Source organism: Aminobacterium sp., from assembly GCF_034926885.1.
Lineage (GTDB): Bacteria > Synergistota > Synergistia > Synergistales > Aminobacteriaceae > Aminobacterium.
The window spans coordinates 57672-104184 of sequence record NZ_JAYFQR010000005.1; the positions used below are offsets into that span (position 1 = coordinate 57672).

46 protein-coding genes and 1 pseudogene (1 of these 47 running past the window's edge) are annotated in these 46513 nt (G+C 40.5%); 26 read left to right on the forward strand and 21 right to left on the reverse strand.

Annotated features, from left to right (window positions below; genetic code table 11):
* The 7 genes from VB083_RS04075 to VB083_RS04105 all read left to right on the forward strand — a co-directional run.
* A protein-coding gene (locus VB083_RS04075; RefSeq protein WP_213701446.1) for a PocR ligand-binding domain-containing protein crosses the window boundary here: on the forward strand, positions 1-171 show its 3' portion. Its footprint begins 1110 nt before the window's first position; the window shows 171 of its 1281 coding nt (coding positions 1111-1281); its start codon lies off the left edge, out of view; the stop codon is at positions 169-171.
* Positions 146-820 (forward strand): response regulator, encoded by a 675-nt coding sequence (locus VB083_RS04080; protein WP_213690061.1) that lies wholly within the window; start codon positions 146-148, stop codon positions 818-820. Before VB083_RS04075 ends, VB083_RS04080 begins: the two co-directional genes overlap by 26 nt.
* Positions 821-1008: 188 nt before the next feature.
* A complete protein-coding gene (glyA, locus tag VB083_RS04085; protein WP_213690062.1) occupies positions 1009-2280 on the forward strand; it encodes a serine hydroxymethyltransferase in 1272 nt (423 codons plus the stop codon).
* Positions 2281-2452: 172 nt separating this feature from the next.
* Positions 2453-3658 carry a M20 metallopeptidase family protein gene (locus VB083_RS04090; protein ID WP_307879648.1) on the forward strand — a complete coding sequence of 402 codons (1206 nt, stop codon included), beginning with the start codon at positions 2453-2455 and terminating at the stop codon, positions 3656-3658.
* Entirely contained in the window at positions 3659-4474 is an 816-nt protein-coding gene (locus VB083_RS04095; protein ID WP_213690064.1) for a DUF3100 domain-containing protein, read from the forward strand.
* 5 nt (positions 4475-4479) lie between these two features.
* Positions 4480-4926, forward strand: coding sequence for a hypothetical protein (locus VB083_RS04100; RefSeq protein ID WP_213690065.1), 447 nt, complete (start codon positions 4480-4482; stop codon positions 4924-4926).
* Between the two features lie 153 nt (positions 4927-5079).
* Positions 5080-5604: a DUF2179 domain-containing protein gene (locus tag VB083_RS04105; protein WP_213690066.1), complete on the forward strand. Its 525-nt coding sequence runs from the start codon at positions 5080-5082 to the stop codon at positions 5602-5604.
* An 18-nt stretch (positions 5605-5622) separates the two neighbouring features.
* On the opposite strand, the gene VB083_RS04110 is transcribed toward VB083_RS04105, so the two are convergent.
* The 6 genes from VB083_RS04110 to VB083_RS04135 form a co-directional block, all read right to left on the reverse strand.
* The gene (locus VB083_RS04110) at positions 5623-6720 is read right to left on the reverse strand and encodes a M20/M25/M40 family metallo-hydrolase (protein ID WP_213690067.1); all 1098 of its coding nucleotides are present in this window, start codon (positions 6718-6720) and stop codon (positions 5623-5625) included.
* 98 nt (positions 6721-6818) lie between these two features.
* A complete protein-coding gene (locus tag VB083_RS04115; protein WP_323401770.1) occupies positions 6819-7463 on the reverse strand; it encodes a cyclodeaminase/cyclohydrolase family protein in 645 nt (214 codons plus the stop codon).
* 19 nt (positions 7464-7482) lie between these two features.
* On the reverse strand, positions 7483-9018 hold the full coding sequence (hutH, locus tag VB083_RS04120; RefSeq protein ID WP_323401771.1) for a histidine ammonia-lyase: 1536 nt from the start codon (positions 9016-9018) through the stop codon (positions 7483-7485).
* Between the two features lie 161 nt (positions 9019-9179).
* Positions 9180-10826 (reverse strand): hydroxylamine reductase, encoded by a 1647-nt coding sequence (gene hcp, locus VB083_RS04125; RefSeq protein WP_323401772.1) that lies wholly within the window; start codon positions 10824-10826, stop codon positions 9180-9182.
* A 29-nt stretch (positions 10827-10855) separates the two neighbouring features.
* Positions 10856-11602, reverse strand: a complete 747-nt coding sequence (locus VB083_RS04130) for an ATP-binding protein (protein ID WP_323401773.1) — start codon at positions 11600-11602, stop codon at positions 10856-10858.
* Positions 11571-12011 carry an RrF2 family transcriptional regulator gene (locus tag VB083_RS04135; protein ID WP_213690072.1) on the reverse strand — a complete coding sequence of 147 codons (441 nt, stop codon included), beginning with the start codon at positions 12009-12011 and terminating at the stop codon, positions 11571-11573. The genes VB083_RS04130 and VB083_RS04135 overlap by 32 nt, the downstream gene beginning before the upstream one ends.
* Positions 12012-12176: 165 nt before the next feature.
* On the opposite strand from VB083_RS04135, the gene VB083_RS04140 reads away from it, so the two are divergent.
* A complete protein-coding gene (locus VB083_RS04140; protein ID WP_213690073.1) occupies positions 12177-14081 on the forward strand; it encodes a diguanylate cyclase domain-containing protein in 1905 nt (634 codons plus the stop codon).
* Here VB083_RS04140 and VB083_RS04145 read toward each other — a convergent pair.
* The 6 genes from VB083_RS04145 to VB083_RS04170 form a co-directional block, all read right to left on the reverse strand.
* On the reverse strand, positions 14078-15265 hold the full coding sequence (locus VB083_RS04145) for an aminotransferase class V-fold PLP-dependent enzyme (protein WP_213690074.1): 1188 nt from the start codon (positions 15263-15265) through the stop codon (positions 14078-14080). The genes VB083_RS04140 and VB083_RS04145 overlap by 4 nt on opposite strands.
* Positions 15266-15371: 106 nt before the next feature.
* Complete coding sequence (locus VB083_RS04150; RefSeq protein WP_213690104.1) at positions 15372-15956, reverse strand: DUF4234 domain-containing protein; 585 nt, start codon at positions 15954-15956, stop codon at positions 15372-15374.
* 23 nt (positions 15957-15979) lie between these two features.
* A complete protein-coding gene (locus tag VB083_RS04155) occupies positions 15980-16714 on the reverse strand; it encodes a hypothetical protein (RefSeq protein WP_213695529.1) in 735 nt (244 codons plus the stop codon).
* 21 nt (positions 16715-16735) lie between these two features.
* Entirely contained in the window at positions 16736-17983 is a 1248-nt protein-coding gene (locus VB083_RS04160) for an SPFH domain-containing protein (protein ID WP_213699220.1), read from the reverse strand.
* Positions 17984-18032: 49 nt separating this feature from the next.
* Complete coding sequence (locus tag VB083_RS04165; protein ID WP_213690077.1) at positions 18033-19259, reverse strand: MFS transporter; 1227 nt, start codon at positions 19257-19259, stop codon at positions 18033-18035.
* 27 nt (positions 19260-19286) lie between these two features.
* A complete protein-coding gene (locus tag VB083_RS04170) occupies positions 19287-20297 on the reverse strand; it encodes a DHH family phosphoesterase (RefSeq protein WP_213699218.1) in 1011 nt (336 codons plus the stop codon).
* 397 nt (positions 20298-20694) lie between these two features.
* Between VB083_RS04170 and dnaA the strand changes: the two genes are divergently transcribed.
* The 5 genes from dnaA (at position 20695) to VB083_RS04195 (ending at position 26860) form a co-directional block, all read left to right on the forward strand.
* On the forward strand, positions 20695-22023 hold the full coding sequence (dnaA, locus tag VB083_RS04175; RefSeq protein ID WP_213690079.1) for a chromosomal replication initiator protein DnaA: 1329 nt from the start codon (positions 20695-20697) through the stop codon (positions 22021-22023).
* Between the two features lie 227 nt (positions 22024-22250).
* Positions 22251-23402 (forward strand): DNA polymerase III subunit beta, encoded by a 1152-nt coding sequence (gene dnaN, locus VB083_RS04180; RefSeq protein ID WP_213690080.1) that lies wholly within the window; start codon positions 22251-22253, stop codon positions 23400-23402.
* 11 nt (positions 23403-23413) lie between these two features.
* The gene (gene recF / locus VB083_RS04185) at positions 23414-24466 is read left to right on the forward strand and encodes a DNA replication/repair protein RecF (RefSeq protein WP_323401784.1); all 1053 of its coding nucleotides are present in this window, start codon (positions 23414-23416) and stop codon (positions 24464-24466) included.
* A gap of 35 nt (positions 24467-24501) precedes the next feature.
* Entirely contained in the window at positions 24502-26397 is a 1896-nt protein-coding gene (gene mnmG / locus VB083_RS04190; RefSeq protein ID WP_323401774.1) for a tRNA uridine-5-carboxymethylaminomethyl(34) synthesis enzyme MnmG, read from the forward strand.
* Positions 26378-26860 carry a DUF721 domain-containing protein gene (locus VB083_RS04195; protein WP_213690082.1) on the forward strand — a complete coding sequence of 161 codons (483 nt, stop codon included), beginning with the start codon at positions 26378-26380 and terminating at the stop codon, positions 26858-26860. The genes mnmG and VB083_RS04195 overlap by 20 nt, the downstream gene beginning before the upstream one ends.
* A gap of 71 nt (positions 26861-26931) precedes the next feature.
* Here VB083_RS04195 and VB083_RS04200 read toward each other — a convergent pair whose 3' ends face one another.
* Both VB083_RS04200 and VB083_RS04205 read right to left on the reverse strand, forming a co-directional pair.
* The gene (locus VB083_RS04200) at positions 26932-28137 is read right to left on the reverse strand and encodes a hypothetical protein (protein WP_323401775.1); all 1206 of its coding nucleotides are present in this window, start codon (positions 28135-28137) and stop codon (positions 26932-26934) included.
* A 23-nt stretch (positions 28138-28160) separates the two neighbouring features.
* A complete protein-coding gene (locus tag VB083_RS04205) occupies positions 28161-29366 on the reverse strand; it encodes a M20 metallopeptidase family protein (RefSeq protein ID WP_213690083.1) in 1206 nt (401 codons plus the stop codon).
* A 164-nt stretch (positions 29367-29530) separates the two neighbouring features.
* On the opposite strand from VB083_RS04205, the gene VB083_RS04210 reads away from it, so the two are divergent.
* From VB083_RS04210 to VB083_RS04250, 9 genes are all read left to right on the forward strand, one after another.
* Entirely contained in the window at positions 29531-30283 is a 753-nt protein-coding gene (locus VB083_RS04210; RefSeq protein WP_323401776.1) for a hypothetical protein, read from the forward strand.
* A 37-nt stretch (positions 30284-30320) separates the two neighbouring features.
* A complete protein-coding gene (locus VB083_RS04215; protein WP_213701449.1) occupies positions 30321-31199 on the forward strand; it encodes a YitT family protein in 879 nt (292 codons plus the stop codon).
* Positions 31200-31244: 45 nt separating this feature from the next.
* On the forward strand, positions 31245-32090 hold the full coding sequence (gene panC, locus VB083_RS04220) for a pantoate--beta-alanine ligase (RefSeq protein WP_323401777.1): 846 nt from the start codon (positions 31245-31247) through the stop codon (positions 32088-32090).
* 420 nt (positions 32091-32510) lie between these two features.
* Positions 32511-33488 (forward strand): aspartate-semialdehyde dehydrogenase, encoded by a 978-nt coding sequence (locus VB083_RS04225; RefSeq protein ID WP_323401778.1) that lies wholly within the window; start codon positions 32511-32513, stop codon positions 33486-33488.
* Between the two features lie 17 nt (positions 33489-33505).
* A complete protein-coding gene (dapA, locus tag VB083_RS04230) occupies positions 33506-34390 on the forward strand; it encodes a 4-hydroxy-tetrahydrodipicolinate synthase (RefSeq protein ID WP_213695360.1) in 885 nt (294 codons plus the stop codon).
* Positions 34390-35043, forward strand: a complete 654-nt coding sequence (locus tag VB083_RS04235; RefSeq protein WP_213690089.1) for a 4-hydroxy-tetrahydrodipicolinate reductase — start codon at positions 34390-34392, stop codon at positions 35041-35043. Before dapA ends, VB083_RS04235 begins: the two co-directional genes overlap by 1 nt.
* The gene (gene dapD, locus VB083_RS04240; protein WP_213699213.1) at positions 35022-35720 is read left to right on the forward strand and encodes a 2,3,4,5-tetrahydropyridine-2,6-dicarboxylate N-acetyltransferase; all 699 of its coding nucleotides are present in this window, start codon (positions 35022-35024) and stop codon (positions 35718-35720) included. Before VB083_RS04235 ends, dapD begins: the two co-directional genes overlap by 22 nt.
* Positions 35721-35738: 18 nt before the next feature.
* The gene (locus tag VB083_RS04245) at positions 35739-36950 is read left to right on the forward strand and encodes an aspartate kinase (protein ID WP_213695358.1); all 1212 of its coding nucleotides are present in this window, start codon (positions 35739-35741) and stop codon (positions 36948-36950) included.
* Complete coding sequence (locus tag VB083_RS04250; RefSeq protein WP_323401779.1) at positions 36950-38047, forward strand: aspartate aminotransferase family protein; 1098 nt, start codon at positions 36950-36952, stop codon at positions 38045-38047. The genes VB083_RS04245 and VB083_RS04250 overlap by 1 nt, the downstream gene beginning before the upstream one ends.
* Before the next feature lie 31 nt (positions 38048-38078).
* Here the strand turns inward: VB083_RS04250 and VB083_RS04255 are convergent, their stop codons facing one another.
* Genes VB083_RS04255 through VB083_RS04280 form a run of 6 tightly spaced genes read right to left on the reverse strand, consistent with a single transcriptional unit; the run spans position 38079 to position 41599 of the window.
* Positions 38079-38864 carry an Mrp/NBP35 family ATP-binding protein gene (locus VB083_RS04255; RefSeq protein ID WP_213690093.1) on the reverse strand — a complete coding sequence of 262 codons (786 nt, stop codon included), beginning with the start codon at positions 38862-38864 and terminating at the stop codon, positions 38079-38081.
* Between the two features lie 17 nt (positions 38865-38881).
* Positions 38882-39199, reverse strand: a complete 318-nt coding sequence (locus tag VB083_RS04260; protein ID WP_213690094.1) for a NifB/NifX family molybdenum-iron cluster-binding protein — start codon at positions 39197-39199, stop codon at positions 38882-38884.
* 11 nt (positions 39200-39210) lie between these two features.
* On the reverse strand, positions 39211-40089 hold the full coding sequence (locus VB083_RS04265; protein WP_323401780.1) for an ATP-binding protein: 879 nt from the start codon (positions 40087-40089) through the stop codon (positions 39211-39213).
* A complete protein-coding gene (locus tag VB083_RS04270) occupies positions 40086-40931 on the reverse strand; it encodes an ATP-binding protein (protein WP_323401781.1) in 846 nt (281 codons plus the stop codon). The genes VB083_RS04265 and VB083_RS04270 overlap by 4 nt, the downstream gene beginning before the upstream one ends.
* A gap of 9 nt (positions 40932-40940) precedes the next feature.
* Positions 40941-41291, reverse strand: a complete 351-nt coding sequence (locus VB083_RS04275; protein ID WP_213690097.1) for a NifB/NifX family molybdenum-iron cluster-binding protein — start codon at positions 41289-41291, stop codon at positions 40941-40943.
* 14 nt (positions 41292-41305) lie between these two features.
* A complete protein-coding gene (locus VB083_RS04280; protein WP_213690098.1) occupies positions 41306-41599 on the reverse strand; it encodes a DUF5320 domain-containing protein in 294 nt (97 codons plus the stop codon).
* A 100-nt stretch (positions 41600-41699) separates the two neighbouring features.
* On the opposite strand from VB083_RS04280, the gene VB083_RS04285 reads away from it, so the two are divergent.
* The 4 genes from VB083_RS04285 to VB083_RS04300 all read left to right on the forward strand — a co-directional run bounded on the left by VB083_RS04285 (position 41700) and on the right by VB083_RS04300 (position 44679).
* A complete protein-coding gene (locus VB083_RS04285) occupies positions 41700-42257 on the forward strand; it encodes a Fur family transcriptional regulator (RefSeq protein WP_213690099.1) in 558 nt (185 codons plus the stop codon).
* 37 nt (positions 42258-42294) lie between these two features.
* Positions 42295-42741 carry a CGGC domain-containing protein gene (locus tag VB083_RS04290; protein ID WP_213690100.1) on the forward strand — a complete coding sequence of 149 codons (447 nt, stop codon included), beginning with the start codon at positions 42295-42297 and terminating at the stop codon, positions 42739-42741.
* Between the two features lie 252 nt (positions 42742-42993).
* The gene (locus VB083_RS04295; protein ID WP_323401782.1) at positions 42994-44082 is read left to right on the forward strand and encodes a 2,3-butanediol dehydrogenase; all 1089 of its coding nucleotides are present in this window, start codon (positions 42994-42996) and stop codon (positions 44080-44082) included.
* Positions 44083-44244: 162 nt separating this feature from the next.
* Positions 44245-44679, forward strand: coding sequence for a response regulator (locus VB083_RS04300; protein ID WP_213691089.1), 435 nt, complete (start codon positions 44245-44247; stop codon positions 44677-44679).
* 94 nt (positions 44680-44773) lie between these two features.
* Here VB083_RS04300 and VB083_RS04305 read toward each other — a convergent pair.
* Positions 44774-46357: pseudogene (locus VB083_RS04305) on the reverse strand (AbgT family transporter).
* Positions 46358-46513: the final 156 nt, after the last annotated feature.

A 46513-nucleotide genomic window follows, 5' to 3' on the forward strand; every position in this document is an offset into this window, starting at 1 on the left:
AAGCGAAGTTTCGGCCTTTTCAGCATACGAGAGCGTTTACGCCATTGGGAAGGACAAATGAATATCAATTCTTCTAAAGGACAAGGAACTAGCGTTATCATTAAACTTCCTCTAAAAAACAACTCTGAAGAAGGAGGGGGTCTCTGTGACTGTTCGAATTATTGTTGCTGACGATCATCCGGTAACACGAAAAGGACTCAGCAGTGTGCTTGAAAATATTGACAACTTTCAAATCGTTGCAGAAACAGGAGATGGATTATCTACAGTCAAGGCGGCACTTCTACATAAACCTGATGTCATAATTATGGATATTTCCATGCCAAACATGAACGGTCTTGAGGCCACTCGTTCCATCCATGAGAAAAATAAACAAATAAAAATAATCGCTCTTTCAATTCATTCGAATAAACATTATGTTCGAGAAATGTTTGCCGCCGGAGCAACAGGATACCTTCTGAAAAATTGTGATATTGATGAAGTAATCAAAGCCATTAATGTTGTATGTGATGGAGATATGTACCTTTGCACCGCCCTTACTTCTATGGTTATCGAAGATTATGTTATCCAATCATCTGGAACTCACGCCTCCTTCACCATACTCAACACTCTTACATCGAGGGAAAAAGAAATTTTGATACTCCTGGCCCGAGGCTTTGCCACTAAAGAGATAGCATCTCAGCTTGCAATAAGTCGAAAAACCGTCGAAACACATAAAGCACGAATTATGGAAAAGCTTGGCCTTTACTCTGTAGCAGAGTTAGCACGTTTTGCAGAACGAGAAGGTCTGTTATCTGTTGCCCCTCCAAACAACCAAGACTAAAAGACTATGGTTACAAAGACTTATAGATCGTAAAAATTACCAAAAGCCTGACATTTTTGTCAGGCTTTTGGTAATTTTGCACCCTATTTTCCTTATTGTCTTTAAATGTTAAACGTTTATGATTTAATTGAGAGTTGGCTTTTGTCAGCTTTCGTTCCACTATAATCTGCCCAGAGGAGGAATGGTTAGTGAATCTCATTCATTTTATCGACCCAGAGTTGGGCGCAGCCATTGAGGGAGAAAAAGAACGACAAAACATGACAATTGAGCTAATCGCTTCAGAAAACTTCGTTCCAGAAGTCATTCTTGAAGCACAAGGCTCACTTCTTACAAACAAATATGCGGAAGGATACCCGGGAAAACGTTACCATGGTGGATGTCAATTTATTGACATCGTTGAAAGTCTCGCTATAGAACGTGCCAAAGAATTATTTGGAGCAGATCATGCAAATGTTCAACCTCATTCGGGCGTAAATGCAAACCTCGCCGTCTTTATGGCTATGCTGGAACCTGGGGATACAATTCTCGGCATGGATCTTAAACATGGCGGCCATCTTTCTCATGGCACTCCGGTAAATATTTCGGGAAAATTCTTCAATGCATATCGATATGGTATAGACAAAACAACTGGCGAAATAGATTACGATCAGGTTGAAAAGTTAGCTAAAGAAGTTCATCCCAAACTGATCATTGCTGGAGGCAGCGCCTATTCTCGATTTATTGACTTCGAAAGATTTGCCCAAATAGCCCACGAAGTAGGCGCCTATTTTATGGTTGATATGGCACACATTGCTGGGCTCGTAGCAGCAAATGTCCACCCAAGCCCTGTTCCATATGCTGATTTTGTAACATTTACAACAACAAAAACCTTAAGAGGTGCGAGAGGTGGCAATATCTTATGTCGATCCCAATATGCACAGAAGATTGACAAAGCTATTTTCCCTGGAATTCAAGGTGGGCCCATTCCTCAGATTATGGCAGCAAAAGCTCTCACATTCAAATTAGCCATGACCGAAGAATTTAAAACATATGCCTCACATATTATAAAAAATGCGAAAGTTATGGCTCGCACTCTTCAGAGAAATGGATACGATATTGTTTCCAACGGCACAGATAATCATCTTATGCTTGTAGACCTCAGACGTAAGAATATGACAGGTCGCGACGCCGAAAAGAAACTGGAAGAAGTTGGAATTACCGTTAATATGAACCTCATTCCCTTTGATCCTCAAAAAGCAACTGTTACAAGTGGAATTCGTATCGGTCTTGCCGGTGTTACAAGCCGAGGTTTCAATGAACAAGATACTGAAAAAGTAGCTAAACTCGTTGTTCAGGTTCTCGAAAATAGAGATGAGTCTCTTATACCAATATTAAAAAAAGAGGTAAGAGAGATTTGTATCGAGCATCCCGTTTATATGTCAAAAACAGAACTTGCTCTACGTTACAGAGCAAGCAACTAATAAAAAGCCCTCAAAAAGCAGGTTCCGCTTTTTGAGGGCTTTTTATTACATCACCTTACCCCCTCAGCGGTAGCTTATTGGTCTTGTAGTAAAGACAATTAAAGAATATCCTATACAGAAAAGAGATACAGGGGAAAAAGATTAACCGGCACCTTCTCAGGAGGGATAAACTATGACGCTCAGTCATGCCATTAAAAAGCAAAGTCAAGATATTTTCGAAGAACTTCAAGTGCTATACAGAGATTTTCATAAGCATCCAGAGTTAAGTTTTCAAGAACATGAAACTTCTGAAAAAATTGCAACCTATATGGAACAACTTGGTTGCTCAGTACAAAGAAATGTTGCAAAGACAGGTGTCGTTGCTCTTTTAAAGGGGGCAAAGGATGGACCTACTGTTGCAATCCGTGCAGATATAGACGCATTGCCTATTGAAGAAAAGAGCAAACTCTCATATACTTCAACATCAAAAGGGCTAATGCATGCCTGCGGCCATGATATTCATACGACGTGTGCTCTTGGAGCTGCAAAAATTATTGCGTCTCTACAAAGCAAACTTCAAGGGACAGTCAAGTTTATTTTCCAGCCAGCAGAAGAAATAAATGCAGGAGCCAAGGCCATGGTGGAAGAAGGCGTTCTCCTTAATCCTGATGTTTCCATGATTTTTGGCCTTCACAACCACCCTGAAATTCCTGTAGGAAAAGTTGCCCTTAAAGAAGGTCCCCTTATGGCCTCTGTAGACACAACTTTTCTTAAAGTAATAGGGGAAGGCGGACATGGAGCTTTTCCACATCGTGATATCGATCCTATCGTCGCTACAGCATCGATCATAATGAATCTTCAAACTATTGTCAGCAGAAACGTCGATCCCCAACAATCAGCAGTAATAAGTTTCGGAACCATACATGGAGGAACTGCCAATAATGTTATTCCAGATGAAGTAGAGCTCACGGGAACTGTTCGAACCTTTGATCCTCATGTTCGTGAATCTATGGAGTTATGGATGCAAAGAGTTATTGAAAATGCAGCAGCAAGTCTCGGATGTTCTGCCAATTTCTTCTATCGCCGAGATCTTCCTGCCGTTTTTAATCATTCTGAAATTACGGCTATAGGAATGAAGGCCCTCGAAGATCTTATAGACAAGGAAAAAATTGTCTCTCCTGTTCCTTCTATGGGAGGCGAGGATTTTGCTATTTTCCAAGAAAAAGTACCAGGATGTTTTTTCTGGCTTGGAGTCGGTAATCCTGAAATCGATGCAGTTCACCCTTGGCACAGCCCACGCTTTAAGGCCGACGAACGTGCCCTTTCTATTGGAGCCGCTCTTTTAGCTCTTTCAGCGTGGTATGGAACAATACACGACAATATGAAAGGGGAGATGTAAATGAAAAATGCAATTCGCAACTGGAAAATTCACCTTTTAGTCCTCGGCCTTGTCATCATCGCAGAATTGATCGGAATCCACGCCTTCAATCTTGGCCCGGGGAAAATAGTGCTTCTTCCAATGCTTTATGCGCTGCTCATGGGAGCTTTTTTAGGCCCGAAATTTATCAAATTGGCAAGTCATAAAGACATGGTTGATGCAGGAAGTCTCGTAGGAGTCACCCTCATGCTTCTTATAGCACGATATGGCACCCTCGTAGGTCCTAACCTTCCTATGATTTTGAAGACAAGTCCCGCACTTATTCTTCAGGAATTAGGGAATTTGGGGACAGTACTCATAGGAATTCCCATCGCTGTATTTCTTGGACTAAAACGAGAATCGATCGGAGCCGCTCACTCTGTAGCACGAGAACCAAACGTTGCTCTTATAGGCGATGTTTATGGCCTCGATACGCCTGAAGGGCAAGGCGTTATGGGCGTTTATATATGCGGAACCGTTTTTGGAACTATTTTTTACGGGCTCATGGCCACATTCGCAGCTGCCTTTGGCATTCTTCATCCTTTAGCATTAGCCATGGCCTCCGGTGTTGGAAGCGCAAGCATGATGACAGCGTCTGTAGGGTCATTAAGCGCCATGTTCCCAGAAATTGCCGACAAAATCCAGGCCCTAGGTGCCGCAAGCAATATGCTTTCAGGACTTGATGGAATTTATATGTCACTATGGCTGGCACTTCCTCTCTCAGAGTGGCTCTACAAAAAGATGTACAAGGCTAAATATGGAGTTGTTCCTGAAAAGCCAATTTATAAGGAGGTGTAATCCTTATGAAAACCGTTGAAGTCTTTTTTGTTTTAATTATTATTGGTGTTATTACTCTTGTAGGAAATCTGGTTGGCTTTCATACGCCCATAAGTGATGCTATCCCGGGAATGGCCTTTCTTATCGTGTTATGTCTTCTGGGCGTAATTTGTTCAAAAGTTATACCAGTGCGTATTCCATCGGTAGCCTATATCGTAACAATAGGCTGCATCGTAACCTACCCAGGTTTTCCAGGAGCGGAAATACTGACAGCGTGGGCACAAAAAGTCAGTTTTTTAGCTTTGACAACTCCAATATTGGCATATGCAGGAATATCACTGGGAAAAGATTTGGATATGCTTAAAAGAACCGGGTGGAGAATTATCGTTGTCTCATGTGTTGTTTTTGTTGGCACGTATATTGGCTCAGCTATAATTGCTCAGGGTGTTCTCAAGCTTATCGGAGAAATTTAAACGAATTTATCTTATTCCATTATTAAGTAAAAGGAACCAAGTAATGGTTCCTTTTACTTTTTTATACGGTTTTTTCTCTTCAAAACCCAAATGAATATTCTTGATTTTATCCTCTTATGTCGCGTATGATAAATATGATAAGGGGGGATTGAAATGACCTTAGAATTTAATCTCGCTGTAGTCCTTATTTTTTGTGCTCGTTGTACTGATGTGTCTATGGCAACAATGCGAATGCTGCTCTTGGTGAAAGGGCAACGGTTTAAGGCAGCATGTATTGGATTTGTAGAAATCTCCCTCTACCTTTTGAGTTTAAAATATGTTCTCGACGCAGGTCTCAACAGCCCCTTAAGTTTTATTGCCTACGCTCTTGGTTTCTCCACAGGAAATTATATTGGTTCTTTTCTCGAAGAAAAACTTCTGAAAGGACACCTCATTGTAGAAATTATTATTGAAGATACAGAAGCAGGAAGAATGTTGGCTGATGTTTTGAGATCTAAAGGTTTCGGAACTACTGTTCTTGAAGGAGAAGGGCGAGATGGTCCTCGTCTTATTCTTAAGGTTATCTGCGAACGAAAAGATAGGATTCTTGTTGCAGAGGAAGGGAAAAAAGCTGGAGGCTTTGTTTTTATGGCTGACATTCGAAATGTCTGGGGAGGTTATTTCACTAAGAAAAAATAAGAGCCGTTTTTTGTTTATCTAAGCACCATTCATAATGGCATAAACAATGTCACCTAACGTATATAAGTCGCGTTCAAGAATATACTCTTCTGAAGTGTGAGCATTTTTTGCACCAGTACCTAATGTAACAGCTTCTATTCCTTTCTCGTTCAATATGTTTGCGTCACTTCCACCACCTGTAGAGATAAGAACTGGAATTAACCCACAACGGCGCACTGCAGACGAAGCCCACTGAACTGATGGAGCCATCTCGGTTAATGTAAAACTCCTATATGATTTTTGAACTCTCGTCTTGACTTTTGCCCCTAACGATTCCGAGCCTTTTTCCATCGCTTCAACCATTGCACTCACAGTATCTTCAAGTTTTTTCTCGCAATTAGAACGAGCTTCCCCCTCCACTATGACTGAATCGCAGACAATATTTGTAGCCCCTCCTCCATGAATCATGCCAATGTTTGCCGTTGTCTCATGATCGATACGACCACTTTTTATCTGCCGTAACCCCTCAGCAGCAGCAAGTATGGCATTAACTCCATTTTCAGGAGACGCGCCTGCATGTGCTGCTCTTCCAGATATCTCCCATTTAATCTTAACATGGGAAGGAGCTTGTACCACGATATGTCCAGGATCAGCTCCATTATCTATAATAAAGGCCATTGAAGCCTGAAGTTGGTTTAGATCAAGCTTTTTTGCGCCCTCCAGCCCTGTTTCTTCCTTAACAGTAAATATTATTTCTATACAATGGTGAGGAATCCTCTTTTCTGTAAGAGTTTCCAATCCTTCTAAAATAGCGGCTATCCCCGCCCTGTCATCAGCTCCTAGAATTGTATCTCCAGAAGAAGTAATGACACCTTCACGTATACGAGGAACAACGGGTTTCGAGAGGAAAACCGTATCCATATGAGCAGAAAGAGCGATACACCGGTTTCTATCATGAGTAGGAGGAAGAACAGCCACTATATTTTCTGCCCTTTCCTCACTTCCTTGTCTTATAACAAGCCCTAAACGACGGAGACGAGGCAATATATACTGAACAACAGGCTGTTCGGCTCCAGACTCTGCCTTTATTTTTACGAGATCAAGAAAAGTACTAAGCATACGCGCATAATTAACCATCTCAATAAACCTCCGCTACTATCTGATTTTATTATGCGCTTTTTTTCACAGAATGCAATTTTAGCAGTACGATTCTAAATAGTAGTTTGTTATCTGACTTATTCCCGAAGCTTTAAAAGAGCATTTACATAATGCTCATTTGCTCTGTCTATCTCCGATGTAATATCGTACATGAGAGATAGGGCCTCGTCCTGTACAGAAGAACAAAAATTTTCATCATAAAGGCGAGGTAGATTTGTTAATATCGTTAAGCATGACGCCACGGCAGTTGCTCTTAACAAACAAAGTCCCGTCATTCCGTCATTCACAGCCACTCTGGCTCCCAAAGCAGCAACATCACGAAGCAGGGGAAGGATTTCCTGGCAACAACGCAAAACTTCGAGGGGAACAACTACTGCTTTTTTCATCATTTGCTCTCTCATTTGTTCTTTGATTTCTTCCTCCTCAGGAGTCTCTGAAGGAAGTCCTCCTGCTTCAATGAACGAAAGATATGCATTCGTATCCTCTTCCATAAGGTAAACAAGTCGATCTGATAACGATGCAGTTTCATCTCGAACACGTTCCATCACTTCCCAAGACTGTTCATACGCTTCTTTCGAGAGAGTCAACCGTGAGACAAGACCGCCAAGAGCAGCTGCCATTGCTCCACATAAAGCAGCAGCACTTCCGCCACCAGGGGAGGGGGTTCCAGCAGAAAGCTGCTCTACAAAATCGTTCACCGTCATACGAGAAAGTCTAGGCATATCTTATATCTCCTTTCCGTTAGTCGAGAGGTCCTACAACCTCCTCTACAGCACTAAGGATTTCACTTCGATCCATAAGCTCTTGAACTCTTCGAATAAGGGGGTAAAGATAGTCATCATGTTTCAAGAAGGGGACAGCACTTCTAATCATACGATGGGCAGCTGCCGTTCCAAGACCTGGCTTAAGTAAAATACTGAAATCTAAGGCCTGAGCAGCTGAAAAGAACTCGATAGAAAGAACTCTTCTTGTGTTGTCAAGAATATTACGCCCCTTACGTGCACCATAAGTTCCCATAGAAACGTGATCCTCCTGATTAGCTGATGTAGGAATAGAATCAACAGAAGAGGGGTGAGCTAGAACTTTGTTTTCAGAAACTATAGATGCTGCTGCATATTGAGGAATCATGAAACCGCTATTTAAACCACTTTCATTAATAAGAAAAGGGGGAAGTCCAGAAAGAGAGCTATCGACAAGACGTGCAACTCTTCGTTCTGATATATTCGCAATTTCTGCCATGGCAATACCAAAAAAATCCATAGCTAAAGCCATAGGCTGCCCATGAAAGTTTCCGCCACTTATAGCCATGCGATCATCAACAAAAATAAGAGGGTTATCAGTTACTGCATTAATTTCTATAGAAACTTTATCCCAAATATATCCAATGGCATCTCGACTCGCACCATGTACCTGAGGAACACAACGAAGGGAATAGGCATCCTGAACGCGTTCTCCCTTAAATTTTTCAATAATCTGACTACCAGAAATTAGTTTGCGAATATTTGATGCAACTGTCATCTGCCCGTGATATGGACGGAGAGCATGTGTTCGCTCATCAAAAGCGTAAGGTACACCATGTAACGCTTCAAGAGAGAGTGACGCTGCTATATCTGCTAATTTCAGAGTATTGACACTATCGTAGAGAGCAAGAGCTGCAATAGCCGTCATAACAGTTGTTCCATTATTGAGGGCCAATCCTTCCTTAGCCTCAAGATGAAGGGGTTCCATGCCAAACTTACGAAGGAGACGAGCAGTAGATTGGCGACGACCTTTATAAAAAACTTCGCCAAGACCAAGAAGTGTAACAGCAAGGTGAGAAAGTGGGCATAAATCTCCACTTGATCCCACGGAACCCTGAGAAGGAATCATAGGATGGATACCTAAATTCAGATATTCGGTTAAACGCTGTAAAGTGGATACTCGAATTCCAGAATAGCCTCTTATAAGTGTATTAATGCGGAGTAACATAATAGCTCGCACTGTCTCTTCGTCAAAGGGAGCTCCAACGCCACAGGCATGGCTTTTAAGAAGGTTTTCTTGAAGCTGACGGCGATCTTTTCGTGAGATAGGAACAGTGGCCAAATCTCCAAATCCTGTATTAATACCATAAATAACTTCATTGCCTGACGCCCATTCATTGACAAGGGATGCTGCTTTATCAACAGCTTCAAGCGCATGAGGATCAAGCTCTACTTTGGCATTATTTCGCGCAACTTTTACTACATCTTCGATTGTAAGAGATTGCCCATCAAGAACAACAACTTCGCCGTGCTCCATATATATGCACCTCCTGGGAGTTATCTGAAAACTTCAATTTAGTGTATACCCAAAAGTGCTCTTTGACAATATTATTTTTCCTCACCAAATGTATCATACATCGAAAACGCCAGGAGGAACGATCCCCCTGGCGTGCCCTTTACATTTGCAGTTACAATCCTTTATCCAAGAATTGCCTTTAAATCTTCTTCTGGTGTCGTCACTGGCATGAGATTCAGTTTTTCATGCAACACCTCAAAAACAGGTTGTTTCACGAAAGCAGGCAAACTGGGACCAATACGCATATCTCTTATACCAAGATAGAGCAAAGAGAGAAGAATGCAGACTGCTTTCTGTTCATACCATGACAAAACGAGAGAAAGTGGCAAGCTATTTACATCAGTATTAAAAGCCTCCGCCAATGCCATGGCAATACGAACAGCTGAATAGGCATCGTTACATTGTCCCACATCCAACAAGCGCGGAATTCCTTCAATCTCTCCAAACTCAAGTTTGTTAAACCTATACTTTCCACATGCCAGAGTAAGGATAATGGTATCTTTAGGTGTCATCGTTGCCAGATCTGTATAATAACTTCGGCCTGGTTTGGCTCCGTCACACCCACCAATAAGGAAGAAATGACGAATCTTACCAGCTTTTACAAGATCTACAACTTTTCCTGCTACAGATAAAACAGTATTTCTGGCAAAACCAATAGTAATTGTATGATCAGGAGCATCTTCAGTAAAACCTGGCGCATTAAGAGCTGCTTCAATAATAGGGGTAAAATCTTTCTCCTCTCCAATATGGGTTATCCCTGGCCAGGCAACAAGACCTGTTGTAAAAATACGATCTTTATAGGAATCCTTAGGTTTTTGAATGCAGTTTGTCGTCATTAAAATAGCTCCGGGAAACCGGTCAAACTCTTCTCGCTGATCTTGCCACGCACCTCCATAATTCCCAACAAGATGCTTATATTTTTTCAATTCTGGATAGGCAAGACAGGGCAGCATTTCGCCATGAGTATAGATATTGATACCCTTTCCTTCTGTCTGCTTCAGCAAAAGCTCAAGGTCACGAAGATCGTGCCCAGAAACCACAATAGCTTTTCCCTTAAGAGGAGTGACACGTACTTTTGTTGGTTCGGGATGTCCATAACGAGATGTATTGGCTCTATCGAGAAGCTCCATAACCGAAATATTCCATCTTCCTGCATCAAGAGCTCTCGCAACCAAATCATCTACTGTAAAAGTTTCGTCGCTCAGGTATGTCAGAAAGTCGTGAAAAAATCCGTAAATATCGTCATCATCGTATCCTAAAACATGAGCATGATCTGTATAGGCAGCACTTCCCTTTAGCCCGAAAAGTATAAGATCCCGAAGACCCTGCATAACCTCACCATATTTTGCAGCCCAAGCTTCAGGTGTCACTTTTTCACCATCACGAATCATTTCATCTCGACTATCGGGAAGCATATAAGAGGCTGGCCCTTTAAGTTCCTCAGGTTTTTTCCCTGATTTCACACAAGCCTGCTCATATAAATCTCTCGCTTTTTCTTTTACGGAAGCTGCTTCTTTAAGCATTTTTTCCATACGTTCTTCATCAAAGTTGACATTCGTAATCGTTGTAAAAAGAGCCTTTATAACAAACACATCTATATTGCGATCAATAGTTCCCATTTCTCGCGCCTTACTGGCGTACATGGAAATACCTTTTGTTATATGGATGAGAAGATCTTGAAGATCGGAAACCTCTGGAGATTTGCCACAAACACCAAAAGCCGTGCAACCCGTCCCTTTCGCAGTCTGTTCACACTGGTAGCAATACATACTATCAATCCCTCCTCTTCTTTATAACGCTACTTTGAGAACACATATTTTGTCGTTTCTTTATCTATAATTTTTCCACCTATGCTTATTTTTATAAGCTTGAGCGTTATATTGATCTTAGCATGTTCTATGGCATGGGAGATAAGACGAACTAGACCACCACAACATGGAACTTCCATATATATGGCAGAGATAGACTTGGGTTCATTGGCAACAATAAGTTGGGATATTTTATCTATATAGGCTTGAGCATCATCAAGTTTAGGACATCCTATTAAACAAACAGAATTTTCTTCCAGAAGAAATTGTCTGTGAAAATCAGCAAAGGCGTAAGCAGTACAATCAGCAGCAATAATAAGGTTGGCATGATGAAGGTATGGAGCATTTATTGGCACTAAACGAATCTGAACTGGCCAATTCCCCAATTGTGATTTTTGAAGATCTGTTTTCAGTTTCTTTTCAGATGCTTTTTCAATTCTACTTGATGTACTTGTCTTTCTCAAATCTGTTGCCATAGAGCCAGGACACCTCGCCATATGGCGTTTTACAGCGTCTTCATCGTAAGGAGCAGCCTCTCTTTCTTCAAAAAATATTGCTTCCTGAGGACATTTTCCAATACAATCACCTAAACCATCACAATAAGATTCGCTGACAAGCTTTGCCTTTCCGTCAATAATCTGGATCGCACCTTCATGACATGCTTGGGCACATAAACCACAACCATTGCACTTTTCTTCATCAATCTTAATAATCTTCCTTTTCACCATATGACTCATACACTTCACCTCTTACCAGATCTGATAACAACTTATCCCGCAAATACCCTAAAAATTCTTGCGTCATTTTCTGCAACAGACTTCCGAAAATACAGATATGAAAGGGGCACTCTTCGCAATGGAGCAAACAATAATTTTCCTCAGTTTTACCCTCTATCTCTTCGTATATCTCAAGTAATGATATACTTTCAGCTGACCGAGCCAATTCAAAACCACCGCCAGGCCCCCGTGAAGACTCGACAAAACCTGCTTTGACCAAACGTTGAAAAACTTTCGCTAAATGAGCCTCTGAAACATTAATAATTTCCGCCATTTCTTTTATGCTCATTCGTTTACCAGTAACAGCTAAAAGTCCCATCCCATGAAAAGCAAGGGATGCCGCTTCAGAAATAGAAACTATCGAATGCATTATGTGCCTCCAATTTTTAAAATCAGGAATTATAGTACCTGAATTCCTTTATTTGTCAAGGCATTTTTTGACAGCCTTTATATTGACGATTAAACTTACGATAATAAGTTGGTGATAAGTAATATTTTACGTATAGTAGATACGTATAAAGGACAGGTGAAGCTCGTGTCGATACGCACAAAAACGCTGCTTATTATAATCATTGCCTTTATTGTTAATGCCTTTGCGGCGTTCTGTATTGCTGATCGCTTCATTTTAAAAAGATTTATTGATTTTGAAGAGCAGACTTTCGAAAAAGATAATCAAAGAGTTCTTGAAACGGTAAATTATTTCAGAGAAAATCTTGAATCAATCGCAAGTGATTGGGCACCATGGAACGACACTTATACCTTTGCTTCACAGTATAATGAAAAATATATTACAGACAACCTCATGGATGAAACCTTTACAAATCTCAACCTTAATCTTTTTCTTCTCCTTAACAATGACGGAAAAATTCTATATAGCACTCTTTTCGACACATCAACTTTTCAAAAAAAACCATTGATTCAAGAGTATGCAGATACCATAAAGGAAAGTATTCAAAATGGGGAAAAAGACGGTTCCTTTTCGGGGCTTATCTATATGGACAAACCTATGATTATTGCGCTTCACCCTATATTAAAAAGTGATTTCTCAGGGCCTTCCAAAGGATTTCTTGTCGTTGGACGTTATTTTGATGATAGTGCGCTGAAACAGGTTTCAACATATCTTGACATTTCTTTGAAGATTTTACCAACAGAAATCGATAATGAAGAATTTAACAGTGAATTGAAAGAACTCAAGCCTTGGCATACAAAATATAATTCGCTCTCTTCTTCGTTTTTAGAGGCCCAAACACTCATACCTGATATAGCAGGAAATCCCATCTTTCTTCTTGCAACAGCAAAAGAACGTACCCTTTTTCATTATGGACATCACACTGTTATTATTGTTCTTTTTCTTTTCCTCGGAGCACAGGGAGTTTTGGCAACTTTTATTCTCCTTTTCTTAAATAAAACGATACTTTTTCGCCTTCATCGTATGGCTAATAAAGTTAAAGAAATATCACATACCACTAATTTAGACCTCAGAGTATCCGATGAGGGAAAAGATGAAATTACTTTTTTATCTCATACTATAAACAACATGATCGACAACATTCAAAAAATATTAGATGCGGCTCCAGACATGTTTTTTATATGCGATATAAACGGAAATATTATTTTGTCTAATACACGAGCTTGTCAACTTCTTGATTATGAAAAAGAAGATCTCGTTGGTCATCCGCTCAACGCCTTTATCGGTCGAAATCCGTTGCCTGTTTTTGCACAAAAAGAGACAGCTCTTGTGAGAAAAAACGGAGATAGAATTCCCGTTGAATTTCAAGCTCAGAAACTCTCTCTCGGTAACAGAAAACTTATTCTTTCAATAGCAAGAGATATTTCTCATCGTAAAGATCTTGAAAATCGCCTTTATCATATGGCCTACAGAGATTCTCTAACAGGCCTTCCAAACAGGGCAAGTTTTATGGAGCGCCTTCACCGTATTCTCGGAGCAAATAAGCGAGGAAAAAGTATCCCCTTCCTTTTTATTATGATGGATGTAGATCACTTTAAAAATATTAATGATACATGTGGCCATCTTTATGGAGATCGTGTTTTACGGGAAGTAGGAAAACGCCTTCATTTTCTGCTCTCCGAAAATGATGTTTTTGCTCGTCTGGGAGGAGATGAATTCGTTCTACTTTTGCTGCATAAAGATAAGGAAGATGGTATGGCTTTTGCAGAGAAAGTCAAAGAGGTAATGAAGGACCCCCTGAAAATAAAAAATGTTTCAATAACTCTCTCTTTCAGCATGGGGATTATCACCAAAGCAGAGTGCTACAATTCTATTACAGACCTCTTTAGAGATTGCGATGTGGCATTGTACGAAGCGAAACGTCTAGGAGGAAATACTGCTGTCTTTTTTAATGAAGGGATAAAGAAAGCTTCCTGCCCGCAAGAGGGGATACATGGACAGGAAGCAGGGAACAGCGTTATTCGTTTTTAAGCTTTCGCCTTCACTGGGTGTGAAAGAATACTATTAAGAGCCGTAAGGCAAGAATCAATTTCTTCCTCTGTGTTGAAATATCCAACAGAGACACGTAATGCTCCTCCCATTGCTTCAGTACCAAGTGTTTTATGTGCAATCGGAGCGCAATGGAGCCCTGGCCGAGTCTCTATACCTGCTCTATCCACGAGTTCCGCAGCAATAATAGCGTGATCGTGTCCTTCAAAGTTAAGAGGGAAAACAGGCAGCCGTCCTTCCATAGTTTTTTTGCCCGCAAGAAGAATGGAAGGATTTTTATTTATTCCCTCAAGAAAACGAGCTCCCAACTCTATCTCGCGCGCATGTATCTTCGCCGGACCCTCTTTAATGAGCCATTGTAATGCAGCTCTCAAGCCAGCTATGCCTGGAAGATTAGGCGTTCCAGCTTCAAATTTATCAGGCATACAATCAGGTTGATATTCAAGGTGAGAAAAACTCCCCGTTCCCCCTTCAATAAACCAATCAACTTTCTCGGCAAAATCAGGATTCCAGACAATGCCACCTGTTCCTTGAGGTCCCATAAGTCCTTTATGCCCCGTAAAACAGAGAGCTGCCAAGCCTAAATCTGTCACATGAATGGGCAATACTCCTGCTGTCTGGGCAGAATCGATAACAAGGGGAACGCCAGCGGAACGACAAAGACGAGCTATTCCTTCTATATCTTGAATCGTTCCACACACGTTACTTGCATGGGTCATAACCATAAGATCGTATTTCTTTTCAGTTAAAGCCTCACCCAAAACATCAAGAGGAAGAACACCTTCACTGTCGCATTGGAGAACTCTAATTTCCACTCCGCGCTGCTGTTCAAGGCGTCGAAGAGGCCGCATGGAAGCATTATGTTCCATGCTACTCGTTAACACTCTCATTCCAGGTTTGAGAAAACCTTTAAGAACAACGTTTAGCGATTCGGTTATATTAGATGTGAAGGTTACATATCTAGGATCCGCATCTTCATATCCATGAAAAAATTCAGCCAACAATTCTCGACAATTTAAGACAAGGTCCATCGTCCCGAGATCACGTTTTGCTGTTGTCCCCCGGGCCAAATTTGCCCCTGAATTGACCAAAAAATCATACATTGCCTCTGGAACAACCTGAGGTTTCGGCCATGTTGTCGCCGCATTATTCAAATATATGGGCATATGACTTCACCTTCCGTTATATTTATTATAAAAATATATTATCACTAAATCTTTTTGACGCAAGAAAAAAGGTTGCTTCTTAAGAAGCAACCTCAAATTTATAACTTTAATTTGCTCGCTTGAAAACCCCGATATCGATAAGGCGATTTATATGATACTGAATATAGAAAAAAGTAAAAAAGAACGTCATTATCTTTGATGGAGCAATGTTAGGAAGAACATCTTCATCTCCAAAACTCGCAATATATTCACGAAGCATTTTTCTCATCTTAAAAGCAAGAATAATCCATGTAATCCATGATGCTATCCTCATAATGCCTTGTATTTCCGGATCTTGAATTGCAATGGAAAGCCCCCACAGAATAAGAGGTAAAGATGCCAACCATCCGGCAATTTTTTCTGTTCCTTTTAATTCATTAAAAGCCTTTTTTCTCAACAAAACCCATACTACTGGATATATACCGAAAGTAAGGATGGTAAAAAGAACTGCTATACCAACACTAACCCTCTTAAAAGCAATTTTTTCACCCGAAATCGATACTGGTGTAAAAACTGTTGAAGAGACTGATTCTTTTTCTATTTTCTTTTCCGGCAGAAGCGTTCCACAATATGCACAATATGTGGAACCTGGCTCATTGTTAGCACCACATGACGCACATGTCAGTTCCCTTTCAACATTGTCTGCTGCCATTCCATTTCCTCCTCAAATATAAACTATTTCATACGAGCGATAAGCTCTTCTCTGTCTGTTACATATTCCATAAGTTGTTTAAGATTTTCTAAAATCTTCTCCTCCTCAGAAGAACCTTGTTCTTCTACGGTAAAAAGATCAATTCCGTCTGAAATTTTCTCGATCATTTCGCTTATTTTCTTTTCAATGGGAAGGGCATCCTGACAACTTACAGGATCAGTGTATCTGATTTTTCCTACAAGCTTTTGGATCTCTAGCAAAACATCATCGCTCAATTCGTTATCTCGAGCTTGGGTAAGGACTCGGTTCAAACGATCTGTCCAAAGACGAATAGTATAGATATCTTCCTTCTCTTCTTTTTCCCTTGCCGTAATAGAAACAGCCGACATAAGCGTCGTTCCGCTTAATGACAAAAAAGCAGCTAATCCAATAATGTGCGTTACAGCATATCCTGTAACTGAGAATTCAAACCCCTTCCAGAAAAGGAGAGGATTAACAATCAAAAAAAGGTCGTAAAGAATTATAAGTGTTCCAAGACCAAAAAAAGCTGGCGTAGGAAGCCCCTTATCAAGATCTATACGAATCTGTAATAAACCAAACAAGAAAGAGATAACGATACCAACTAGGAGGAAGAAAAACGTTATCCAAAAATAAGCACTTCGTGCATCGGGCTCTGTCGTCATGAAGGAAACAGCAATAACAGCACTAAGAACTACCGCCATAACAAAAAGGAGAGCGAGACTCAATTTATTTTTCATTTTCATTAGAAACTCCTTCCCTTACTGGATAGGATTTTCATCTAGTTTCTGCCCGCAGGAAGGACAAAAACGAGCATTTAGATCTACGTTTTTTCCACATGAAGGACAGGTACGTTTCATTTCCCGGCCACAGAAAGGACAAAAACGCATATCAGCTCCTACCATATTGCCACACTGAGAACACTGAACGGGAACAGATGCCCCACATACTGGACATCTCATGGCTTCATCGGGAATATCATTGCCACATGATTGGCATAACCGTATTTTACGTCCACACTGAGAGCAAAATTGAGCATCGTTAGGAAGAAAAGCTCCACAATTAGAACAGGTAATGCCACTCGTCTTTGCTTGTTCTTTCGAACCATCGGTACGCAACTCCTCCGTCATACGAGCTGCCGTCTGTCCAAAAGCACCTCCAACGCCAACACCCATTCCCAAGCCTATTCCAGCCTGCATAAGGCCAGCGCCATTGCCTTCATTTTCCGCAGCCTTTTCGAGAGTGTCAAAACTTCGTTCCTGCTGATAGGAATACCCTAAAATATCCATTTCGGCCTTTTTAACAAGGGCATTTTTAAGTTGAATGACCACTGGGTCATCGTCTGGTACGTTCACTGAATTAGCAAAAAAATTAACGAGTTCAATACCATAATCTCCCAAGATGGGACGAATTTCCTCTTCCATATGAGCTGATATTTCATTGAGATATGCATTTAGCTCAAGAATAGTCTTTTTCTCAATAACAATGTAACTCGAAATTAGATCTTTAATACGCGTAGTAAGAAGACCCCTGAAAAAACGGGTCAGATTCTCTTTGGTAAAGAGAGCAACATTACCTACAAGTTTAAGTAGAAATTTGCGAGAATCAGCGATTCGTATTCCAAATTGTCCATAGGAACGAACAGGCAGCCACACTCCATATCGAGGATCTTGAATCTGAATAGGAGTTGGCGTTCCCCATTTAATATCAAGGGAATAGAGCTTATTGACATACCATACTTCTGCCTTAAAAGGTGATTTTCCCCCATAAGGAAGGTTCATAAAAGTCGAAATAAGAGGAATGTTATTTGTGCTTAATGTATGACGTCCAGCTGGGAAAAGATCAAAGGCCTGTCCATTTTTAAATAAAATAGCCTCCTGTGACTCTCGAACTACAAGTTGTGTCCATGTGGACAATTCATCGGAACGACCAGTCCCATCTACAAATTTCCAAGCAAAAACGTCGTGAGGATCGGGTCCGTTATACTCGACAACTTTTATAACTCCCATTGATGATCACACCTATCGTCATGGTTTTATATGTATCTTTTCTACCAGTTTATCTGTTTTGCGACAAGAGTTGTTTGCTACTTTTCCCTTTTACTATAAACCATCCTGTTCCCACTATTCCACAAAAAAATGCCGTGTAGAAATTAGCAGCAGGACTCACCATCCATAACAATGCTCCGCTAAAAGCCGCTACTGAAACAATGATATCGCGTATCATGTAGTATAAGCCAAACATGGCTGCACGACGGTCTGCCGGAGCTAAATCGAGAATAAGCGATTTCCTCGTTGGTTCACCAAACTCTTTAAATCCGCGAATAACAAATGCTCCTGCCAGCGGCCAAAAAGAATGAGAATGATAAAGTGCGATAGGAAAAATAGTAAAAAAGCAGAAAGTTATTGCAACGAAAATTTTTTTATTTCCCCTATCAGCTAGCCACGCCACTGGAATATAAATAAACATGGCAACAACCATCTCTATAGTTGTAAGAATCCCAAATTGAAAGGCTGAAACAGGATTAGCAATAGTCTTCATCGCCCAAACGACAACAAATGCATAAGGAATTTGTTCACAAAAACGAATCAATATATCTGAAATCAGTAAATTTTTAAGGTCTGTAGGCATAAGCTGAAAAACAATAAAAGGATTTTTTTCAGGGCGTTCTATGATTTCCCGATCAGGGGTAATAAGAATTTGTTGTAAAAAAAGGGCAAATCCAGCCAGTATGAACGCAATAACAAATGCAAGTCTGACCCCTGTTCTTTCTCCCCAAAAGCCTATCATTATTCCCCCTATAATAGGTCCTAGAGCCATAGGAATGCGTCTAATAAAGGAATGCATAGAAACACCCATAGTTCGCCTGTTAGAAGGTAAAACCTGAGCTATAAGCTTCATTGTCGCTGGTAAAGAAATAGCAGACCATGACAAAAACAAAAAGGAAGCCCCTATAACAGCCCACCAAAAAGGAAACAAAATAACGATAAGAAAACCAATCATTGCCAAGATATTGAAGAGAAAGAGGGACGTTTTTGTTCCTAAACGGTCGGCAAGATAGCCTCCCGGATATGAGTATAAGGCAGAAAGTAAATTATCAAGCCCATTAAGAAGGCCAATAGACAGAGGACCTCCTCCAAGAGCAATCAGGTATATAGGTAGAAAGCGTTCTGCTAATCTTTCTCCAAGACCGACTAATATAACCATGGAAAGAAGCCCGATCATACTTCGTTCCAAAGCTAAAAAGTTTAAAAACCTTTTCTTTAAATATGTAACTTTAAACATTTTATTTAATTTTACCTCTATTCTGTTCTAAGATTCTTCTTCCAACTTCATTGCATCTTTTAATAAATTCCCAAGATTGAGACTGGCAGATTCATTCCGCTCTTGAATTGTACGAACTGCAGCTTCAAGAGAACTTCTAATCTGTTCTTGCGTATAATATGGAGGAAAATAAAGAGCAGCAGAATCATCATGGCCGCCACCTCGCACTTTTTTACCATCTCGAAGAATACCAACTACACTACCTGCAATAGCATTTCGACTACGTAGAGACAAAACCCAATCTCCAAGAGCACGACGAGCAGCAACAGCAACGATTAACGGGGGATTATCACGTCGATCAAGAATGAGGCCACCGAAATCTGAAACATCTCCAAATTCGAGAATTCCATCTTCAACAAATGCAATATCCTTGAACCGATTTATAGTTGCAAGAGCTTTTTCAAACCGGATCTCTTGCCTTTTAATAAAATCACGAGCAGCCTCTTCTTCAAAAGGCTTCAAATGCGATGAAGGAGAAGCTGCCAAACGTGTTAAAACACTTTCAGGACCACATAATGTAATCATAGCCTGCCATAATCTGCTTTCTTCCCGCTGGTTCAACCATAAATCTCTATCGTTGGCAATATCCACCATGTCAGACAAACATTGGGATGCCGTACGAGGAGAGTGTTCAAGTAGCCATTCAAAGTAGACTTTTGCTGCACATTTTGATGTGTCGACAACTAGCCATGGACGATTGGCATAACGTTGAGCCGTTGTCTCATGATGATCAAAAACAAAGGGACAATTGAAAGGAAGGGTGTTTATATCGTAAGAATGATCAATCTCTTCTATAGTTTTTTCTTTTTGACAAAAAAGGTCGAGAACTATTGTAGGGATTTGTGCCTTTAAATTTTCGAGAATAAGACTATCCACACTACCATACCCAACAAGAGAAACTTTCACAGGAAACTCATTACGAAAATGATGCCATGCCACGGCAGCAGCAGTAATGCCGTCTAAATCTGTATGGCTGATAATATGACACATATATGCCATAAACATTCCCCCTAAAGATAAAAATCATGATACGTGTGTATTTCTTATTTTAACCGGAGTTTTCTAAAGATGTGTAGAAATTATCCACAAACGATGGATAAAAATATGATATGATTCCCTCTGCAAGAGTTTAGGTCATCCCTTGTGGGTAAAAACCATAAATTTTCCCCAACTATCCACAAGTTGTGAATAGTATGTGGATAGTTGGCAAAACTCCTGTACGACCCTTTGGTAAAGATTAGTCATTTTGACAGTTTATTTTTGAAATTCGAGTACTTTAGGTAACATGGGGCTTGTTCTCCTTTGAATAAATCGTGGATATAGTGTGGATATGTGGATAACTTTTGTGGATACGCTGTGGTAAGATGAGGTGAATCCATCGGTCGAGGTGAATAAATTGGTGGATAAAAAAATTAGTGACATCTGGGATGATGTTCTCAACAGCATTGAAAAAGCAATGCCTGAAGGGACTGCAGATTTATGGTTGAAAACCTGCGTTCCTCTCTCAATTGTGGACGGTGTCTTTATTATTGATGTTCCAAATGTTTTTGTTAAAGAACAAATTTCTAAAAGGTTTCAAAATCTTATCGAAGATATTCTTGACGATAAGGGATATGCGCAATCTATTGAATTAAAATTAGCTTCAGAAACACGAAAAGATGAACAACAACGAGCAGAGAGGGCTGTTCAACAAACAGGTACTCTCTCTAGAAGCGGCTTAAACCCAAATTATATTTTTAATAGTTTTGTCGTTGGTAAATCTAATCGACTCGCTCATGCCGCGAGTCTTGCTGTAGCAGAAACTCCAGGAGAAGCGTATAACCCTTTATTTATATGGGGAGGTGTCGGTTTAGGAAAGACCCACCTCATGCATGCTATTGGGCATTATGTTCTTAATAAAAACAATTCACTTAAAGTAACATATGTAAGTTCCGAAAAGTTCATTAACGAATTTATACAATCTATAAAAAATAACAGAACTCAAGAGTTTAAATCTAAATATAGAAATGTGGATATTCTTCTCATTGATGATATTCAATTTTTAGGAAACAAGGGAAGCAGCCAGGAAGAATTTTTCCACACATTCAATCAGCTTCATGTAAGCAAAAAACAGATTGTTATCTGTTCCGACCGTCCTCCTAAAGAGATACAAAATATAGAAGATCGTCTTGTGAGCCGCTTTGAATGGGGCTTAGTTACCGACATTCAAATGCCTGACCTTGAAACACGTATTGCCATTCTCGAAAAAAAGGCACAAATTCGTAACTACGAGGTTCCAGAAAACGTTATTTCTTTTCTTGCGCAAAACGTTCCAAGTAATATCAGAGAGTTGGAAGGAGCTCTTAATAGAGTTGTCGCTTGTGCAGAACTCAATAGTGAGCCTATTACTGAGGAAAATGCTGCCCAATGGCTAAAAGATATTATTCGCCACAACTCCAAGGGGCCCATTAGTGTTGATACTATTCAACAGATAGTTGCCGAGAATTTCAGTCTGAGAGTTGAAGATCTTGTAGGAAATCGACGTACTTCGGATATTGCCTTAGCTCGACAAGTCGCAATGTATCTTTGTCGAAAACTTACTGACGCAAGTCTACAACAGGTGGGACTTTCCTTTAATAAAAAGGATCACACTACAGTTCTCCACGCCCAAAGAAAAATATCCAAACTCATAGAAGAGCAGCCACGAATGAAAGAAATTGTGGATAACATAGAGAATAAGCTGTGAAAATAGCTCTGAATAGGATGTGAATAAGTAAATTATTCAAGTTTTTCACAATTCTACTGTGGACAATGTGTATAACTCGGGGAGAAGTTGTGAGTATTTATCCACCAAAGAAAGTTACATTTTAGAATGGCTGACGACGATTTCCACACTATCCACAGTACCTATTACTATCATTATTACCTATATACATAAATAATAAAGATAATAACAACGGGAGGGAATATGTTATGAGACTCCAGGTGAGCAAACCCGATTTCATGAAAAGTTGGCAAACAGCAGAAAGAGTAACAAGCACAAAAAGTACTATAAGCTCTCTTTCTGGAATTTTATGTCGTGTTGATGACACTTCTGTAATACTTGAAGCTACAGATCTCAAAACATCTATTAAGTGTATTGCCACTGGGGTAAATATCGAAGAAAGCGGAGAAGCTATTCTTCCTGTTAAAATTGTCGGAGAACTTTTTAAAAAAGCTCCTACTGAAACATTTACTGTTTCAGTGAAAGAAGGAAAAGGAATTATTTTTGCAGGAAGAAATACATATCGTTTTTCTACATACCCTGTTGAAGAATTTCCACATCTCCCCTCAGCAGATAATGCGCAATTTTTCTGCACTGCTAAAGCAGAAAAACTCTCTCAAATTTTAAGTGAAGGAACAGTTGCCAGTACCCTTGGAGAAGAGTTTCCCAAGTACTTAGGTGCAGCCCTTCTTGAACTTAAAGAGAGTGAACTTCGAGTAGTTTCCACTGATGGACGACGACTTTCTTTATCAAAAGCATTACTTGATGATTATGGTGAAACAGAAAAAATGCTTCTTCCTTTAGCAGGACTAAAAGAGCTTCTGCGTCAACTTTCATCTTTAGAAGCCGATAAGCCAGTTCGAATTCTTCACGATAATACACTTGCGTATTTTCAGATGGGTGATGTAGAATTTTCAATTCGGAAAATAGAATCTTCTTTTCCTAATTACGAGAAAATTTTAAATCCTCAAAGTACAACAACATTAACAGTCTCAAGAAACGCATTAACAGAAGCTCTTGAAAGAGTTGATGTTGTTGTTAAAGACCATAGTCGTATGGTTATTTTAAAACTTTCTCCTAATGGAGATCTTCGTATGATTGGACGAGCCCCTGAAATAGGCGAGGCTGAAGAAATATTAGATGCACAAATTGATGGTGAACCTTTATTGATTGCTTTTAATGTTTCTTATCTTCTAGATGGATTAAAAGCTTTACATAGTGAAAATGTATACGTTACATTCAACGGACCAGAAGGGCAAATGAGCATGCTTCGACCAGGCGGAAATGATTTCCTTTATATGCTTATGCCTATTAAGCTCAACGAATCTGAACTTGCATATGAAAGGAACGAAGAAGAATAGTCTATTGCAGACTGACTTCGTGGCATAATTTTAGAAATTTAACGCCTCGCCGTCTTGAATGGGCTGCGGGGCTTAATTTGCTTATTGGAAATAACGGCTCTGGAAAGACAAATGCACTGGAGGCTCTTCATTTTCTTTCTGGGTGGGGCCCTTTTCGTTCTCAAAGGAAAAGCGTTCTTGTGAACTGGAATATAGAAGAAAAACAGGCTTTTTTAAGAGGTTTTTTTTCTGGAGAAGGCGATATAGATATTGTGGCAACTGTAGGAGAGAAAAATGTTATCCAGTGTGATGGAAAACGAACGACGTATGGAACAATACGTTCTAACATTCCAACGTTGGCTTTTCTTCCTGGGGATTTGGCTATAGTAGATGGAGCTCCGTCAGTTCGACGTCAGTTTCTTGATCGTCTATGTGCTTTACTTTTTCCTTTGTATGTTCGGAAGATGAGTGATTGTCGTAAGACATTACGCCATCGTGCTATCTTGCTAAAAGAAAGAAAAGATCCTTCTCTAACTTCAAAAGTTCTTGCTCCTCTTGTTTCGTGGATATGGTCGACTCGAGCCGCTGCTGTTGATCTTTTAAATATAGGAATAAAAGAATTTTATGCACTTCTTCCTGCAGAAATAGAACTTACTTTTCAGAGGGGAGGAGCTTTTGATTTACAAGATCCACTCGAAGATTATTGGCGATCTGTTAAAAAATGGAGAGATAAAGAGCGTATCACAACAGTTCCCCAAGTGGGGCCACAACGGGATGATATGATTATTACGTCGAAGGGACAACCTGTGACGATGACGATGAGTCGTGGACAGAGACGGAGAACAGCAGCTTCATTAATGCTTGCTGCAGGATGGGCTGTAGAGAGAAAGATGCGTCGAAAACCTATTTTGATTCTTGATGAAATTGCAGCTGAACTTGATGATTATGGAAGACAGCTTCTTATTGAAACCCTTATTCAATCGTCATGGCAGGTTTTTGCTGCGACTGCTGAGAGTTCTATGGGACATTGGCCGGGAGCTATTTGGAACGTTCACCAAGGAGATATTGAGAGAAAAAATTCATAGAGATTTAAGAGAAAAGAAAAGGTGAGATTGGAGAAATGGTGCAAAATAAGTACGATGTTATAGTTGTAGGTGGTGGTCATGCCGGGTGTGAGGCTTCTTTAGCGGCAGCTCGCATGGGATCAAAAACCCTCATGTTAAATCTATATCTTGATAACACAGCTCTCATGCCTTGTAATCCTTCCATTGGTGGTCCTGCAAAAGGTCATCTCGTTCGAGAAGGAAATGCTCTGGGAGGCGAACAGGCAAGAGCGGCGGATCGTTCAACTATGCTTGTTCGTTGGCTTAATACGTCAAAAGGTCCAGCTGTACAGGCTTTACGGGCTCAATGTGACCTTCATGATTATAGAGATCATTTTATATGGGCTATACAAACGACACCTAATCTTGAAGTACATCAGGATATCGTTACCGATTTGTGGGTTGAAAATGGCCGCGTACGTGGGGTTAAAACGAAATATGGTTTTACATATGAAGCAAAAGCTGTGGTTCTGACAACAGGAACATACTTAAAGGGACAAGTACACATTGGCCTTTTAAGTTATGATTCGGGCCCTATGGGGCAGATGCCTGCTACAGAGTTAAGTCGTTCACTTATTGAAAATGGAATAGAATTAAGCCGAATGAGAACAGACACAACGCCGCGTCTTCACCTTGATACTATAGATACACCTTCTCTTGTCGAACAAAAAAGTGCCGAAGATCCCCTATGTTTTGATATTTGGGGCGAAAAGAAAACATATAAGGGATATTCATGTTATTTAACGCGAACTAATAGGCATCTTCATGACATTATCAGAGAAAATCTTGAACGTTCTCCTCTTTGGACAGGGCGGATGCATGGTTTTGGACCAAGATATTGCCCTTCTATAGAAGATAAAGTCATTAAATTTCCAGATAAGGATAGTCATCCTGTTTTTTTGGAACCTGTTTCATGGAAAAATAAAGAAGTATACGTTCAGAATTTTTCCACTAGCTTACCTTATGATGTCCAGGTAGCCATTGTTCATGCTCTGCCAGGATGCGAGAGGGCCCAAATTACGAGAGCTGGCTACGCTATTGAGTATGATTATGTTATTCCCACACAACTTTATTCATCTCTTGAAACCAAAAAAGTTAAAGGGCTATTTTGTGCCGGACAGATTAATGGAACGTCAGGTTATGAAGAGGCTGCTGCTCAGGGGCTTATGGCGGGTATTAATGCCACGTTGTCTGTTCGTAATGAGGAACCTCTTATTCTTAGAAGATCTGATGCATATATTGGGGTGCTTATCGATGATTTGGTTACTAAAGGTACAAATGAACCCTATCGTATGTTGACGAGTCGTTGCGAATATCGTCTTCTTCTTCGTTTTGACAATGCTGACCGTCGGCTTGCACCTATAGGAAGAAAATTAGGGCTTATTGATGATGATCGATGGAATCAAATACAGAAAAAATGGAACGTTGTCGATCAAGAAATAGAAAGGCTTTCACAGATTAGAATTACTCCGTCAAGTGAAGTTAATGGTTGGTTAAATAACATAGGTTCTTCTCCTCTTGAAGAGGGGGTACGTGCAAAAGATCTTTTGTGCAGGCCTGAAGTAACATATGGAGGTCTGCAACCATTTTTGCCTGCTCTTGACTATACATTAACTGATGAAGAGGCTCAAAGTCTTACTATTGAGATTAAATATGCAGGGTATATTGAACGCCAGAAGAGACAGGTTCTTCGGCTTCATAAAGGGGAAAAAATCTATATTCCTGATGATTTCTCTTACGATGAAGTTCCTGGGCTCCTTGCTGAAAGCCGTCAAAAACTAGAAAAGATAAAGCCCCAAAATCTTGCTCAAGCCAGTCGTATTTCTGGTGTTACTCCGGCAGATATTCAACTTCTGTCTGTCTATCTTGAGACAAGAAGGAGGCGGAAAAAAAGTGAGGTTACGGCGTCGTAACGAAGCGAGTTCTATTGCAGCTTTGCTTGGTAGGTCTTTTTCGCCTGCAGCAAAAAAAAATATTCTTCTCTCTCATGTCGCTCAACGCTGGGAAGAAGTTGTTGGTAAAACACTGGCAAAGAAAAGCCAACCTTTTGCTTTAGAAGGTACGCAGCTCTGCATACGTGCAGAAAGTCCCATAGCTGCACAGCGTCTTTCCATGATGGGAGCCATAGTAGCTAAAAAAGTGAGAGATGGATGGGATCTCCCTGTATGTGAGGTTAAAGTTATTGTTGGCAATGTTCGTCAAAAGACAATAAAAACGGCGCAACGAAAAAGAGAATATATATCTCCGAGAACTGAAGATATTTCAAAAAATTTAGAGCGAGTGAAAGATAGGATTGATGATCCGGATATTGCATTGTCTTTAGCGTCTTTAATGGCTACATGGAGTCGTCGTTTTGGACAAAAGAACAAAAGATGATTTTTTAGTTCATAATAAAAAGCCCTGGAGAATAACTTCCAGGGCTTTCTTGTGCATCTATTTTTTATAGATTAGAGCATTTTTACAAAAATGCCGGCAATAATAACTGATGCGACGGTAACAGTCGTAAATCCACCGACAAGCATTTTAGGTAACATATGGTCCATAAGAAAATTAAATTCTTCTGGGTTATCTGCTAGAGCTCTGGCAGCTTCTTCGGTAAGAATGTAATTGGGAGGGAAACCATAGAGTGCAGTAAGAGTAAGGGCAAACGCCATAGCTTTTGAATATCCAAGTAGTTTGCCGACGATCATTGAAGCAATTCCCATACCTATAACGCCAATGATAATAATAATGACAAGATCTCCTGCCATTTGTGTCAACATAGCCGGTGTTGCTTTTGCTAACGCTACAAAAACATAAGCCATTAATGAAAGCATTAAATATCCAAACGATCCAGATTTATTTAAAGGCTTTCTTTCGAGGAAACCTATTTCTGCAGCAATGACACCAAAAATAAGGCAGAGAACGAATTTGGAAATAAAATCATTTATCAATGCGGAGGCTCCTACAGCAGCCCATGCTACAAGGCCTGTTTTTGCCAAAAGCATGAAAGTAGTTTGATATGAATCAGGAAGAGGGGGAATAAATTGAAAACGGCCTCGAGTTTCAGCTGTTTGTTTATTTGATTTCGAATTTACTTGAAGTTTTTCGAGTTCTTCTCCTCCATTATGATAAATACTGAGCAGACGTTTTCCTTCTTTTTTCAGAGCTAAGGCTGTTAATGGATATCCAACGAATCCTTGCATAACGTACATAACGATGGCAAGAATAGCAAGAGTTGTTAACCCTTTTTCTGTAGCTGCTTGATTCATCATGATAGCAGCTACGATTCCTCCTGTGAGAGGAGGTGTTCCAACAATAATGGCCTCCTTCGCTACAAAAAGACGACCTAAAGTTAATAATACGCCAACCATACCTCCAATTCCGCATAACGCAATGGTAATAGTCTTCCATTCAGATACCAATTCTTTGAGACTCATTAAAGTTCCCATATGAACCAATAGCAAGTACATTGCCATGAGAGCAACAGGCATACCAAGACCAGCGATGATATCAACATTGCTTGGAACAAAAGTCCAGAAACCAAAAAGAAAAAGCGTAGCGGCGACAAAAACAGAGGGTACAAAAGCTTTCGTCTTATTTGAAACAACATCCCCAATGGCCATAAAAACAGTAATAACACAAAAAGACATTATGACGCTCATTTGTTGCATACGCAGACACCTCCCTGAATTTTTTACTTCGTATGGTTCGACTGGTGCGACAAATAATGACAAGCAATACCAGCTAAAAGAGCAGAGCCTGTCTTGAGAACATCTTCATCTATTTGGAACTTGGGGTGATGATGTGGAAAATTTATTCCTTTTTCAGGGTTACCGGCTCCGAGGAAGAAAAATGCCGATGGAACATGTTGACCAAAATAGCTAAAATCTTCCGATCCCATAACAAGGCGGCACTCTTCTACATTTTCCTTACCTATTAATTCTGCTGCTACATCCATTGCCATGGAAATCATATCGGGGTCGTTTATTGTTGCGGGTAAAAATCGTTTATAATCAAGTTTGCCTTCACATCGGGAAGCGAGACACTCTCCTTCAACAATTCGATGAATGGCTTCTTCAATGTGATCCTGAACTTCTGGATTAAATGTTCTGACTGTTCCATTCATGGTGACTGAGTCTGGAATGATATTGAAACTGTTTGAATTTGTTTGGAGTCCGCCGAGACTTACGACTGCTGTTTCCTGAGGATCTATTTCTCGACTGACAATAGTATGAAGGGCAGTGACAATTTTTGAAGCGGCTATAGTCGGATCGACTGAAAGTTCAGGTGATGAACCATGTCCGCCCTTTCCTTTAATTCTGAGATACCATCCGTCAGCGGAAGCCATAATAGCTCCTTTTCGATAAGCAACTTTTCCTGCTGGAATGGGGGCCCATATATGGAGACCAACGGCAGCATTTACATTCTCTAAAGCTCCTTCTTTGATCATTGCTAAAGCTCCAGACTTTATGCCATGTTCTTCCGCAGGCTGGAATATAAGTCGAACGCGTCCTTTGAGCTCATTCTTCATATCAGCTAAAATATATGCAGCACCAAGGAGCATTGCTGTGTGAGCATCGTGGCCACAAGCATGCATGTAATCATTTATCGAAGCAAAAGGAAGACCTGTTTCTTCTTTCAGGGGAAGGCAATCAATATCAGCTCTCAAAGCGATACACGTTGAATTTTCTGCGCCGCCTATTTCAGCTACAACGCCAGACTCTGTGTCGCCAAAGCCGACTTGGATAATAGAATACCCTAATTCTTTTAATATTTCGATAATTTTTTGTGTGGTTTCTACCTCTTTCCAGGATAATTCAGGATGAGCATGAAAATGTCGGCGGAGTTTAATAATTTCGTCTTCATATTTTTCAGCGAGTTGAGAGATGGTATTGTACATAATTGTTCCTCCTTTTTTACAAAAAGACATATTTTGATAGTGAAAATTATATTGATAATTTAAAAAAATAAACCTTGATAGAAGATTATCTAATTTCATCATATAAATCAAGGATTTTACTTCGATAAAGAGCAAAAAGGCCAAAAGAAAGGAGTGGATATTGTATGCAAAAGAGTAAATTTATTAAAAAAATTTGTATAAGTTTAATCTTAATAGGAATTATGAGTTATCGCTTGTGTGCAAGTGAATGGGACGATCTCGTTCGTTTTTACAATTTAAAGTCAGATATGACAAAAGAGGTTAATGAATACAGTGAGAAATTACTTCAGGAAGCTTATAATCTTTCTGCAGAGGATTTGTGGAGATCGTTATACCAAGATTTGACTCCACGACAAAAGGCAGCTAACGGTCTTTCTCTTTTAGAAAAACTATGTACAGGAAATATAGGGAAATGGGAAAATGTTAAAGGATTCTGGTATCCGACGCTTATACCTCAATCATTGGCAGTGATAGATGGTTTTTATATTCTTGTTTTATCTCTTACTGAACTTTCTGATGAACCTGCTCCGTGGCTTGCTTACAACCTCATTCATGATTTGCGTTCTTCATCGAGAGGTAAATTCTATTTTTTAGAAACAGCTCCTGCGGAATACGAGCTTATACTTAAACGTTTGGAGAAACGTGGTGTTCCTGTTCCTCCCCATTGGTTTGAATTTATAAAGAGGGGAAGATTGCCTCTTGTTCGTTCCTTTCGAGGGTGGATCAGTTATAATAATGTCCTTTTTAAAAATATGGTTTTTCTTGACAGCGTTGGTCGGCCTGCATCAAACGGATATTATGCGTGGGATCGAGACACAGGGTTTATTTATGAAATAGCTACAAGGGAGCGAAGACGTATTTTTATTCCTTGGAATTAATTATTTTATATTTCGTACGGAGGCCAATATATTAACTATGTTCACTCTTTTGCTTTCTGAAACAAAACAATGGATTCGCCGTGAATGGGGAACGTTGCTCTATATGACTATAGGCACAATTATCATGAGTTTTGCTATCATTGCTCTTACTGTGCCTTATAAATTTGCTAGTACTGGCCTCACAGGAATAGCGCTTATAAGTCACTACGCCTGGGGAATTTCTCCAGCTTGGATTCTTGCCTTTGGTAATATTATTTTGCTTCTTTGGGGATGGAGAGTATTATCGCCACGTTTTGTGTTTCTTACACTCTACGTTTCTTCTCTGATGACAATTTCAATCATGTTTTTTGAGCTTTTTACATATCCGGTACTCCATAATATTTTTTTAGCGGCAATTCTAGGAGGAGTGCTAGGAGGCTTGGGAATGGGACTTGTTTTCAGAGGAGGAGGATCCACTGGAGGAACGGATGTCATTGTTATGGCGGCGAGAAAAAAATATGGTATAGATGTAGGAATGTACTCTTTTTACATCAATATAGCTATTCTTCTTACATCGTGGTTTGTTGTTGATTTAGAACAGCTTCTTATGGGAGGAGTTCTTCTCTATATTGAGAGCCTCACTATTGATAATGTTTTAAAATCATTTGATCGTAGAAAGCAATTGATGATTATTACGAATCACACTGACGATGTTAAACAATTCATTATTGATGATCTTGATCGTAGTGCCACAATAATTGATGCAAAAGGCGCCTATTCAGGAGAATATAAAAATATGCTGATGGTGGTTTTAACAAGAAGACAGGCTATGGAGCTTAAACGCTATACTGTTTCTATTGATCCAACGGCTTTTATCATTCTTTCCGATGTTTCGGAAGTTGTCGGCTGTGGTTTTAAACACTGGAAGAATATTTAGTTTTTCTTTAAAAAGGCTTGTCATAAGGAGGTTGAGATTCTCCAAATGGAAGTAATTACCAGAATAGACACAATGCGTGAAAAGTTAATTAGCAGCAGACAGGTTGGTCAGAAAATAGGACTGGTACCCACAATGGGTTTCTTACATGATGGGCATCTTTCTCTTATTCGTAAGGCAGCTCAAGAAAATGACATTGTTGTTGTTAGTGTCTTTGTCAATCCTACGCAATTTGGGCCTCAAGAGGATTATGAAGAATACCCACGGAATGTTGAAAGGGACGCTCTTTTAGCTGAAGAGGCAGGTGCTACTTTTATTTTCCATCCATCAGTCGAAGAAATGTATCCGGAGAATTATGAGACGTATGTTGAAGTTACAGATTTGACCAAGGTTTTATGTGGTCGTTCTCGGCCAGGGCATTTTCGTGGGGTTACGACAGTCGTAACAAAACTTTTTAATATTATTCAGCCGGATCGGGCGTACTTTGGTCAAAAAGATGCTCAACAGACTATTGTGATTCAAAAAATGGTAAGAGATCTCAACCAAAACGTAAAAATTTGCGTATGTCCTATTGTCAGGGAAAAAGATGGCATCGCGATGAGTTCTCGTAATACCTATCTTACAAATGAGGAACGGATGCAGGCGGCTGTTCTTCATAAATCTCTCGAAATGGCCCAAAAAATGATCGATGAAGGGGAGCGTGACGCTAAAACGATAACAAAAGCGATAGAAAAACAGATTTGTACTATGGAAAAAGCTTACATAGATTATGTAGCTCTTGTAAGCTTGCATAACTTACAGCCTCTTACAGTGCTTTCTGGAGACATACTCATTGCTTTGGCCGTTAAATTTGGTGCAACACGTCTTATTGATAATGTAATCATTACCGTATAGAAAAGGCATTATATTGCATATAATGTAACAGATAGTGTTTATATCCCTTGACAGTTTTCTATTTGTTTCGTATAATCCGTCCCAATCTATGGAAACTGGAACTTTATAATATTACTACGCTAAAGGCAATGAAACAGGGCGTTTTTTCTGATCTATTATTCCTTACCAGAGATGGATGTTCACCGGCTGAGAGACATCCTTAAGGAGGCGGGAAAATCTTAAAACCTGTTGAGCTGGGGTGGAAAGGCATAGAGCTGAAGTACACTCACGGACTTATCTTCACGTTACGAAGATCGAGGCGGAACACAATATAGATGTGTTCAAGCAGGGTGGTACCGCGGGCATTTGAATTTCAAGAGGCTCGTCCCTTCGGGGACGGGTCTCTTTTTTTATGTATGAAGAGGTAAAGGAGGAATTATAATGAGAATTGCAGTGGTAGGAGCTACAGGAGAAGTGGGACGTATGATGATAAAGGTGCTTGAAGAACATAAAGTTCAGCCAGATGAACTTCGCCTTTTTGCTTCTGCGCGAACAGCAGGAATGTCGCTTCTTTTTGGCGGAAAGTCCTATACTGTTGAAGAACTTACTCATGACGTTCTTCGAGAAGGTTTTGATTACGTTCTTTTTTCCGCTGGTTCCGATGTTGCTAAAGAGTATGCTCCCACTGCGGCAGAAGCGGGATCTGTTGTCATTGATAATTCCTCTGCTTTTAGAAGAGACGCTACTATTCCTCTTATCGTTCCCGAGATCAACGGAGATATTCTTGAAGGATACAGAGGGATTGTTGCCAATCCTAACTGTTCAACTATTCAAATGGTTCTTGGGCTCTATGAAATTCATCGCCGTTTTGGAATAAAATCTATAGTAGTGAGTACGTATCAATCTGTTTCTGGAGCTGGGAAAAAGGGAATGAACGAACTTCAGAGTCAGATCGAAGGACATATACATCCCCAAAAATTCGTTCGTCAAATTCATCTTAACGTTATTCCCCACATTGGAACTATTTTAGACAACGGTTTTTCTGATGAAGAAATGAAAATGGTTCATGAAACCCATAAGATATTACGGGATGACTCTATTAGTGTATGGCCTACTACTGTTCGTGTTCCTGTCTTATATGGTCATTCAGAGGCTATATGGATAGAAATTCGTGATGCAGCTTCCCTTGAGGATTTGCGTGGAGCTATTGAATCAAGTGAAGATGTGGTTTTAACAGATAGCGTAATTTCCCCCCTTGAGGGTGCAGGAACCGATTTTGTGTACGTTTCTCGTCTTCGCGCCTTTGACGATAGACGTTTCTTAATGTGGAATGTCGCGGATAACATTCGTGTTGGAGCGGCTACGAATGCCGTTCGGATATTAAAAAAACATCGGGCACTCAATGCCCGCAACATTTAACAGGAGGTGTATGACCCATGTTTAGTGGAACAGGAACAGCAGTGGTTACCCCCTTCAAAAACGGGAAAGTTGATTATGAGAGTTTCGGAAAGTTTTTGGATTTTCAGATTAACGGTGGCGTAGACTTTCTTGTTGTTCTCGGAACAACTGGAGAAGCTCCGGCTGTATCCATGACTGAGAGGGAAGAAATTATACGTTTTGCAGTTGAAACCGCTCAAGGTCGCGTTCCAGTTGTCATAGGAACGGGTTCGAATTCTACAGAAGTGGCTATTGAGCTTTCCAACCAGGCCCTTTCTCTGGGAGCGGATGGAGTTCTCGTCGTCACTCCATATTATAATAAACCTCCTCAAGAAGGTTTGTATCAGCACTTTAGTACAATAGCTTCCCGTATTAACGGTGGACGATTGATAATTTACAACGTTCCCGGACGTACGGGTATCAATATTTTGCCAGATACAGTGCTTCGTTTAGCCGAAATTAAAAATATAGTTGGTATAAAAGAAGCCTCTGGTGACGAAGCTCAAGTGGATTATCTTATTCGGAAAATGCAAAAAAAGCGCCCTGACTTTTTAATCCTTTCCGGCAATGATGATCAGGCTTTTCACCTTGTCAATGCAGGTGGAGACGGCGTAATCTCTGTACTTTCCAATGTGGCACCTCGTGAAATGTCAACAATGATTCGTTTTGCTCTTGATGGGAATATTGAAAAGGCTAGAGAGCTTCATTTGCGATTATTCCCGCTCATGAAGGGACTTTTCTGTGAGACTAATCCTATTCCCGTAAAGTATGCTGTGAGCAGCTTGGAATATTGCGAAAATGAACTTCGTCTTCCTCTGGTTCCTGCATCACAAAAAGCAATGACTGTTGTTGATGAGGCCATGAAAGAGAGTGGAATTCACTAATGCGTTATGGACTCGTAGGAGCCTCTGGTCGTATGGGACAGGAAATACAGAAAGCCTTTGCTGGCCACATGCTCTCCCTTACAGTTGATATAAACGGTGAAAAATATACGGATAAACCTCAGGTTATTGTCGATTTTTCAAGTCGTCTTGCTTTACCTCGTACGATTGAATTATGCCATCAGCATAGCGCGGGATTAGTCATTGGCACTACCGCTATTACAGCTGACGACATTACTCTTCTTCAAGAGTTGGGAGAAGAGGTACCTGTTGTACAAAGCTTTAATTTTTCCGTAGGCATTAATATGCTCAAGGTTATATTGCGCCAATTTGCTCCTTATCTTGCTGATTGGGATATTGAAATTTCAGAGACTCACCATAACAAAAAGAAGGATGCACCTTCGGGTACCGCTCTTTTGTTAAAGGAGGCGACAGGTCGAAACTGCGAAACTCATTCTCTTCGAATGGGAGGCGTACCTGGCGATCATAGCGTTTTTTTTGCTAATGAAGGTGAAATTCTCGAATTTACACATCGTGCCCTCTCGCGCTCTGTTTTTGCTTTGGGAGCGTTACGGGCTGCGGAGTTTGTTCTCAGCGCAGAGCCGGGATTCTATTCTTTTGAGGAGGTCGTAACATGCGCACCGAAGAGATCATAAAACTGATAAAAGAGTCAAAAAAACGAACCCCTGCCAAGGCCTATATTTCTGGAAATTTCGAAGGATGCGCTTGGGGAGGGCTCACTTTTATAGGCAGCGATCATTTCGGTATGCTCGTTGGTGACCATAAAGATATAGAATCTGCACTTTCCGCCAATGCAGCTCGTATTCATGCAGTTCATATAGAGGTTCAAGCGCGGAACTCCGCCCTTCCTCTTGCCGATCTGACAAAATATGAGGCTCGTATAGAGCCAGGATCCATCATTCGTGAAATGGTGGAAATTGGCAAAGGGGCCGTTGTCATGATGGGGGCTGTTATTAATATTGGTGCCGTTATTGGTTCAGGAACAATGATCGATATGAATGTAGTTATTGGTGGAAGGGCAATGATTGGCTCTCACTGTCATATTGGTGCAGGCGCAGTTGTAGCTGGAGTTATTGAGCCACCAAGTGCAACGCCGGTAATTATTGAAGATAATGTTTTAGTGGGAGCAAATGCCGTTATCCTTGAAGGGGTTCATGTCGGTAAAGGAGCGGTTGTTGCTGCTGGTGCCATTGTAACTAAAGATGTTCCCGAGGGAGCTGTTGTTGCTGGTTCTCCTGCCCGTATTATAAAAATGGTTGATGCCCAAACAGCAGATAAAACTCAGATCGTTCAAGACCTGAGGAACCTCTGATTTAGGAGGCTTTACAAAGTGATCGTACAGAAATATGGTGGGTCGTCAGTTGCAACACCAGAGAAGATTCGAGCTATAGCAGAAAAAATAAAGAAACGCGTAGAGGAAGGCGAAAAACTCGTTGTTGTTGTTTCAGCTATGGGAAAGACAACGAATAATCTTATTGAACTTGCAAGCCAGGTTTCATCAGATCCTTTGCCGCGTGAGCTTGATATGTTATTGGCTACTGGTGAACAGACGTCTGCGGCTCTTCTTTCCATGTCGCTTAATGACCTTGGTGTTCCAGCTGTATCGTATAATGCCTTCCAGCTCGGTATGATCACCACGGGAGCATTCTGCAACGCCCGTATTGTAGATATAGACATGAAGAAATTGGAGCGAGAATTTCAGCGGCGTCATGTTATCGTTGTTACAGGATTTCAAGGAATTACTCCAGAGGGAGAAATCACGACTTTAGGCCGTGGCGGGTCAGATACATCAGCAGTTGCCATTGCGGCAAAAGCCAGTGCCCGATGTGAGATATACAGTGATGTTGCTGGAATTTATACATGTGATCCCAAGGTATGTCCTAACGCTAAGAAACTTCAGTATGTTACATATGATGAAGTGTTAGAACTATCATCAATGGGAGCTAAAGTTCTTCATTCAAGGGCTGTAGAAATAGCGAAGAAATATAACGTTGAACTTTATTGTGCCTCTACATTTTCAGATGAAAGGGGGACTCTTGTGGTGAGTACATTACCTGAATGGCTGGAACAGCCTGTCGTTACAGGTGTTACTTCTGATAAAAACCAGAGAAAAGTGACAATTAGTCCTATGCCCGGAGGCATTGAAGCGATGAGCGCACTGTTCACAGCTCTTGCTGACGAAGGTGTAAATGTGGATATGATATCCACAGTAAACGATAGTGGCCATTCTTATCTGACTTTTACTGTTGTTGAAGGAAAGAGTGCCGTTGTACAACGTACAGTTGAGAAGGTACTTTCTCCATATGAAAACTGGCGTCTCTCAGAAGAGGATGACGTTGCGAAAATATCTGCTGTTGGTGTTGGTATGGAATCGTCACCTGGTGTTGCAGCTAGATTCTTTTCAGCTCTTTGCAGAGAAAAAATTCGTATGTATGGAACGAGTACCTCAGAGATAAAAATATCGACTCTTGTAGCACGGACGGAAGCGGATCGGGCTGTTCAGGCATTGGTACATGAATTTGGCTTAACGGAGAGCTTATAATGCTTTGTCCTGTCTATCATCCCTATAATCTTACGGTTCAATCTGCCCTAGGCATTGAAATTAGTACAAATGAAGGGGTTTTCCTCGATACCTTTGCCGGAATAGGCGTGTTACCTCTGGGGCATAGTCATCCAGATGTTGTTCACGCAATAACGGAGAAAGTAAAACATTTTTCTCATCTGTCAAATTATTTTCTTGATCCTGATGCGGTGAAAGTTGCAGAGCTCCTTTGCAAAATGGCGGAAACAGAAGACGGGCATGTCTATTTTTCAAATTCAGGAGCTGAAGCATCTGAAGCGGCAATTAAAGCGATTATTAAGAACAGGAAGGGATCTTTAGTTTCTTTTATGGGAAATTTCCATGGACGTACTTGTGGTTCTCTTTCGGTTACATGGAATCCTGTCATTCGTGAACCCTTTGAGCCATTATTGCCTAACGTTGCTTTTCTTCCTAAAGATGCCAACGCTTTTAGAGAATACGCAGCTTCTCATGATATAGCCGGTGTCTTTCTTGAATGCGTTCAAGGAAATTCCGGTGTATTGCCTCTTCCCGATGCTCTTATTGAGGCTGTTTCAGATTTGCGAGATAGCAAAGATTATCTTATTGTAGCCGATGAAATACAGGCTGGATTGGGACGAACCGGACAATTCTTTTCATTTCAGAATTGGGACATAGAACCTGATATTATTACGTGTGGGAAAGGTATTGGCGGTGGTTTACCACTGGGTGCTGCCATCTTTTGTGACTGGTCCCCTTTTGCTGAGGGTGATCACGGATCTACATTTGCTCCCAATCCTGTTTCTTTAGCAGCTGGAAAAGTTATATTGAACGCCCTGACAGAATCCTTTTTAGCTGAAGTGAGGGAAAAGGGTGCCTATTTTAAAGAGCAATTACAACGTCTCTCATGGGCTATGGATATTCGTCAGCTTGGCTTGATGATTGGTGTCTCCACTGAAGGAGATGCTCAGGAAATTCGCCAAAAAGCCTATGAGCGTAAAGTCTTGCTCAATGTAGCAGGAGGCAGCGTTCGTCTTTTGCCAGCTTTAAATATTACACATGAAGAGATCGACGAAATTATAAGACGTCTTACCTTTTAATAAATCAAGAGCCGCTTTTGCGGCTCTTGATTTATCTTTTTGTAATATTTAATTGTTCGAGTAGACTTTCTGCAAGTTTTTTAAACATCTCATCATTTTTGTAACTTTCAATCTCGCTTTTATCTGCAAGTTGACCTAATTTAGGATCAATTGGGAGGCGCATTAATACAGGGATAGCAAATTTTTCTTTGATTTCATCAATATGGCTAGGTCCAAAAATTTCCATAACCTTGCCACAATAAGGGCATGTAAAAGAGCACATATTTTCAATAGCGCCTAAGAGCGGAACATCCATCATTTGAGTCATATTAAGGGCTTTTTCAACAACCATAACAGCAAGATCTTGAGGTGAAGTTACAACGACGAATCCATCAAGATGGATTGTTTGCATTACAGTAAGAGGAGCGTCAGCTGTTCCTGGAGGTAGGTCGACGATAACAAAATCAGTATTTTCCCAAGCAACATCTTTCCAAAACTGTTTTATTACGTTACTTATTATCGGTCCTCGCCAAACAACAGGTTTTGTCGGCTCGTCAAGAAGCAGGTTAATAGAAATAACCTTAATGTTAAAAATAGGAGAAGCTGGCGGAATAAGCCCTTCTGGAGTTCCATAAGGAGCGTCATGAACTCCCATAAGTTTAGGTATTGAAGGGCCTGTAATATCTGCGTCTAAAATACCTACAGAATAACCTTTTTTGGCAAGAGCTATGGCAAGAAGGCACGAGACGGAACTTTTACCAACCCCCCCTTTCCCACTCCCTACAGCAATAACATATTTAACATTTTTGGACACAAATTCTGTAGCAGGTTTTGCCATTTTTTTCTCCTTCACAACTATAGAGTTTTTTTAATGTTGTTAAGAGCTTCTTCGAGTGTAAGTCCCTCTGCTTTGAAATATTTAATGCCAGCTTGTGCTAAAGCATCTTCAGCATTTGGTCCTAAACGAGGAACAATAACGGCATCAATATTATATTTTGAAAGCAGACGAACAGCGGCTCCCCCAGCTCCATGCCCTTGTTCCGATAGAGAGTTTTCAATAGTTTCGATAATTTGTCCATTATCATTAAGAATTACAAAATAAGGAGCCCGGGCAAAACGTTCAGCTATAAGGCTTTTTATATTTGGTTCATTAACAGCTGCAGCAATACGCATATGTGTACACCTCACATTTTTATGTTATTGATTATTTGAAGCAAGTTTGTATAAATAGTTTCTATTTCCGGATGCAAAGAGTCTAAAGGAATTTCTTCACTCGATATCGCTTCTACAACACTAGGCCTGAAAGGAATAGAACCCAGAAATTGCCAATTTTTGTTTTTGATCTGGTCTTGTATTTCTGCATTTCTTATTTCTGAAAGATCTGCTTTATTGAGAATAACAGCTAAGGGAACTTCCAAAGAGGAACACAAATCACCAAGACGAAGAAGATCATGAAGACCTGATAGAGAAGGCTCTGTAACAGCTACAGCCAATGTTGCCCCTGTTAGCGCCGAAATTGCCGGGCAAGATATTCCAGGAGGTCCGTCAACAATAATAAGAGGGTAATTATTTTTGATTGCTTCCTGACGAACTTCTCGGCGAAGCTTGGCAACAAGCATTCCAGAATTTTCTTCTCCAGCATGAAGACGAGCATGCCAGAGGGGCCCCAAAGATGTTTCTCCCCGCCAATATTGGCCCTGTTCATATGAATTCATAGTAATAGCATTTTTAGGGCATACAAGAGCGCAACCACCACATCCCTCACATTTCCATAACAATGAAGTGATGCCATTGATTTCTTTCTTGATAGCATCAAAACGGCAGAAATTGGCACATGTTCCGCACAAATTGCAAAGGTTAGAATCTATTTCAGGTACTTTTCTGCCGCTAAATGAAAAGGATTGTCCATCGTTAGGATGAAGTAAAAGCTGGAGGTTAGGTGCATCTACATCTACATCACAAAAGAGGGCTTTCTTGCTGAAGAGAGCACATAATGCTGACACAACTGATGTTTTACCTGTGCCTCCTTTGCCACTGACAACAACGATTTCTTTGGGAATCATGAGAGCACCTCTTTAACATGGCCGAGAATAGTATATGTTGCTTCTTGCCATCTTTGATCTACACAAAAGGGAGCTATTCCCTCGGCATAAGCATGTGCAACTTTTTTTGAAAATGGCAAACAAGCAAGTATCGGTATATTTATCTTCTTGCAAAATGCTTCTGTCTCTTCTTTATTACCGAGATCAGATCGGTTAATAACAACAGCTACAGGAATCCGAAGCTCTTGAACCGTTTCTGCCGCTAAAGCAAGGTCAGAAAGGCCGAAAGGCGTCGGTTCTGTAACTAAAACAACGAAATGTGATTGTTCGACAGCTGCAACCATTGGGCATGCTGTTCCCGGAGGTCCGTCTACAATTTGCGGAAAGGGTAAAGAATTTGCCTTTTCAAGAGCAGCATGGATAACGGGAACTGGATTAGGTTCTCCTATAGTTAATCTTCCTTCGATAAACCACCAATTTTTTGTATGTTTAATATTTAAATCCCCTATTTGTGTTTGGAAGTCTTTAATAGCTTTTTGAGGACATACATATTCGCATACGCCACATCCATGGCACAGTTTTTCGTTAACTAGGGGAGGCTTATTGCCAAATTGATTAAGAGCTCCAAAAGCACAATTATCAGCACATATGCCGCATCCGATACATCGTTGAATATCTATCTTAGGAATAACCTTGTAAATAGATTCTTTTTCTGGATTTTGAATGTTTAAAACCAAGCCAAGATCTGGTTCATCGACGTCGAGATCAATAATTGTTCCTTCTTGAAGAGCAGAAGCAAGAGAGGAGGCAACACATGTTTTGCCTGTTCCTCCCTTGCCGCTAACTACAGTTAATCGAAACATCTTCTCCTCCTAATGAGAAGAATGATCGTGACTACATTGGTCGCCAACAATCTCAAGGGAATTATCAAGAAATTCGCCGAGTATCTTTTCTACAGAGAGGGGTTGAACGCAAGCTACATCTACTCCTCCATCTCTCAACATTTGAGATGCCCTTTGTCCAATACCACCGGTGATGAGAAGGTTGGCACCTAAAGATGCAATCCAACGAGGCATGGCTCCAGGTATATGTTCTCCTTCTGGAGGTATAGCAATTTCCCGTGATATTTCCTTTTGATTTTCTACGTTAACAACGAGAAACTCTTTTGCGTGTCCAAAATGTTCTGATACAACGTCTCCATTTTTAGCGATTGCGATTTTCATGGGAAAGCTCCTTTTTATTTATTTTCTTCAAGTTCTGCTATGCGTTTACGAATATGTTCCATTTCATTTTCAAGCATAGATAACTCTTCTTTGAGCATACTTCGTTCTTCATCAGTTGAAGGTGTAGAATACCATTCTTCCGGAGCCTCATAGATGCCCCAACCTCTTCCCATGCCACGGCCGAAACCGAAGAAGCAACGACCCCATCGTGGGAATCTTCTACGCGCATATCCCAAGCGACATAAACCTCTTCCGCCACCTGTCATTGGCCCCATTCCGCGCGGTCCTGTTCTATCATAACCAGGCATGTTATTTTCCTCCTTATTGATAATGATTATCATTTGCATATATATACTATTCTCTGCTAAGATAATTGTCAAGGCATATATAAAAAGGAGTTCTCACCTTATGAAACAAAATGATGATATGAGACGAGAAGAGTTTTTTGAAATTCTTAAAAAGGCTGGATTTCGATTAACAAATCAGAGACAGACAATTATAGATGTGCTTATTGAAGGAGAAGCAGAACATGGCAATATACAGCTTATTTGGGAAAAAGCACATGAAAAAGATCCGTCTATAGGTATTGCTACAGTGTATAGAACTGTAGGTCTTCTTTCTGATATGGGGCTTCTTTACCGTTTTTCCCTCGACGAAGGGTTTGAGCGTTTCGAGTTACCCTCATCATCAATTCATTTTCACTTATATTGTCGTTGTTGCGGTAAAGTTTTGCATCTGAAAGAGGAAGAGGAAAAAGAGAAAATTATTAGGGAATGGCTAGAAGAAGCTGGTTTCGAACCAATTCCACAAAGTCTTGAAATGGCTGGCATATGCAGTGATTGTGCAACGAAAGTCAAAGAACATAAAAAAACGAAAGACCTTCCATGTACTGTTTTGGGGAAAGGATGGAGAAGAGGACATTGCGGTCGTCGAAAGGGATGTTTTCGTCACGATGATGACATGTAAAAGACGATGACATATAAAAACGGAGGGGGAATTGGTTATGAAAGATGTTGTACGTGTCGGTATTATTATTTGTAACAGATACGGAACCTGTGCAGGAGGAAAATGTTTGAAAGCACTCCGTAACAGAGAAGGTGGTTTTGCTCGTTACAAAGACAAAGAGGTGGAACTTGTAGGGTATACGACGTGTAATGGTTGTCCTGGTGGAAATGTCGAATATGCCCCTGCCGAAATGAAAAAAAATGGTGCCGAAGTTATACATCTGGCGACTGGGATGATCGTAGGTTACCCTCCATGTCCTCGAATTGATTATTTTAGAAGGTATATAAAAGAGGCTTTCGGTCTTGAGGTTGTAGTAGGAACCCACCCCATTCCTGAAAAGTACTATACTGTTCATTCCGCTCTTGGTACATGGAATTCCCCAATGTGGCAAGAGCTGATCTCTGACGTTATTGGCGATGAAAAAATACGTTTGGCTTATAATTAAAAAACCAAACGTTTGTTTAAAGATTAGATATGCAAAAGAGCCGTCATCACAACGGCTCTTTTGCATATCTGCAGAGGCTTTATTACATGCCATCATGAGCGACTAAAGCTAGCCTTTTTTGAGCTTTCATTGGTATTTTACTCCTTTCTTTAACGTAACAAAGAGATGATATTTGCATAAAAAGATAAAAAGTGATATTATTCACTTTAGCTTCAATTTATATGTATACTTTATACAAGTGAGGGGATACAGATGAAGGCAGCTCTTTGGTATGCGCGACATGATGTTCGTGTTGAAGATATTCCTGAACCAGTTCCTGCACGAGGAATGGTTAAGGTGCGTGTAAAATGGTGTGGAATTTGTGGCTCTGACCTTCATGAATTTCTTGGTGGCCCTATCTTTATTCCTGTCGATAAACCTCATCCTTTGAGTGGAGAAAAAGCTCCTGTTGTCTTAGGCCACGAGTTTTCTGGTGAAGTTGTGGAAGTAGGTGAGGACGTTACCTCTCTAAAAGCAGGTGACAGAGTTGTCGTTGAACCTATGCGAGTTTGTCGTCCTGACGATCCTGATATGTGTCCTGCCTGCAGAGAAGGGAAATATAATCTCTGCACTCGATTGGGGTTTCATGGACTTTGCGGTGGTGGCGGCGGATTTGCGGAATATACGACATTTTATGAAGAGTTCGTTCATAAAATTCCTGATACACTCCCATTTGATAAAGCTGCTCTTGTAGAACCTCTTGCTGTTGCTTTGCAGTCTCTTAAGCAGGGAGATTTCTCAATTGGACAAACTGCTTTAGTTCTTGGAGCTGGCCCGATCGGACTTGCTACTATTGAGTCTTTAAAAGCGGCAGGTGCTCGTTTAGTTATCGTTATGCAGAGAAAGTCTATCCGTCAGGAATATGCATTGCGATCTGGGGCAGATGTTGTTCTTGATCCCAACGAAGTTGATGTCCCTTCAGAAGTGAAAAAATTGACGGATGGGTATGGTGTTGATGTAAGCTTTGAAACGACAGGTTCTCAGAGTGGTTTTGATAAAGCTATCGAAAGCGTTAAACCAGGTGGAACAGCTGTTATTACAAGCATTTGGGAAGGAGCTATTTCTTTTAATCCCAATGCTGTTGTTTTCCAAGAAAAGAAAGTCGTGGGAACTATTGCATATCGCCATCTTTTCCCTGCGGCTATAACTATGTTGGCTGATGGTCGTATCAAGGGGGATGGCTGGATAACGAAAAAAGTAGCTCTCGAAAATATCGTAGAAGAAGGTTTTGGAACTCTTACTGGTCCTAAAAAGAAAAAACAAGTAAAAGTTCTTGTTACTCCTGATTCTAGCCTCTTATAATCTTTTGTTTTATAAAGGGACTTTTCTTTAAAAAAGTCCCTTTATTTTTTTCGAAAAACTTTTCGCAAAATTCGTAAAGTAATGCTAGTATATGTAACGCGCATATTCGCTGCCATTTATCGTCACCCCCATATAACATGCACGAGGAAGGGGGAATGTTTTATGATGGTAGAAAAGTGTATGAAACCGGTAGAAATTCTACTTGTAGAAAAAGATGAGAAAGAAGCTTTAAAGATCATTCAAAGCCTAAATGATTGGAAAATTTTCAATACAGTTCACGTTGTTAACAATCGTTATGAAGCTTTAGATTATCTTCGACAAGTAGGCAAATATTGGGATCGTTCCAAACCAGATATTGTTATGGCCGATTGTGATCTTCCAGACCATTGTTGTGAAATGCTTTTGTCTGAAATACGTAATGATCCTGCTCTCTATACTACCCCAATTCTTTTCATTACATCTGTCAATAAATCTGCTCCCTTCGAAACTGCTGATTATATGGTTCGTTTTATAGAAAAGCCTATGTCAGGTCAAAAATATCTTGGCGTGCTTATGTCGTTTGAAAATTTATGGATTACTATTACTCATCTAACATGAAGATTGCAATTAAAAGAGGGCTAAAGAGATGACCTTTATTGTCCTTTTTAAAAGAGAGGCTGCCATTTAAAATGGCAGCCTCTGACATTTTTTCTTACATGAATAATCCTGCACCTGGACCCAGTGGCAGTTTGAGCAAATACCAAATAATGAGCTGGATCGAGAAGCAGATAAGGTACGCGATAGTGTAAGGCATCTCCAGAGAGATGACAGTTCCTATTCCTACAGATTGTTTGTTTCCTTCAGGTTTGTATTGTTCTAGCAAACCAATGATTACAGGAATGTAGTATGAGAGAGGTGAGATAATATTCGATGACGAGTCTCCGATTCGTTAAGCGATCTGTGTGAGTGCTGGTGAAAAACCAATGATTGAGAACATGGGAACAAAAATAGGAGCCAGAATTAGCCATTTTGCAGATCCGCTTGTAATGAATAGGTTGATAAACGTGCAAAGAAGAATAAACATCAAAATGAGTGGAATGCCGCCTAAATTGAGCGCTTTAAGACCCTCTGCACCTTTAACGGCAAGGATTGTTGTTAGGTTACTTGAATTAAAGAGATTAATGAATAAGGCTGCTGGCAGAGCTACGACAAGGAAGCTAAGACTGCCTTGAAGCCCTTTCTGCATGAGTTTGGGCACATCCGAAGCTTCTTTTATGGTACCAGAGCCGTATCCGTAAGCGATTCCGACAAAGAAGAAGATGAAAAACAAAATAGCAACAACGCTTGAAAGTAAGGGAGAGCTTGGAACAATTGTTCCATTGTCAGATCTGAAGAAAGAACCTTGCGGAATTGTCAAATAGAGCAAAAATCCGATACATAAAACTGCGGCAATAAGAGCCCATCGAAGTCCTCTATTTTCTTCAGGAGTTACGACGTGTTTTAAGAGTTCAGATTCGTCTTTATGTCCACCTGTATCTCCAAGAATTTTCACGGTAAATCGTTCTGTAACAAAGGTTGTAACAAAGGTGACAGTAACGGTTGCTACTATAAGAAAATACCAATTAATAAGGGGGTGGGTAGGACCAACAATGTTCATTCCCTTAGCTGCTGATTCTGTAATACCTGCCAAGAGAGCGTCTGTTCCGGCAATGAAGAAGTTGGCGGTGAATCCTCCAGAAGCAGCTGCAAAGCCTGCAATAATGCCGACCCATGGATTTCGTCCCAGAGCTTTGAATACGGCAGCTCCTATAGCAGGGGTGAAAATAATACCTGCGTCAGAAGCGAGGTTGGCGTTAATACCAACAATGGCAAGGACGGCTGTAACTAAGTAGGGTGGGGCCCCCATTATGGTTTTTCGCATGAGGGCTGAAATAAGACCAGTCTGTTCTACGAGTCCGATACCCAGCATCATGGTCATAATAAGGCCGAGAGGTGCAAAACCAACGTAGGTTTTGACAAAATTGGCCATAAAGGGGCGAAGAGCTTTGTAACTTAACAGGTTTGCGACTTCAACTGTGGTTTGTTTTGCTTCTCCACCGCCGCGGGCGGCGGCAAGATAGGTAACGGATACTCCAGCTTTCGATAGTATGTACGAAAGAGCAATAACAATGAGAGCGAGAATAACGAAAAGCCAGAAAGGGTGAGGTAATTTGTTGCCTACAACTTCGATACCTTTGATGAAACGTTCAAAAAAACCGGGACTGTTTGCTCGCGATTCTTTCTTGTTGTTCACCATTCGTAACCCTCCTCAGTGTAGATGGGCCAGAGTTTCGTTCCGTTTACTTAGGTAAAGTGAAAGAGATAATGAAAAAGGCGGGCACCTCTCCTTTATACTGGTGTTGCTCAAACAACCAAAATAAAGGATATAGGAGGTAAACCCGCCATGACATCA

Excerpts from the sequence above, each read along its gene's own strand:
- VB083_RS04090 (WP_307879648.1), top strand. The coding sequence starts at position 2,453 with ATGACGCTCAGTCATGCCATTAAAAAGCAAAGTCAAGATATTTTCGAA.
- VB083_RS04095 (WP_213690064.1), top strand. The coding sequence starts at position 3,659 with ATGAAAAATGCAATTCGCAACTGGAAAATTCACCTTTTAGTCCTCGGC.
- VB083_RS04100 (WP_213690065.1), top strand. The coding sequence starts at position 4,480 with ATGAAAACCGTTGAAGTCTTTTTTGTTTTAATTATTATTGGTGTTATT.
- VB083_RS04105 (WP_213690066.1), top strand. The coding sequence starts at position 5,080 with ATGACCTTAGAATTTAATCTCGCTGTAGTCCTTATTTTTTGTGCTCGT.
- VB083_RS04110 (WP_213690067.1), bottom strand. The coding sequence starts at position 6,720 with ATGGTTAATTATGCGCGTATGCTTAGTACTTTTCTTGATCTCGTAAAA.
- VB083_RS04115 (WP_323401770.1), bottom strand. The coding sequence starts at position 7,463 with ATGCCTAGACTTTCTCGTATGACGGTGAACGATTTTGTAGAGCAGCTT.
- hutH (WP_323401771.1), bottom strand. The coding sequence starts at position 9,018 with ATGGAGCACGGCGAAGTTGTTGTTCTTGATGGGCAATCTCTTACAATC.
- hcp (WP_323401772.1), bottom strand. The coding sequence starts at position 10,826 with ATGTATTGCTACCAGTGTGAACAGACTGCGAAAGGGACGGGTTGCACG.
- VB083_RS04130 (WP_323401773.1), bottom strand. The coding sequence starts at position 11,602 with ATGAGTCATATGGTGAAAAGGAAGATTATTAAGATTGATGAAGAAAAG.
- VB083_RS04135 (WP_213690072.1), bottom strand. The coding sequence starts at position 12,011 with ATGCATTCGATAGTTTCTATTTCTGAAGCGGCATCCCTTGCTTTTCAT.
- VB083_RS04145 (WP_213690074.1), bottom strand. The coding sequence starts at position 15,265 with ATGCCCATATATTTGAATAATGCGGCGACAACATGGCCGAAACCTCAG.
- VB083_RS04150 (WP_213690104.1), bottom strand. The coding sequence starts at position 15,956 with ATGGCAGCAGACAATGTTGAAAGGGAACTGACATGTGCGTCATGTGGT.
- VB083_RS04155 (WP_213695529.1), bottom strand. The coding sequence starts at position 16,714 with ATGAAAAATAAATTGAGTCTCGCTCTCCTTTTTGTTATGGCGGTAGTT.
- VB083_RS04160 (WP_213699220.1), bottom strand. The coding sequence starts at position 17,983 with ATGGGAGTTATAAAAGTTGTCGAGTATAACGGACCCGATCCTCACGAC.
- VB083_RS04165 (WP_213690077.1), bottom strand. The coding sequence starts at position 19,259 with ATGTTTAAAGTTACATATTTAAAGAAAAGGTTTTTAAACTTTTTAGCT.
- VB083_RS04170 (WP_213699218.1), bottom strand. The coding sequence starts at position 20,297 with ATGGCATATATGTGTCATATTATCAGCCATACAGATTTAGACGGCATT.
- dnaN (WP_213690080.1), top strand. The coding sequence starts at position 22,251 with ATGAGACTCCAGGTGAGCAAACCCGATTTCATGAAAAGTTGGCAAACA.
- mnmG (WP_323401774.1), top strand. The coding sequence starts at position 24,502 with ATGGTGCAAAATAAGTACGATGTTATAGTTGTAGGTGGTGGTCATGCC.
- VB083_RS04200 (WP_323401775.1), bottom strand. The coding sequence starts at position 28,137 with ATGCAACAAATGAGCGTCATAATGTCTTTTTGTGTTATTACTGTTTTT.
- VB083_RS04205 (WP_213690083.1), bottom strand. The coding sequence starts at position 29,366 with ATGTACAATACCATCTCTCAACTCGCTGAAAAATATGAAGACGAAATT.
- VB083_RS04210 (WP_323401776.1), top strand. The coding sequence starts at position 29,531 with ATGCAAAAGAGTAAATTTATTAAAAAAATTTGTATAAGTTTAATCTTA.
- VB083_RS04215 (WP_213701449.1), top strand. The coding sequence starts at position 30,321 with ATGTTCACTCTTTTGCTTTCTGAAACAAAACAATGGATTCGCCGTGAA.
- panC (WP_323401777.1), top strand. The coding sequence starts at position 31,245 with ATGGAAGTAATTACCAGAATAGACACAATGCGTGAAAAGTTAATTAGC.
- VB083_RS04225 (WP_323401778.1), top strand. The coding sequence starts at position 32,511 with ATGAGAATTGCAGTGGTAGGAGCTACAGGAGAAGTGGGACGTATGATG.
- dapA (WP_213695360.1), top strand. The coding sequence starts at position 33,506 with ATGTTTAGTGGAACAGGAACAGCAGTGGTTACCCCCTTCAAAAACGGG.
- VB083_RS04235 (WP_213690089.1), top strand. The coding sequence starts at position 34,390 with ATGCGTTATGGACTCGTAGGAGCCTCTGGTCGTATGGGACAGGAAATA.
- dapD (WP_213699213.1), top strand. The coding sequence starts at position 35,022 with ATGCGCACCGAAGAGATCATAAAACTGATAAAAGAGTCAAAAAAACGA.
- VB083_RS04250 (WP_323401779.1), top strand. The coding sequence starts at position 36,950 with ATGCTTTGTCCTGTCTATCATCCCTATAATCTTACGGTTCAATCTGCC.
- VB083_RS04255 (WP_213690093.1), bottom strand. The coding sequence starts at position 38,864 with ATGGCAAAACCTGCTACAGAATTTGTGTCCAAAAATGTTAAATATGTT.
- VB083_RS04260 (WP_213690094.1), bottom strand. The coding sequence starts at position 39,199 with ATGCGTATTGCTGCAGCTGTTAATGAACCAAATATAAAAAGCCTTATA.
- VB083_RS04265 (WP_323401780.1), bottom strand. The coding sequence starts at position 40,089 with ATGATTCCCAAAGAAATCGTTGTTGTCAGTGGCAAAGGAGGCACAGGT.
- VB083_RS04270 (WP_323401781.1), bottom strand. The coding sequence starts at position 40,931 with ATGTTTCGATTAACTGTAGTTAGCGGCAAGGGAGGAACAGGCAAAACA.
- VB083_RS04275 (WP_213690097.1), bottom strand. The coding sequence starts at position 41,291 with ATGAAAATCGCAATCGCTAAAAATGGAGACGTTGTATCAGAACATTTT.
- VB083_RS04280 (WP_213690098.1), bottom strand. The coding sequence starts at position 41,599 with ATGCCTGGTTATGATAGAACAGGACCGCGCGGAATGGGGCCAATGACA.
- VB083_RS04285 (WP_213690099.1), top strand. The coding sequence starts at position 41,700 with ATGAAACAAAATGATGATATGAGACGAGAAGAGTTTTTTGAAATTCTT.
- VB083_RS04290 (WP_213690100.1), top strand. The coding sequence starts at position 42,295 with ATGAAAGATGTTGTACGTGTCGGTATTATTATTTGTAACAGATACGGA.
- VB083_RS04295 (WP_323401782.1), top strand. The coding sequence starts at position 42,994 with ATGAAGGCAGCTCTTTGGTATGCGCGACATGATGTTCGTGTTGAAGAT.
- VB083_RS04300 (WP_213691089.1), top strand. The coding sequence starts at position 44,245 with ATGATGGTAGAAAAGTGTATGAAACCGGTAGAAATTCTACTTGTAGAA.